The organism is Streptomyces sp. CAU 1734, from assembly GCF_039888735.1.
Taxonomy (GTDB): Bacteria; Actinomycetota; Actinomycetes; order Streptomycetales; family Streptomycetaceae; genus Streptomyces.
On the sequence record NZ_JBDQQP010000012.1, the window covers coordinates 224,077 to 281,747 of the forward strand.

53 protein-coding genes and 1 pseudogene (2 of these 54 only partly in view) are annotated in these 57,671 nt (G+C 69.6%); 27 read left to right on the plus strand and 27 right to left on the minus strand.

Going from position 1 to position 57,671, the window contains the following annotated elements:
* Positions 1–1,098, minus strand: the 5' portion of a protein-coding gene (locus AAFN69_RS23915; protein WP_347730757.1) for an asparagine synthase-related protein. 657 nt of this gene lie to the left of the window's left edge; the window shows 1,098 of its 1,755 coding nt (coding positions 1–1,098); the start codon lies at positions 1,096–1,098; its stop codon lies off the left edge, out of view.
* Between the two features lie 80 nt (positions 1,099–1,178).
* Positions 1,179–1,301 carry a hypothetical protein gene (locus AAFN69_RS23920; RefSeq protein WP_347730758.1) on the minus strand — a complete coding sequence of 41 codons (123 nt, stop codon included), beginning with the start codon at positions 1,299–1,301 and terminating at the stop codon, positions 1,179–1,181.
* A 305-nt stretch (positions 1,302–1,606) separates the two neighbouring features.
* Between AAFN69_RS23920 and AAFN69_RS23925 the strand changes: the two genes are divergently transcribed.
* A complete protein-coding gene (locus AAFN69_RS23925) occupies positions 1,607–2,968 on the plus strand; it encodes a transcriptional regulator (protein WP_347730759.1) in 1,362 nt (453 codons plus the stop codon).
* A 98-nt stretch (positions 2,969–3,066) separates the two neighbouring features.
* Here AAFN69_RS23925 and AAFN69_RS23930 read toward each other — a convergent pair whose 3' ends face one another.
* A complete protein-coding gene (locus AAFN69_RS23930; RefSeq protein ID WP_347730760.1) occupies positions 3,067–3,345 on the minus strand; it encodes a hypothetical protein in 279 nt (92 codons plus the stop codon).
* Positions 3,346–4,320: 975 nt separating this feature from the next.
* Between AAFN69_RS23930 and AAFN69_RS23935 the strand changes: the two genes are divergently transcribed.
* A complete protein-coding gene (locus AAFN69_RS23935; protein WP_347730761.1) occupies positions 4,321–4,524 on the plus strand; it encodes a cold-shock protein in 204 nt (67 codons plus the stop codon).
* 103 nt (positions 4,525–4,627) lie between these two features.
* Here the strand turns inward: AAFN69_RS23935 and AAFN69_RS23940 are convergent, their stop codons facing one another.
* The 4 genes from AAFN69_RS23940 to AAFN69_RS23955 all read right to left on the minus strand — a co-directional run bounded on the left by AAFN69_RS23940 (position 4,628) and on the right by AAFN69_RS23955 (position 8,780).
* The gene (locus AAFN69_RS23940; protein ID WP_347730762.1) at positions 4,628–5,125 is read right to left on the minus strand and encodes a hypothetical protein; all 498 of its coding nucleotides are present in this window, start codon (positions 5,123–5,125) and stop codon (positions 4,628–4,630) included.
* Positions 5,126–5,151: 26 nt separating this feature from the next.
* Positions 5,152–5,757 carry a hypothetical protein gene (locus AAFN69_RS23945; protein ID WP_347730763.1) on the minus strand — a complete coding sequence of 202 codons (606 nt, stop codon included), beginning with the start codon at positions 5,755–5,757 and terminating at the stop codon, positions 5,152–5,154.
* 378 nt (positions 5,758–6,135) lie between these two features.
* A complete protein-coding gene (locus AAFN69_RS23950) occupies positions 6,136–6,357 on the minus strand; it encodes a hypothetical protein (RefSeq protein ID WP_347730764.1) in 222 nt (73 codons plus the stop codon).
* A 1,175-nt stretch (positions 6,358–7,532) separates the two neighbouring features.
* Complete coding sequence (locus AAFN69_RS23955; RefSeq protein ID WP_347730765.1) at positions 7,533–8,780, minus strand: IS110 family transposase; 1,248 nt, start codon at positions 8,778–8,780, stop codon at positions 7,533–7,535.
* Positions 8,781–8,934: 154 nt separating this feature from the next.
* Between AAFN69_RS23955 and AAFN69_RS23960 the strand changes: the two genes are divergently transcribed.
* On the plus strand, positions 8,935–9,549 hold the full coding sequence (locus AAFN69_RS23960; protein ID WP_347730766.1) for a helix-turn-helix domain-containing protein: 615 nt from the start codon (positions 8,935–8,937) through the stop codon (positions 9,547–9,549).
* A gap of 612 nt (positions 9,550–10,161) precedes the next feature.
* Here the strand turns inward: AAFN69_RS23960 and AAFN69_RS23965 are convergent.
* Complete coding sequence (locus AAFN69_RS23965; protein WP_347730767.1) at positions 10,162–11,268, minus strand: hypothetical protein; 1,107 nt, start codon at positions 11,266–11,268, stop codon at positions 10,162–10,164.
* Positions 11,269–11,386: 118 nt separating this feature from the next.
* On the opposite strand from AAFN69_RS23965, the gene AAFN69_RS23970 reads away from it, so the two are divergent.
* Both AAFN69_RS23970 and AAFN69_RS23975 read left to right on the plus strand, forming a co-directional pair.
* Positions 11,387–12,133: a hypothetical protein gene (locus AAFN69_RS23970; protein WP_347730768.1), complete on the plus strand. Its 747-nt coding sequence runs from the start codon at positions 11,387–11,389 to the stop codon at positions 12,131–12,133.
* A 7-nt stretch (positions 12,134–12,140) separates the two neighbouring features.
* Positions 12,141–12,989 (plus strand): hypothetical protein, encoded by an 849-nt coding sequence (locus AAFN69_RS23975; protein ID WP_347730769.1) that lies wholly within the window; start codon positions 12,141–12,143, stop codon positions 12,987–12,989.
* 191 nt (positions 12,990–13,180) lie between these two features.
* On the opposite strand, the gene AAFN69_RS23980 is transcribed toward AAFN69_RS23975, so the two are convergent.
* From AAFN69_RS23980 to AAFN69_RS23995, 4 genes are all read right to left on the minus strand, one after another.
* A complete protein-coding gene (locus tag AAFN69_RS23980; protein WP_347730770.1) occupies positions 13,181–14,755 on the minus strand; it encodes an amidase family protein in 1,575 nt (524 codons plus the stop codon).
* The gene (locus AAFN69_RS23985; protein WP_347730772.1) at positions 14,752–15,972 is read right to left on the minus strand and encodes an MAB_1171c family putative transporter; all 1,221 of its coding nucleotides are present in this window, start codon (positions 15,970–15,972) and stop codon (positions 14,752–14,754) included. Before AAFN69_RS23985 ends, AAFN69_RS23980 begins: the two co-directional genes overlap by 4 nt.
* Before the next feature lie 15 nt (positions 15,973–15,987).
* Complete coding sequence (locus AAFN69_RS23990) at positions 15,988–16,452, minus strand: hypothetical protein (RefSeq protein WP_347730773.1); 465 nt, start codon at positions 16,450–16,452, stop codon at positions 15,988–15,990.
* A gap of 136 nt (positions 16,453–16,588) precedes the next feature.
* Complete coding sequence (locus AAFN69_RS23995; RefSeq protein WP_347730774.1) at positions 16,589–17,017, minus strand: hypothetical protein; 429 nt, start codon at positions 17,015–17,017, stop codon at positions 16,589–16,591.
* A 1,003-nt stretch (positions 17,018–18,020) separates the two neighbouring features.
* Between AAFN69_RS23995 and AAFN69_RS24000 the strand changes: the two genes are divergently transcribed.
* From AAFN69_RS24000 to AAFN69_RS24010, 3 genes are read left to right on the plus strand one after another with little or no spacing between them, the layout of a single operon-like run.
* The gene (locus AAFN69_RS24000; protein WP_347730775.1) at positions 18,021–18,503 is read left to right on the plus strand and encodes a hypothetical protein; all 483 of its coding nucleotides are present in this window, start codon (positions 18,021–18,023) and stop codon (positions 18,501–18,503) included.
* 32 nt (positions 18,504–18,535) lie between these two features.
* Positions 18,536–19,807, plus strand: coding sequence for an MAB_1171c family putative transporter (locus AAFN69_RS24005; protein ID WP_347730776.1), 1,272 nt, complete (start codon positions 18,536–18,538; stop codon positions 19,805–19,807).
* Positions 19,808–19,841: 34 nt separating this feature from the next.
* Positions 19,842–20,294 carry an NUDIX hydrolase gene (locus tag AAFN69_RS24010; RefSeq protein ID WP_347730777.1) on the plus strand — a complete coding sequence of 151 codons (453 nt, stop codon included), beginning with the start codon at positions 19,842–19,844 and terminating at the stop codon, positions 20,292–20,294.
* Between the two features lie 12 nt (positions 20,295–20,306).
* Here AAFN69_RS24010 and AAFN69_RS24015 read toward each other — a convergent pair whose 3' ends face one another.
* Complete coding sequence (locus AAFN69_RS24015) at positions 20,307–21,179, minus strand: transcriptional regulator (protein WP_347730778.1); 873 nt, start codon at positions 21,177–21,179, stop codon at positions 20,307–20,309.
* A 321-nt stretch (positions 21,180–21,500) separates the two neighbouring features.
* On the opposite strand from AAFN69_RS24015, the gene AAFN69_RS24020 reads away from it, so the two are divergent.
* The 10 genes from AAFN69_RS24020 (at position 21,501) to AAFN69_RS24065 (ending at position 30,892) form a co-directional block, all read left to right on the plus strand.
* Positions 21,501–22,667, plus strand: coding sequence for a SpaA isopeptide-forming pilin-related protein (locus AAFN69_RS24020; RefSeq protein ID WP_347730779.1), 1,167 nt, complete (start codon positions 21,501–21,503; stop codon positions 22,665–22,667).
* Positions 22,668–22,778: 111 nt separating this feature from the next.
* Complete coding sequence (locus AAFN69_RS24025) at positions 22,779–23,657, plus strand: sortase (protein WP_347730780.1); 879 nt, start codon at positions 22,779–22,781, stop codon at positions 23,655–23,657.
* Complete coding sequence (locus AAFN69_RS24030; RefSeq protein WP_347730781.1) at positions 23,657–24,019, plus strand: hypothetical protein; 363 nt, start codon at positions 23,657–23,659, stop codon at positions 24,017–24,019. The genes AAFN69_RS24025 and AAFN69_RS24030 overlap by 1 nt, the downstream gene beginning before the upstream one ends.
* 92 nt (positions 24,020–24,111) lie before the next feature.
* Positions 24,112–25,500 (plus strand): transcriptional regulator, encoded by a 1,389-nt coding sequence (locus tag AAFN69_RS24035; protein ID WP_347730782.1) that lies wholly within the window; start codon positions 24,112–24,114, stop codon positions 25,498–25,500.
* Complete coding sequence (locus AAFN69_RS24040; RefSeq protein WP_347730783.1) at positions 25,497–26,360, plus strand: DUF721 domain-containing protein; 864 nt, start codon at positions 25,497–25,499, stop codon at positions 26,358–26,360. The genes AAFN69_RS24035 and AAFN69_RS24040 overlap by 4 nt, the downstream gene beginning before the upstream one ends.
* A gap of 44 nt (positions 26,361–26,404) precedes the next feature.
* On the plus strand, positions 26,405–26,569 hold the full coding sequence (locus tag AAFN69_RS24045; protein ID WP_347730784.1) for a hypothetical protein: 165 nt from the start codon (positions 26,405–26,407) through the stop codon (positions 26,567–26,569).
* Positions 26,566–26,952 carry a WhiB family transcriptional regulator gene (locus AAFN69_RS24050; protein ID WP_347730785.1) on the plus strand — a complete coding sequence of 129 codons (387 nt, stop codon included), beginning with the start codon at positions 26,566–26,568 and terminating at the stop codon, positions 26,950–26,952. The genes AAFN69_RS24045 and AAFN69_RS24050 overlap by 4 nt, the downstream gene beginning before the upstream one ends.
* Before the next feature lie 138 nt (positions 26,953–27,090).
* Positions 27,091–27,711 (plus strand): hypothetical protein, encoded by a 621-nt coding sequence (locus tag AAFN69_RS24055; RefSeq protein ID WP_347730786.1) that lies wholly within the window; start codon positions 27,091–27,093, stop codon positions 27,709–27,711.
* Positions 27,712–28,940: 1,229 nt separating this feature from the next.
* A complete protein-coding gene (locus tag AAFN69_RS24060) occupies positions 28,941–29,645 on the plus strand; it encodes a hypothetical protein (RefSeq protein ID WP_347730787.1) in 705 nt (234 codons plus the stop codon).
* Between the two features lie 707 nt (positions 29,646–30,352).
* Entirely contained in the window at positions 30,353–30,892 is a 540-nt protein-coding gene (locus AAFN69_RS24065; RefSeq protein ID WP_347730865.1) for a nuclease-related domain-containing protein, read from the plus strand.
* Between the two features lie 494 nt (positions 30,893–31,386).
* Here AAFN69_RS24065 and AAFN69_RS24070 read toward each other — a convergent pair whose 3' ends face one another.
* Positions 31,387–31,707, minus strand: coding sequence for a hypothetical protein (locus AAFN69_RS24070; RefSeq protein WP_347730788.1), 321 nt, complete (start codon positions 31,705–31,707; stop codon positions 31,387–31,389).
* Between the two features lie 719 nt (positions 31,708–32,426).
* Between AAFN69_RS24070 and AAFN69_RS24075 the strand changes: the two genes are divergently transcribed.
* Positions 32,427–35,039, plus strand: coding sequence for an MXAN_6230/SCO0854 family RING domain-containing protein (locus AAFN69_RS24075; RefSeq protein WP_347730789.1), 2,613 nt, complete (start codon positions 32,427–32,429; stop codon positions 35,037–35,039).
* Between the two features lie 183 nt (positions 35,040–35,222).
* On the opposite strand, the gene AAFN69_RS24080 is transcribed toward AAFN69_RS24075, so the two are convergent.
* The 5 genes from AAFN69_RS24080 to AAFN69_RS24100 all read right to left on the minus strand — a co-directional run bounded on the left by AAFN69_RS24080 (position 35,223) and on the right by AAFN69_RS24100 (position 41,144).
* Positions 35,223–37,031, minus strand: a complete 1,809-nt coding sequence (locus AAFN69_RS24080; RefSeq protein WP_347730790.1) for an RNB domain-containing ribonuclease — start codon at positions 37,029–37,031, stop codon at positions 35,223–35,225.
* Between the two features lie 167 nt (positions 37,032–37,198).
* Positions 37,199–37,828: a hypothetical protein gene (locus AAFN69_RS24085; RefSeq protein ID WP_347730791.1), complete on the minus strand. Its 630-nt coding sequence runs from the start codon at positions 37,826–37,828 to the stop codon at positions 37,199–37,201.
* A 108-nt stretch (positions 37,829–37,936) separates the two neighbouring features.
* Positions 37,937–39,733 (minus strand): VWA domain-containing protein, encoded by a 1,797-nt coding sequence (locus AAFN69_RS24090; RefSeq protein WP_347730792.1) that lies wholly within the window; start codon positions 39,731–39,733, stop codon positions 37,937–37,939.
* A complete protein-coding gene (locus tag AAFN69_RS24095; RefSeq protein ID WP_347730793.1) occupies positions 39,730–40,698 on the minus strand; it encodes a MoxR family ATPase in 969 nt (322 codons plus the stop codon). Before AAFN69_RS24095 ends, AAFN69_RS24090 begins: the two co-directional genes overlap by 4 nt.
* A 44-nt stretch (positions 40,699–40,742) precedes the next feature.
* A complete protein-coding gene (locus tag AAFN69_RS24100) occupies positions 40,743–41,144 on the minus strand; it encodes a WGR domain-containing protein (protein ID WP_347730794.1) in 402 nt (133 codons plus the stop codon).
* A gap of 246 nt (positions 41,145–41,390) precedes the next feature.
* On the opposite strand from AAFN69_RS24100, the gene AAFN69_RS24105 reads away from it, so the two are divergent.
* Complete coding sequence (locus AAFN69_RS24105) at positions 41,391–41,564, plus strand: hypothetical protein (protein ID WP_347730795.1); 174 nt, start codon at positions 41,391–41,393, stop codon at positions 41,562–41,564.
* 54 nt (positions 41,565–41,618) lie between these two features.
* Here AAFN69_RS24105 and AAFN69_RS24110 read toward each other — a convergent pair whose 3' ends face one another.
* The 4 genes and pseudogenes from AAFN69_RS24110 to AAFN69_RS24125 form a co-directional block, all read right to left on the minus strand.
* Positions 41,619–42,068 (minus strand): hypothetical protein, encoded by a 450-nt coding sequence (locus tag AAFN69_RS24110; protein ID WP_347730796.1) that lies wholly within the window; start codon positions 42,066–42,068, stop codon positions 41,619–41,621.
* Positions 42,069–42,259: 191 nt separating this feature from the next.
* Positions 42,260–42,844: pseudogene (locus tag AAFN69_RS24115) on the minus strand (DNA methylase); the annotation flags it as partial.
* Positions 42,845–43,026: 182 nt separating this feature from the next.
* The gene (locus AAFN69_RS24120; RefSeq protein ID WP_347730797.1) at positions 43,027–43,281 is read right to left on the minus strand and encodes a hypothetical protein; all 255 of its coding nucleotides are present in this window, start codon (positions 43,279–43,281) and stop codon (positions 43,027–43,029) included.
* A gap of 392 nt (positions 43,282–43,673) precedes the next feature.
* The gene (locus AAFN69_RS24125; protein ID WP_347730798.1) at positions 43,674–44,294 is read right to left on the minus strand and encodes a WhiB family transcriptional regulator; all 621 of its coding nucleotides are present in this window, start codon (positions 44,292–44,294) and stop codon (positions 43,674–43,676) included.
* A gap of 757 nt (positions 44,295–45,051) precedes the next feature.
* On the opposite strand from AAFN69_RS24125, the gene AAFN69_RS24130 reads away from it, so the two are divergent.
* Positions 45,052–45,687, plus strand: coding sequence for a hypothetical protein (locus AAFN69_RS24130; RefSeq protein ID WP_347730799.1), 636 nt, complete (start codon positions 45,052–45,054; stop codon positions 45,685–45,687).
* 308 nt (positions 45,688–45,995) lie between these two features.
* Here the strand turns inward: AAFN69_RS24130 and AAFN69_RS24135 are convergent, their stop codons facing one another.
* On the minus strand, positions 45,996–46,673 hold the full coding sequence (locus AAFN69_RS24135) for a hypothetical protein (RefSeq protein WP_347730800.1): 678 nt from the start codon (positions 46,671–46,673) through the stop codon (positions 45,996–45,998).
* Positions 46,674–47,204: 531 nt separating this feature from the next.
* On the opposite strand from AAFN69_RS24135, the gene AAFN69_RS24140 reads away from it, so the two are divergent.
* The 4 genes from AAFN69_RS24140 (at position 47,205) to AAFN69_RS24155 (ending at position 51,180) form a co-directional block, all read left to right on the plus strand.
* Positions 47,205–47,714, plus strand: coding sequence for a hypothetical protein (locus AAFN69_RS24140; RefSeq protein WP_347730801.1), 510 nt, complete (start codon positions 47,205–47,207; stop codon positions 47,712–47,714).
* Positions 47,715–48,538: 824 nt separating this feature from the next.
* On the plus strand, positions 48,539–49,639 hold the full coding sequence (locus AAFN69_RS24145; RefSeq protein WP_347730802.1) for an aminotransferase class I/II-fold pyridoxal phosphate-dependent enzyme: 1,101 nt from the start codon (positions 48,539–48,541) through the stop codon (positions 49,637–49,639).
* A gap of 8 nt (positions 49,640–49,647) precedes the next feature.
* Entirely contained in the window at positions 49,648–49,815 is a 168-nt protein-coding gene (locus tag AAFN69_RS24150) for a hypothetical protein (RefSeq protein WP_347730803.1), read from the plus strand.
* A 483-nt stretch (positions 49,816–50,298) separates the two neighbouring features.
* Complete coding sequence (locus tag AAFN69_RS24155; RefSeq protein WP_347730804.1) at positions 50,299–51,180, plus strand: hypothetical protein; 882 nt, start codon at positions 50,299–50,301, stop codon at positions 51,178–51,180.
* Between the two features lie 522 nt (positions 51,181–51,702).
* Here AAFN69_RS24155 and AAFN69_RS24160 read toward each other — a convergent pair.
* Positions 51,703–51,942: a hypothetical protein gene (locus tag AAFN69_RS24160; protein WP_347730805.1), complete on the minus strand. Its 240-nt coding sequence runs from the start codon at positions 51,940–51,942 to the stop codon at positions 51,703–51,705.
* A 1,771-nt stretch (positions 51,943–53,713) separates the two neighbouring features.
* Between AAFN69_RS24160 and AAFN69_RS24165 the strand changes: the two genes are divergently transcribed.
* The gene (locus tag AAFN69_RS24165; RefSeq protein ID WP_347730806.1) at positions 53,714–54,169 is read left to right on the plus strand and encodes a hypothetical protein; all 456 of its coding nucleotides are present in this window, start codon (positions 53,714–53,716) and stop codon (positions 54,167–54,169) included.
* A 538-nt stretch (positions 54,170–54,707) separates the two neighbouring features.
* Positions 54,708–55,157: a hypothetical protein gene (locus AAFN69_RS24170; RefSeq protein WP_347730807.1), complete on the plus strand. Its 450-nt coding sequence runs from the start codon at positions 54,708–54,710 to the stop codon at positions 55,155–55,157.
* A 760-nt stretch (positions 55,158–55,917) separates the two neighbouring features.
* On the opposite strand, the gene AAFN69_RS24175 is transcribed toward AAFN69_RS24170, so the two are convergent.
* Together AAFN69_RS24175 and AAFN69_RS24180 are read right to left on the minus strand one after the other, a co-directional pair.
* Positions 55,918–57,327: a hypothetical protein gene (locus AAFN69_RS24175; protein ID WP_347730808.1), complete on the minus strand. Its 1,410-nt coding sequence runs from the start codon at positions 57,325–57,327 to the stop codon at positions 55,918–55,920.
* Positions 57,328–57,348: 21 nt separating this feature from the next.
* Positions 57,349–57,671, minus strand: partial view of a hypothetical protein gene (locus AAFN69_RS24180; protein ID WP_347730809.1) — the 3' portion only. 211 nt of this gene lie beyond the right edge of the window; the window shows 323 of its 534 coding nt (coding positions 212–534); its start codon lies beyond the right edge, outside the window — the gene reads right to left on this strand; it ends in the stop codon at positions 57,349–57,351.

Here is a 57,671-nt window from a genome sequence, read left to right on the forward strand (position 1 = left end):
GGCGGCGTGCCCCAGATCCGCCGTCCGCGTCACCGTGCGCCACACGTCGCGGGGGGAGCGGTTGCGGCCGCGGGCCCACGCGGTCACCTCGCGCCGGGCCGCACGCCGGTGCCCCGTCTGCACCAGGGCCGCGAATCCCGCGCTGCACGAGTCGAGGACCACGTCACCCCCATGCCCCGAAAGATGGACCGGCAGCCCCGCCGTCGGCCGCAGATACAGACGCTGCTGGGCCGTCACCAGGCTCATCGCGACCGGCTGCTCCGTGCGCGGCTGGTCCGCAGACCAGGTGAACGGCAGCTCACCGGAACCGCCTTCACCGACATGGAGAGGGACCCCGATGTGGCCGGCGATCCGCCGCGCGTACGCCAGGTCCTCACCGCTGCAGTACGGATCGTGATAGGTGACGGCACGGACTTCACCGTGCCCGGCGGCGAGGAGCGCCACCGTCGAGGAATCGAGGCCGCCGGAGACGTCCGCCCCCGCCCGCCCACCGGCCCCGACCATCCGCCGGCGGACCGCTTCCCGCAGCGCCGAACCGAACTCCGGCGCCCCCTCGACGAGGGAGTGGTGTGTCTGGGGCCCGCGCACGTCTACCAGCTCGAACCCCTCCGGGCTCAGGAGCAGCCCATAGCCTCCGGGCACTTCCCGGATGCCGTCGAACATGGTCCGGCCGGGCCAGTGCTCCGGCCCCGCGGCCATCTGCGCGGCCATCATCCCGAGATCGACACCGGCCCCCACACGGTCGGCGAGTATCCCGGCGCTCGTGGACCACACGACACCCGCCCCGCGAGCCGCGTAGAACACCGCATGAGATCCGGCCAAGTCCCCGCACACGAAGAGGCGCTCGCCACGCCGGGCGATCACCCAGCCGGAGCCGGCCAGTCCGGCCAGCTCCGCCCACCGTTCCGCAGCCGCCGCCCGCAGCAGCGCCTCACCATTCCCGTCGGCACCAGCGGCGTCATCGGCCACCGCCACCCGGACCCGCTCGTCGGAGAACGCCGCGACAGGGCATCGCGGCCCGACGCGGATGCCGGGTATGCCCTCCAGCCGGGCACCCGTACCCCATCCGGCCCCGCCCGTGATCCATCCCGCCTGCATATGCCCCACCCTTTCCACTACGGCGGACAAGAGACCCGGGCGGGCCGGTGAACCGGCCCGCCCGGACACGGCGCGCTGCGTCAGTTGGAGCTCTCGAAGTAGTTCGTGCCACCGGTGTCGGCGTCGTTGAAGTTCTGCTGACCCAGCGTGAACTCCTCGGCGCTGAAGCCGGCCGGGAGGCCGAAGACGGGAACAGCGCGCACAGCCATTTCAGGCTCGCCCGACTGCACAGAAAGACCTGCGGACATGGCACTTCCTCCAAACGGTGATCACATACAGATTCGGTGCACCGCGCCCCGATCGTGCTCCGGCCCCTTGCCGGGGCACGGAACGCGGCGTGACCTCACCGTCCCCGAAACGCCCCACCGCCGGGAAGACACCGGCTGTTGCTCTGCGTTGCCCCGCTGTTGCTTCGTGTTGCCTCCGGCGCGAGGCGGTCTTCTCAACCGGTCGCGCCGCAGGGTAGGAGGGAGGGGTCCGGCGGGGGAACCGGCTCAGGGGAGGCCATGTGCCCGTGCTCACCACCACCGCGCATCATCACCCGCTCGCCCTGCTGATCGCCCGCAGCGGCCTGACCGCCGGCGCCTACCTCCACAAGGTCGCCGAACGCCACCGCGCCCTCGGCTTCGGCACCATGGCCTGCCGCCGGGAGAAAGCCACCCGCTGGACCCGCGACGGCGTCACCCCCGACCGCACCACCCTGCTCGCCATCGCCAGCCTGCACCACATCCGCCCGGCCGACGTCCACCGCTACGGCTGGCCGGATTTCCTCCGCCTCGCCCTCGACGACGACCGGCCATATCTGGAATCACCCTGGACCGCCGCGGGTACGGTCACCTTACTGACGGAAGTGGGAGGTCCTGTGGACCGTCGCGGCTTTCTGATCGCCTCGTCCAGCACCCTGGCCGCGGCCGTCGCCCAATGGACCACCGCCGAACCAGCCCTCGCCACAACCGGCCGCCACAGACGCGTCGGCCACGAAGCCGCCAACCTCTTCGACACCCGCCTCAACGCCCTGCGGCGTCTCGACGACGAAGTCGGCGCCCACCACGTCTACGACGCCGCCCTCGTCGAGATCCGCCTCATCACCGACCTCCTCAACCACGCCTACTACACCGAAAACATCGGCCGCCGGCTCTTCTCCGCCGCCGCCGAAGCCGCCCGCATCGCCGGATGGTGCGCCTACGACACCGGCCACCACCACACTGCCGAACGCCACTTCATCACCTCCCTCAGAGCCACAGCCTCCGCCGGCGACACCACCCGCGGCGCCATTACCCTCGCCTTCTGGAGCAACCTCCGCTACAGCACCGGCGACCCACAAGGCGCCCTCCACCTCATCGACGGCGCCCTCGCCACCCGCCACACCATCCACTCACCCCGCGCCCTCGCCCTCCTCCACGCCCGCGCCGCCCGCGCCCACTCCACCGCCGGAGACCACCGCAACGCCTGGCAGCAGATCGACGCCGCCTTCACCGCCTACGCCCACGCCGACACCCCCGAAGCCGACATCTCCTCCCTCTACTGGATCACCCACGGCGAACTTCACCAGGTCGCCGCCAGCACCGCCCTCACCCTCAAAACCCCCAAGAAGGCCCTCACCCACTTCGATGCGGCCTTCACCCACCACGACCCCTACGACCTGGAGCGCGAACTACGCGGAACCGTCATCTACCAGGGCCGCCGGACCGAAGCCCACATCGCCCTCGGCGACATCGACGCCGCCCTCGACACCGGCCACCAGATCCTCACCACCATCGACGGCATCGACTCCGCACGCAGCACCGCCGCCCTCCACCAGGTACGCGACCACCTCAACCCCCACCAGCACATCCCCGCCGTGGCCGACTTCCTTCAACTCTCCGCCTGACCTGCCGCTCCGCGAGAGCCAGGGGCAAATGCCCGGACGCACGCGAGCCACCGGCCTTGCCGGGCGCGCCGGGGGCGAGGTGCAGCTGCGCGGTGGCGTCAGCCCTCGCCAGCCCGTGTGGCGATCATGCGGTTGAGCCTGCGGATCTGACGCTGCTCGGCGTCCTCGACCAGCTCGCAGCGCCAGTCGTAGTGGACCCGGTAGAGGGATTCGGTCGCCACGGGAACAGTAGCGCCGTCAAGGGGGACGGTGGCCAGATGAACAGTGCCGCCATACAGGGCTAAGCAGGTCAGGACCGCGCGCAGGTGCTCGCGGCCGTGTTCTTTCAGGCCGACGGTGCCGTCCTGGTGGGCGTGCGCGACCTCGTGCAGACCCACCGTGCGCCGGTCCTCGGGACAACCTGGCGGTATCGGTGGTGCCTGCGGTCCGGAGGCGGAACGGCACGTCGGCCGACGATCCTCCTCGGTGCGGGGCCGGCCGGGGAAGACGATGGCGGCGCGACGGATCCGTAGGGCTGCCACAGGTCCGGGGCCCGCGGTCCCAGCGCGCCTTTTAGGGCCGCGGTCCGGGGCCAGGGAATGTGCACAAGGCACGGACACGGGACCGAAACCGATCCCGGTACCGGTGGCGGATTCCAGGACACCGAACGCACTGGTGCGCTGCCCGTCGTGGTCGGTCAGCGCCGACCACGAGCGTCGTCGCCCCAGGGCTGCACCCGCTGACAGCTCGCGGCCCGGAAGAACATCGCCCTCGGCCAACCCCGCCCTGCAGGCGACCAGGCCGTCAACGAGGATGCCCGGTAAGCCGGCCAGCACCGTGGCAACGCATCACCGTCACCCGCCTGCGAGACCTCGCGGCAGGCCGGACCGCCATCTTCATCACCCACCGCCTCGCCCGCAACGCGCCGCTGACCGCATCTTCTTCTCGACGACTGTCGCGTCATCCAGTCCGGTACCGGGAACCGGTACCTACGCACGCCTCCTCAACGAAGATGGCGGCCTCTACCAGCAGCTTCTACCGACCGCAGGAAGGGCGGGAGCGCTGACACCACTCTCTGGACGGTTCGCTCTCTCGCGCCGACGGCTCACCGCAGGCTCGGCCGCCGTACGAGACGAGGTCCGGGTGAGGCGCGCAGTGCCGCGCCCGGAGGGAGCGTCGCTCCGTGGCATGCCGTAGCCAGCCCGCACCGGATCGGATAACTTTCCGTAGTAGTAGTCGTGGCTCCGAAGCCTCGCGCCCGCGGTTCGCACCGTGGGCGTTGTGCTGTGCAGTGCCTGAGGACCAGGGCGATCACCTCCCCCGAGGGCTGCTGGACAAGAGGGCGGCCCGCGACCCTGGCAAAGGGAAACATCATGGCAACTGGCAGCGTGAAGTGGTTCAACGCGGAGAAGGGCTTCGGCTTCATCCAGCAGGACGGCGGTGGCCCGGACGTCTTCGTCCACTACTCCGCGATCAACACTTCCGGGTTCCGTTCCCTCGAGGAGAACCAGAAGGTCACCTATGACGTGACGCAGGGCCCGAAGGGCCCCCAGGCGGAGAACGTCATCCCCGCCTGACCCGGTGCACCGGTGCCCCGTACCCACGCGACATCGGGTGCGGGGCACCGCCTTGCTTCATGTCGCGCGATCCGGCCGTCCCTGCGGTGCGTTCAGGAGGCGGTCAGGCTCCGGACGCCGAGCCGCCTTCTGCGGAGGTGAGGCGAGTCCAGTGCTCGGCGACGGTGCCACCCGCTGCCCCGGCGGAGGCGGTGAGGTCGCCGGCCGGGCGGGGCTGGACCTCGGCGAGTACGGCATGCCCGTCGCGGGCGATGTCCTCCCACGGCACGGTCGGGAAGATGTAGCGGGCACCGTCCCGCAGGGGGCGGTCGTCGGGGGTGAGGGTGACCGTCACGGTGCCGGCCATTCCCTCGCCCTTGAACACGCGGCCCACCTCCACCTCGTACCGTACGGAGGGAATCCCGGCGATCGTACGGTCGCCGGTCCGCCGCAGGACGGTGCCGTGCCAGACCGCAGTCGCGGCGGCGGCGACCTCCGCGTCATCGGACGGATCGTGCAGCACCATGGCCTCGACGGCGGCCCCGGGCGCGGGTGTGGTGGTCAGCTGATGGTGAGTGGCCCAGGCCAGGGCGGCGAAGACGGCGGTACCCGCGAGAGCCACGGTTACGGTACGAAGACGAAGCATGATCATCCCCAGAGTGCGGTGTAATTGCGGCGGTCCCGGCTGGTCGGCTTGCCATTCGCGGGGCCTTCGGCCAGGCGGCGCGCCATCAGAGTGGGGTATCGGGCCGGGTCCTTGTGGCAGAAGCCGAGGGCGTGTCCGAGCTCATGGCTGGCGATCCGGCGGCGGGCCGAAGTGTTTCCGAGACGTTTGCCCTTACCGACGTATGCGGAGTTCAGCGCCAGGGTGTCCGTGCCGGGCAAGCCGATCCACGCTCCGCCCGTGTTGTTCCACCGGCCGTCCGTACGCCGGACGTCAGTGAACTCCAGGTCCGCGATCCGCGTGCTGTCGTCGGCGGGGAGACGGATCCGCATGCCGCGGCCGGTCCATGCCTTCAGGGCCCAGCGGCGCGCGTCGTCGTACTTCGTCTCGTCCTCCCAGGCGATCTCGCCCGCGTCCACGGAGGACCGGCCCCGGGAGTCCCGTTCCCCGCCGACGCATGCGGCCGGCCCCGCCGCGGCGGCCGGGGGTGGGTGGCCGAGCGCGAGCAGCGTGACCGCCGCCGTCACCAGTGCCTGGCCCGCCCGGGTGAACCCTTGCCGCCGCGCCGCCGGTTTCTTCTCGCCCGCCACCGCACCCCTTCGCGTCCACACCTCCGAAGAGGTCTTCGGCTGGCAACGGTAGGGCTCCACCCTGGCGCCGGGAGGAGCGCCCGACGGACACTGCGAGGGTTGGACTGGCTCTCACCAGGCGTAAGAGCGCAACGGGCGTCACCGCGGCGTCAAGGGGGTCACCCGTACGACGGATACCGTTCCCGGGCGCGGGCTGCCAGCCGAGCCGGGCGGGACCCCGGGCACGGAAGCACACCGCCGGCGCCCCGCCCCCGACTGGCTCCGACTGGCCCCGGCACGCCGTGCGCCCCCGCCCGCCGAAGAGTGAAGCCACGGAGGCGGACCCGGCCGCGAGTCCGGCTCACCGTCGTAGTCCCCCGAGGGAGGAAGGCGACGCAGTCAGTTTGTGGAAGCGGGACCGTTCTCGGCCTCAGCCGCCAGCTGCTTCTGGAGCCGGTCGGCGATGCCCCGCATCAGCCCCTCCGCGAGCCGCCTCACGTCTTCGGGGGTGCCGTCGGTCTCGACGGTGCGTGCCAGCATCCCAAGGGCCAGCGCGGCCTCCAGATCTGGATGCAGCAGCGTGCCCGGCTCAGATGTGATCGCTTGCTCGTGCTCAGTCATATCCTGTCCTCCGCGTCAGTGGACCGGCATTCCGGTCCGTCGCTGAGGGCCGGATCTGAGAAAAGTGACCACGGGAATCAACAAGTGGGCAAAAGTGGGGCGTACGGGGCTGGTGTGACTGGTCAGAACGCGCGTCGCGCGGAGTTCGCTGGCCCGGCTCCACTGCAGAGAGGACGGTTGGCTGAGGCCGGGAACGGTGACGGCAGGGGAGCGGTCCCCGCTCAGTGCCGACAGAAGGGCGGGCGGGGTCCCGCTGCTGCCTCCGCTGTACGTGATGGTCGCCAGCCTGGTGGCATCGTGGCTCCGCACCGGGCGGCTCACGCCGTTGATGGGCCCTGGTGGTGGCCGAAGGCCGCGGCCTGCGAGTCGCGGGCGCCTTGACCGGGGATCGGTGGAGGAGCTGGCGAGCGTTGCCGCGGTGGCGGGGTCGGCCGTGCGCAGCCGGGGAGGGGCGTCGGGGATCCGTACGCTTCCGTGTGATGGACTCCCTGAGTCGCTGACGGCCTCGGCGTCAGCGGTGTTCACCGGAGACGGCTGCCGGTAGCGTGAAGGGAGCGGCTGGTTCCTGCCGTGGTCGGCCCTGATGGTGAGGGCGTCGGTGCCGCACGTGGTCACGGACCGCGTTTCCCTGGCAGGCCGTTGACCGTGAATGGGACCGAGGCACGTTGCAGACTCGGCTCGGCCTGCGGTGACGGATCGACTGGCGTCGGTCTGCCCGGCTCTGGGCACGGGGCCGGGCAGGACCCGGTTCGATACCCCGCTGGCGCGGGGAGGAATTCTGTTCCGGTGGAGCAGTGCGGAGAACAGAATGGGGCACCCCCGCTGTTGCGGGGACGAAACCCGATCATTCGGGTTCACGGGGCGGGTCCTGCCCGGGCGGGAGAGAAGGTGTGAGCCCTGCTCCCTGGTAGAGAACTCTACCAGAAAGGGTAACTACTGGCCCTTGTTGTTGAGTGTCGAGCGCGGCTGGCGGGCTTCCCGCACGATTGCCGTGCCGGTCGCAGGGAGGGACGGACGGCGCGGAGCGCCTATTCCCGCGGCAGGGCTCGTTGGCCCGGGAGATGTGATGGGAGTCCCCACGCCGTCCGTCCTGGTTCCCGCCCTTGGCCGAGGGCGGGGGAACCGACCGGGAACAGGCCCGACCGGCACCTCCGCCCTCGGTCTCGGGCTGGACTTCATGACCGGGCCGGCGAGGGCGCAGGGCTCCCGAGGTCCCAGGCCATGATTTCGTCGTACAGCACCTGGTGCCGCAGGCAGTAGTGAAGGCAGCGGGCGATCCGGGCGCCTACGGCGCGCAGGCTCGTGAAGTGCGCGCTCCCCCGCTCACGGCGCGCCCTGTAGTAGGCGTTGGCGCCGGGGGAGTGGCTGAGGGAGGTGAACGCGGCGTTCGTCAGGGCCTGGCGGAGATTCTTGTTGACCGCTCGCCGCACCGAGGTCCGGGTCACGGTGCCGGACGACCAGGTGGCGGGGGTCATTCCCGCGTACGCGCACAGCCCCCGTGCCGTGAACCGGCCCTCGATGTCACCGATCTCGCCCAGGATCTGGGCGCCGAGCAAATCGCCGATCCCGGGGAAGCTGACGACGTACGGGTAGTGCGGGTGGCCCCGGAACGCCTCGGCGGACTGCTGGGCGAGACGGGTAGCCCGGTCGCAGGCACCGTTGACCTCCTCCAGCAGTGCGAGCATCTCCACGGCCTTCGCGTCCTCGACGGCCGGGTGAGCGCGCAGTACCGGACGGCGGAAGTGAAGGCGAATCCGGTGCGCTTCGTCGTCGACCGCTCTTTCGCGGCCGGCCCGGCGCAGAGCCTCGGCGATCTCTTCGCGGTTGAGCAGGGAGGCCGCAGTCGGTGACGGCGCGATCGCCAGCACGGCGCGGGCCTGGGGGTGGCCGAGTCCCGCCGACGGCCAGGCGGACACCGCGGCCGGGTGATACCCCTTCAGTACGGCCCGCAGCCGGAGGAGCGCCCTGGACCGGGAGTGCGCCGCGACGCTCTGAGCGTGCGCAAGGACTCTGAGCGCGCGGACCTGCGGAGAGCTGCGGACCAGAGGGGCGAACGGGTGCTGGCGGATCATGTCCGCGAGCAGGAATGCGTCTTCCCTGTCGGACTTCTTCTCCTGTCCGCCGGTGCTCGCCGCCTTGCGGGCGCGGGCGGCGATGGTCGGGTCCACGTGGATCACCGTCATCCCGCGCGCGAGGAGCTCGTCGACGAAGAGGATGCTGGGGCTCTCGATCGCGGTCGGGATGCGGCCCCACCGCGTGCGATTGTGCCCGCGCAGGAAGTCGACGTACTCGCCGACCGGATCCTGTGTCTCCTCATAGGCGATCCGCGTGTGGCCGAGCCGTGTCCCGTCCCGCCGGATGACCGCGCAGTCCAGCCACGCATCGGACCAGTCGATCCCCGCGTACATCGTCGCCGTCGTCACAATCCCTGCCCTGCGATTCGATCGGAATCAGTCCAGGTGCTCACCGATGCAGCACCTAACGGACAGTAAATACACTGTTCCGGTCGAGAACCATACCAACGGTGGGGCGAGGGGCTACTTCGTCCCAGCACCCGAGAGAATCCGAGGTCTGACGATGCATTCGCTGACAATGCTGGGATGGGACGTGCGCGAGGCACCCAATGAAACGCCTGCGGACTACCGGGCTGGACCCGAGCCCTGGCCGCACAGTGCCCTCGCAGACGATGCGCCCCTCAGCGCGCGCATCGCGCTGGAGATCTCCCGCAGCCTTCACGCGGCACTGACCGAGGCAGGGCTCACCGACCGGGGGCTCGCCGAGCGGGGCGACCTGAGCCACACGTCCGTCGGGCGGATCCTCCGCGGGGAGGGCATGCCCGACTTCCGGACCCTCCTCCTGATGGAGGCCGCACTGCAGCGAAGCCTGTGGCCCGCCGAGCTGCACAAGGTACTCGGCGAAGCGGTAGAAGAAGGTCTCCCGCCCGGGGCCTATCCGCGAGACCGGGAGCCCGCTGAGCCGGGCCGGCCGGTCACGACGCCCAAAACCCGGGCGGTCCTCCGGCTCTGGGCCACGGGGAAGTCTCACGCCGAGATCGCCGAGGAACTGGAGATCGCCACCCGCACCGTGGGCAAGCGGCTCGCCTCCGTCTACGAGGCGCTCGACATCCCCCCGGGGGAGGCATTCGCGCTCGGAGTGTGGTGGGCTACCTCCCACGAAAACCGCATGGAGTGAAGGACACGCTGTGGCATGCCTCAGCCCACCGCGCAACGGCTGACCACAGCGCTGCTGTTCACGGAGCCTCCCGGACATCCCGACGCGATGAGACTCGCCGCCCGCGCGCCGTCGTGCAACAACGCCGTGCGCACCGCGATGCCGGCGTCGGGGGCATCCGCGGCGGCTGAAGCCGATCCGGTCCGGACGGCTGCGGATCCGCACCCTGGCCTGTCAGCGCGGAGCCCTTCTCCGAACAGCATCATTCCGACGTGTCTCCACCTCGCCCGGAATGGGGTTCACGGTGCCCGCGCGGAGCCGGTGTCCGCGGTCCGGCTCCGCGCCGCCCCGCCACGGCGGAGAAGAACTCTCCGGCCAGCTGTTCCCGCGCTATCTCGACGGTGCCCGGCAGGAAAGGCGTTCCGGGACGGCTGCAGGCGACCGGCTGACCGAGAGGGCGGATCGCGCTGCGGCTGATCCATGAGCGCGCGGGCGGCAACGCGTGGAGCACTTCGGCGCCGCCGCCCGCGGGCCCGGGGCTTCGCCCGCCCGGAGTCCCGGTCTGCCGAGCCCGCGACCGGATCGGAACTTCACCCGCTACGTGCTCCCTGTCGTCGACGGCCCTCCTGCTCCCTATGAGGGGCGGAGCAGGAAGTCGACGTTCGCCAGATGGTGATGGCCGAGGACTTGGCTCAGCTCGTAGCTGCCGCGGCGGGCGGCGTGGGCGATGTCCTCCAGGATCTGCTGGCCGAGGCGCACTTCCCGCTGTCCGAAATCCTCGTTCGCCTCCGCTGTCCTCTCGGCCTCGGCGCCCAGGTGCGCCAGGCGTTCCGCCTCAGCGGTGACAGTGGCCAGGTCCTTCGCGGTGAAGCCGCGATCGTGCTCAGCAGGCGGCTCCACTCGTGCGACGGCGTTCAGGAAGTCCTCTGCGGCGAGCCGGAGGGCGCCGGCCTGTTCAGGTTCAAAAGGGAGGCGGTAGAGCCGCCAGTCGTGCCCCTGACTCAGCACGGCGACATATGCCAGGGGGAGTCCGAGCGTGTCCAGTTGCCACTGGGTGCGCGCCGCGAGCCATGGCGGGACCACGGGGGTGCCGGAGCTCCCCCAGGTGCTGGGGTCCAGGGCGGCGGGCTCGAAGACGCACTCCAGCAGGGCGGCGGCCCGGAGTTCCCTGACGCTCTCGGGAAAGAGCAGACGGGCGGGACTCGCCTGTTGCCAGGGACGGTCGCGGTGCGCCCACAGGCCGGTCTCCAGTACGCGCAACGGGAGGTCTTCAGCGGCTCGGGCCGCGATCACCGGCTGGAGGCGGACGCCCCACTCCGCCGGCGACGGCTGAAACGGGCTCAGTCTCCCGGCGTCCGGGGAACGCGCGCTGACCCGTCTCACAGCGGCCGACCACAGGGATCGCATGGAGCGGGTGTGGGTGAGGCCGGCGATGGCCGGGATGTCGTGCGAGCGCACCGCGGCGTGAACCTGGTCCTTCCCCAGGCCCCGGACGAGTACGCCGGTCGGGGTGGCCTGTCCTTCGCCCACCGCGAGGGCCTTCGTGACCAGCCGGGACACGATTGGCGGCTGCCTGCCCAGGAGCCTGGCGGCCTCCTTTGCGCTGCCCGCCGCCTCCACGAGGTCCGCCACCGCGCGCGCCCTCGTCATCGCCAGGGCGTGGCCGCTGGCTTCGTCGGCTCGCTGGGCCGCCTGAGCCCAGTCCGCCGCGGCCTTCACTCTGTCCCGCTCCGCCGCCATTCCGGCCTCCCGTCAACACTGAACACGCAGAGATTAGCACCACTGCACATGTGATTTGCAGGGGTGCTAACATTGTGGTGTTCCGTCAAAATCCTTCAGATGAAGAGGAGTTGAGGACATGCGCCCCCTGACGGTCGGCATCCGCGCCAACACGCTGCTTGCCGCGGGCGACCGCCGTGTCGCACTGGACGCGATCCAGCGCCTGCACGCGTCCCCGGACCATGCGGTCCACATGCTCACGCCCCGCCGGGACACCGCCGAAGTGCTCAGCCTCCTGGCCAGCCACGGCATCGACGCCCAGTCCGACGCCGCTGACGACCGGCAGTTCTGGAACGAGCCCGCTGCCCCGCTCCTTGTCACAGACTCCGTCGTGCAGGGCGACGTACGCATCGGCCGCGGTGTCGTCCTCTACCAGGGCGACTGGGCCCGGACCCTGGGCCGGCTCGCTGCCCACTGCAATGGCCGCCGCAGGATCCTCTCCCGCTACGACGGCGTCGTCCACGACCGAAAGGGGTGGCAGAACGGCCTCCTTCAGGAGGCGGTCGACGGCGCCCCGGAGGCCCTGCGCGCACTCCTCGACGCGGGCCACTCTGTGCACATCTCCACGCAACGGCCCATCGCCCAGCTCCCCGAGATCGCCCAGTGGCTGCGCGACCGGGGCGTTCCGGCCGAGACGTCTCCCGGGGCCGACGACTGGGACCGGAGCGGCACCGTCCTGGTCACCGGCAGTGTCCTGCCCTCCGACCTGGAGATCGAGAACCGCGGGCTCAACCTCGACGGCGACAACTGGGAGCCGATCTTCCCCGAGGTCGCCGACAGCCGGAGGAAGCTCGCAGAACACCTCTCCCGCCAGAGCCCGAACTGAGGAGCGCATGCCGAGCGAAGCTGACGAGACACCGCCGGACGCTCCGGGAAAGCCGACTGCGAGCGATCACCACAGCGCCGTCACCGCCCGCGTGACTCATCTGATGACGCGCTGGCCAGAGGACGACCCGGGACGGCAGACGGTCGTCGCGCAGCTTCTCGCAGAGCTTCCCGCACACCCCCATGTGCTGGAACTCGTCACCGACGAGTTGCTGTGCGACGCCGTGTGCACCGTTGCCTACCAGCGTCGCGGATTTCTGCCGGAGACCGAAGCCGGGCTGGTTCACGCCGTTACGGAGCGGCTCCTCGATCCCCCCGCCAGCGGATCGGAGCCCGTTCTCCCTCTCTCCGCGCGGCGGTTCCTTGCCCAGGCGCTGGCTCTGCCGATCCTCACCACCGGAGCGAACAGGCTCCCACGTGCGGCCGCGCGCGAAGTGATCGCGTCCCGGCTCCCATACCTGGTAGGGCTGCCCTCCGCCTCTGCCGGGACGTATCTCGACCAGCTCACCCAGGAGACGCGCATCGTGCGCCCGCTTCCCGACGGAGCGGTCACCCTGGCTCACCCGAAGGTGGTGAGCCACCTGGCCGCACACGCGTGCCTGGCCGAAGCTCCGGCAGCCCTGGATGTCCTGCTCGCCTGCTCCCACACGCCCGAAGGGGCGGACGCGGTTGTCTTCGCAGCGGGTCACGCTCGCACGCACGAGTCCGCATTCCTCCTCCTCGGCCTCCTCGACCGCTCCGACATGAGTCCCCACCGCAGGGCCGAGCTCACGCGCCGCGCGCTCGGCCAGGTGGCGACTGTGGCACCCGACGTCCGGCTCGAAGTCCTCGTCAGGATCGCCGAAGCGTCACCCTGACCGGCAGTCCCGGGCAGCCGGCCACCAGAACCCCACCAGGCACTCGGCTGGACGCGCGGATCCGCGGCCGAGTTGTCACGATCATCCCTGCCCCCAGACCGGCCTGGTCGGCAGGCACCGGCCCGCTCATGCGGACGGGTGCCCGGGCCGGGGAAGGCCCGAGCACCTCTCTACGGGATCCGCAGGGATGGCTACGCCGCGAACGCGGGAGGCCGAAGGGGAGCCGGCAGCCGCCGGGACAGCTGCCGGGCGGCTTCGAGGACGGTTCGGTCTCCCAGGTAAGGGCCGACGATCTGAAGTGCCAGCGGCAATCCCGCGTCGGTCTTGCCGGCGGGCATCACCAGGGAGGGCAGGCCGACCGGGCTGGCGAGGTTGAGCCAGCTCGTCTGGTCGTAGTAGGAGCGCCGGTGCCCGTCGACGGTGATGAACCGCTGAGGGGGCGGCGTGCTGGTCTGGTCGGGCACGGCGGCTGTGGGCGCCGCGGGGGTGATCAGGATGTCGTGCTCGGCGAAGTACCTGTCCCAGGCCGCGCGGAGCCCGTGACGTGCCTCGTCGGCAACGCACCAGTCGCGGTGACGCATGGTCCGGGAGTGCAGATACCGGCCTGCGGGGTCACCGGCCGGAATCTTCTCGGCGGCCGCTATGTCGGCCGCGAACCCCTCGTCGGTGGCGGAGGCGGAGGCGGTCGCATACAGAAGACGCTGGAACAGGATGTCGCTCTCGGCGAAGCCGACGGGCCGTGTGGTGTCGTCGACGGTGGCACCGAGGTCCTGGAGGATGCCGGCGACTCGGGCCAGGAGCTGGCGGGTTTCGGCGTCGACCCGGCAGTAGGCGTCATCGGCCCAGACCCCGACACGGTAGTCACCGAGCCGGGACTTGGCCGGGGCCGGAAGGCCGATCGTCCAGCCGGCGCGGTCGGCGGGGGCCGGCGCGGCTATGACGTCCAGCAGGAGGCTGAGGTCGTCGACGGTCCGGGCGACCGGGCCGAGCACGGTCATGTCGCTGGTGGTGGCCCAGCCCGGCGGGCGGGGGATGTGGCCGCGGGCGGGGACTACCGGGCTGGTGCCGCGGGACGTGCGCAGTGCGTAGACACCGCAGTACGCGGCGGGCAGGCGGAGGGAGCCGGCGAGATCGGAGCCGATCTCCAGGCTCGTGAAGCCCGCGGCGACCGCGGCGGCCGCGCCGCCGGAGGAACCGCCCGCGGTCCTCTCGGCGTTGAAGGGGTTCACCGTCTTCCCGAACAGCGAGTTCGCGGTCTGGATGTCCTGACACATGGCCGGCGTGTTGGTGTGGCCGATGATGATCGCGCCGGCGCTGCGAAGGAGCGTGACGACATCCGCGTCGCGGTCCGGCACATGGTCGGTGAGGCTGGGAGACCCGCACGTGGTGCGCATCCCTTTGACCTCAAGGCTGTCCTTCACGGTCATCGGGAGACCGTGGAGCGGTCCGAGCGGTCGGCCGGTGGCAGCGAGGTGCCGGTCCGCCGTATCGGCGGCCGCGCGGGCGCCCTCGGCATCGAGGGTGATGACGGCGTTCAGCACGGGATTCGTTCTCGCGATATGCGTGAGGTGCAGCTCCAGCAGCTTGCGGCTGGTGATCCGGCGCCGGCGGAGGGCGGACAACTGCGTCTCGGCCGGCGCCAGGTGCAGTGTGGCCGTGCCCCGCGGCTTCCGCCCTGGCCGAGGGCGCGCGCTGGCCGTGGTGCTCACGGCGGTGAAGGCGGCGACGGCGGTTCCGGCGGCGAGGACGGCACGGCGGAGGATCACGTGGGGACTCCTGAAGAGGTACGGGTCTGATCGGTGGTCGAAGCTGCCGGCCGCGGCTCGGTGAAGAAGCCTGCGACACGCTCGAGGTGGTCCAGTTCGTCCGCGGTGGTCGGCAGGGGCAGACTCACGTCGGCGTACTCGGTGGGAGCGTCGACGGGGCCCTCGGCGTAGAAGCGGACGAGCGCGGCGCGGATCTGGTCGGCGGTGACGGCCGCGGTGAACACCGCGCCGGCAAGTCCTTCCTCCGCGCGGCGTGCTTCGGACTCGGCGCGCGCGGCAGGGTCCAGATACCGGCGCAGCAGCTTCTGGCCGTGACGGATCTCGACGCGCCGCCGCAGGAGCGGGAAGTGCGCGCTGCGCCCTTGGATGAGGGCGTCGCGCTGCGGATTCGGGTGCAGGAGTGTGATCTTGGGGTGCGCCCGGGACAACGCGGCCCACAGCTTCCGCAGGCGCCAGTAGGACAGGTGGGTGTCCGCCCAGATCCTCGTGCTGGCGACCCGCTGGGCGAGGGTCGGAAGGAAGAAGCCGATCTGGGTGAACGTGGCGCCCAGGTTGCCGCAGAGCCACGCGTAGGGGTCGAGGCTCTCCACACTGAAACCGAAGACGCCCCCGACGACGGATCCGATGCGGATGGCGCTGTATCCCAGCGTGATAGCCGCACCGATCGCCACGAGACGCAGACCGGTGGCGATCGACCGGTCGTCCGCCGAACGCGCGTACTTCCAGCAGGACCTCATCAGGTAGACCTCGGCCACGGTGTACGTCGTGAGGTACAGCGTCATGTACGCCTGGAAGAAGGGGTCGTGCGCGTAGTAGTGGGAGAAGTCCGTGGGCCGCTGGGCGGTGGGCGTCAGCAGGGTGAAGAGCACGGCCATCACGGCGATCACCACGCCGGCCGTGAGGAGGAGGAAGCGGGCGCGGCGCCGGGCTTCCCCGACTGGCCGGGACCAGTAGGCGAGGACGGTGGCCTGGAGCGCGAAGACCATGATGACGCAGCTCTGGGACAGGGGAACGGCGATGTTCGGGACGCCGAAGAAGCCGTCGATCCGCACCCAGACCCAGGTCATCGCGATGGCGTAGCTGAGAGCGGAGAAGCCGTAGGTGAAGGCGAGGGCGACCAGCGCGGGGTTGCGCGGGCGTTTGCCCAGGTCGCGGAGGAGAAAAAGGAACCCTGTGCCGGCGATCGCCAGGCACAGGGGATGAAGTATGTCTTTCACGGTGCCCAGTTCTGGTCAGCGCAGCAGGGTGCGGGAGATGGGGTCGTCAGCGGCGGGGCCCAGGGCGGCGGCACACGAGCGCCGTACGTGCTCGTGCAGGAGTGAACCGATCAGCTCGGCCTCGAACTCGTCGGGCTCTGTGTACTCGGTCCGGCCCAGGACCAGGCGGATGGTGGCCGGGTCGATGTCGGTGAACACCCCGTCGAGTCCGGAGAGGTCCAGGGACGCCTGCTTCGTACGGTGCCTGAGCATGTGGGCGAGCTCGTGGCCGGCGATCATCTCGGTGTACGCGGGGCTGACGCCCTCGTCATAGAAGAGGTAGTCCGTGGTGTCGGTGAGGACCCACATGCCGCAAGGGGCCGAGGGGTCCAGCGACTCAGGGTCCGACAAGTCCGGAGTGAAGGGGACGAGCTGGATTTCCCGTCCGGTCACCTGCTGAACAAACGGGAGCAGCCCCAGGACATTGTCGACAGGCGGCAAGTCCAGCTCTTCCACAAATTTCCGACAGTTCCGCTCGACTTCCCCGATATGGTCACTGTTCCGGCGCGCACGACGGCTGAGCCACATGCGTGTTCCTCTCAAGAGCCACTGGGGTAAGCCGAGCGTATCCCGCGAGTCAGGGCAGCTCCTGTTCCGGGGCGGAGGGCAGCCCTTCCCGCTCCCGCACGGCGTCGATCTTCTTCATCACTTCGTTGATGCTCTGGGGCGACAGTCCGATGGCCCGCAGTGCGACCTGTTTGACGCCCGCCTGGCTGATTTTGCGGAGAAGCTCGAGCTGGCCGGTGACCCTGCTCGTAACGGCGTCGTCGACGAAGAAGCCCGCCTCAACACCGAAGAAGCGGGCGAACAGGGGCAACAGCTTGACGGTCGGGTTCCGCTGCCCTTTGCGCAACAGGCCGATGTAGGAAGCGGTGATGCCGTCCTCGCCGTAGGAGCTGATCATCCGGGCGACGTGGGCGTTGGAGTACTCATCCGCGCCCGGCGGCCTCACACGGTCGAAGAGGTAGTTCAGCCGGTCGGCGAAGGAAGTCCCGGCTCCGGGCACGGGAACCCCGGAGGGCGGTAGCGGCTCAGCGCCGTCCGCTGTCTGGCCTGCTTGTGGCACTGTGCGCTGCTCTCTCTCGACGTGCATCAACTATAGTTGTGGCCGTTTGGTTGGAACGTTGGGTTTCCCCGCGTGCGGCGGGGATGTGTCTGGAGCACCGGGGGCCGGAAGATGACCACCAGAGGTAGACCTGCGCCGAGCCTGTTACTCGACAGGGCGGGACCGGCCGCTCCGCCGTGTCGTGTTCCGCGGCCGATTTCGATCAAGATCGTAACGCGGCGTGCCCGGCTGGCGGGTGCACGCCCGGGGTGTGACTGGCTGGAACCCTCACCTCGGCGGTTGTTCGCCGACAGGCTGCGCCATATGTCGAATTTGCGACAGACGCGCCTGAGAGTGGCCGAGATAAGAGCCTTGCGGTCATCCGGGGTCGCCGGAGGGAGCCGGAAAGGCAACGCGCTCAGAAAGCCCTTTCGTGGATGCGCTGAGTGCCTCCTGTAGGAAGCGTTGCGCATCCCCGCATGCGGCGTCTGAGCTGCGCCATCAAACATTATGCATCCCTTTTGAAGAATTCGTCGCACTCGCGTCGGCGACCTCGCGGCAGGGATCCGGCGATGCGGGAGGTCCCGTTTTCCGAGTGGGATCGGCGTAATTACGCAACATTTCTCCTTGCGAATCCGTGATTCGCGTGGACATAGTGAGACCTCTCCCGCTGCGTGGCTGATTCGTTACGCGAACCCATCCGGTTTTCGTAACGCAGAGTGACGATCTGAGGCGGTGGCTGCCCGACGGGCGGTACGCGGCCCGTTCGTCGGCCCGGCATGGGGCACGTGCCTGGACTCTGACTGGGGATGCCCGCACGGGAGGACAAACGGGGCAGGGCGGAGGAGGACGGATGAAGCGGTGGCTGGCACGGCAGAGAGCCTCCGGCGGGGGTTTTTGCGCCGACAGCGCCAGAGGGCGCCGTCGCGCACTGAGGCGCGAGGTCAAGGGCATCGTCGACTCGATGCCCGTGCCGTCCCCCTTCGACCTCGACGTGTTCATCGAGAACATCGAAAGCGCCCGGGCGCGCAGCATCCACCTGATCGAGATCCCCGACCAGCTGATCGGCCTGATCGGCGTCTGCGGACTGTGGATCAAGCACCGGACCAAGCCGTTCGACTTCATCTTTCACGCCGGAAGAAGGGACACCTTCCACGGCCGGCAGATCATCCTGCACGAGCTCGTTCACCTCTGGAACGACGACGCCGACGGTGCCACCGACGGGGAACTCGACGAACTGCACGGCGGCCTCCTCGTCGGGATGGTCGAGCGGCTGATCGCTGACGGCAAGGCCGCCGCCCGCCGCGACTACGCCAGCCACAAGGAGATCCGCACAGAGGCCGCAGCCGCCCGGCTCCACCAGCTCGCTGGAGCCACAGAGTTCATCGAGGACACCACCGCCCGCCGGCTCGCCGAGGACTTCACCTACCCGCTCGGCCGCCCTTAGTGCCACCTGGAAACACCATGCCTGTGTCTGACATGTTCGCTTATGCGATCGCCGCACTGCTGTTCGTCCAAGCTCTGATGAGGGCCCCGTCCGCGATGAAGGGGCGGGTGCGCAAGAGATCTCTGTGGGGCGCTTTCGCCGCGCTCGCCGCGTCCTGGCTGACGAGGACCACCCTTGGCCGGACCTTCATCAACGACCTCGGCGTTCCCGACCTCGCCTACCTGATCAAGCACGTCCTGGCCATCACCGGCATCTGCGTCCTGCTGCGGTACATCACCGCCGTGTACTCCACCACCGGTCCCTCCGCGGACGTCCCGCGCAGCGTGCGCGTCTCCAGCCTGGTGCACCGCATCGCCACCCGGGCCTCGGTCGGCACCGTGGTGGTGATGGCCCTCGTGTTCTTCTTCATGCTCGACGAGGTGGTCTCCGACGTCCCGTACTTCATGGGCCGTCACGCCGGCGACCCCGGCCTCGCGGTCTACATGTGCCTCTTCTACGTCTACACGGCGGCCGCCGCCTCGGTGTGCGCGGTGCAGTGGGGAGGAGCCGTCAAGCAGATCCCCCAGCGCGCGGTGAAGACGGGCCTGGTCATGATGGCCACGGCGATGGTGCTGGCTGCGGTGTACGCCGTACTGCGCATCGCGTACGTCATCCTGATCACCGTCCAGCCGGTCTCCGAGGACTTCTCCCTCGCCCAGGAGACAGTGACCGACAGCCTGCTCTACCTGACCTTCCTGCTCTGGGGGTTCGGCGCGATCGCGCCGGCCTACCGTGCGGCGGGCGACCGCTACCGGACGATGACTCATCTCGCCGCGATCCACCCGCTGTGGAGCGACCTCGCGAAGACCGCTCCCGACCGCATCCGTCAGCGCCCGCGGGGTTTCCTCGGCCGCTTCACGGTGATGGCCCACGTCAACAAGGCGCGCGACCTGCTCAGCAGCTACGACGAGACCCCCACCGGCCGGCTGCAGCGCTACATCACCGAGATCCGCGACGTGATCCTTGAGCTGAGCCGCCACGCCCCGAGAGAGCTGGCCGAGCTCGCCCTCGCCCGGGCTTCGGGCGGTGCGGGCGGAGGGCATGAGATCGCCGCTGAGGCACTGTGGATCCGTGCCGCGCGAGCCGCCTACCTCACTCATCCGGAAGGCGAGCCGGCGCCATTCCCCTTCGATGCCGGAACGAACCTCGCCGTCGAGGTCCCTCACTTCCGTGCGGTGGCCGAGGCCTACGGACGGACCAGCCCCGCCGACGCGTGGGAAATTCTGGAGGGCGTTCCCCGCTCCGCCGCGCTTCCGGCCACCTGACCACTGATCAACTCCGAGCTCGGGAGCCGAACTCATGGAACCGACCACAGCCCGCTCCAATGTGTCCGTCGGCGCGGTCATCCGCGACGACCAGGACAGGGTGCTGATCGTCGACCCGGTCTACAAGCCGTACTGGAACCTGCCGGGAGGGCACGCCGAGCAGGGGGAGACGCCGGAAGAAACGTGCCGCCGGGAGGTGCGTGAAGAGATCGGACTGGATCTGGAGCCGGGCCGGCTGCTGGTGCGGGCGCTGCTCTCCCTGCCGGGCCGCGAGCCCCACCACTACGTCATCTACGACTGCGGCGTGCTCTCCTCCGAGCAGCGAGACGCGATACGGCTGCAGAAGAGCGAGCTGAAGGACCACCGCTTCAGCGCGCCCGAGGACATCACCGAGGACGAGATCCCGCCGCCGGCCCGCCCGATGTGGGACGCGGCCCTCCGGGCGTTGGCCGAGGGGCGGACGATCGAAATAACCGCGGGGCCGTGAGCAGTGGATCGGCTACGTGCCGCTGCCGTCCTGGCCGCCGGTGACCTCGCGGATCTTCTGTTCGATGAAGTCCATCCACTCGGGCGGCAGCGGGCCGTCACCGTGCCGCGCAGCCCTCACACCGCTCTGCACGCTGCGGATGCCGGCCACGATCCGCGCGGCCTCCTCCGGGCTGTCGCTGGTGAAGAACACCAGAGGGGCGTCGAGGGCTGCGGCCAGCGCGCCGAGAAGCGTCGCGTTGTCGCTGGTCTCGGCTCCCGTCCGCAGGGCGCGCACCAGGTCCTCGTCGAGGATGGGCCGGCCGCCGGACTTCGCGTTGCCGGCGGCAGCCAGCTCGGCGTCACTCGGCCGCTCCTGCTCGGCGTACGTCTGCTCAAGCAGGTGGGTGATCTTCTCGGCGAGAGTCTGCGGGGTACCCGGTGCCGTGGGTCGGCGCGCGGCCGGCCTGTGGACGTCGGGAACCTCGTTGCCGAACGAGCGTTCCTGGGCGGCCCTGAGTTCCTCCACGCTCACGCCGTACGCCTCGGCGAGCGGGGTCTCGAACTCCTCCTTGAGCCGGCGCATCCCGTTCTCGGCCGCTCGGACCGGCATGGCCGATCTGCTCTTGGTGTACGGCGTCGTGTCCGCCTGTTTGAGGCCGGCGTCGCAGCGCAGGTCCTTCAGATCCGGAAGGCCCCTGCGCGGCGCCAGGACGTCCAGCGGAAGACCGACCCGCTCGGCGAGCGCCGCCAGCTTCTCCGGCGGAGGCGTCACCCCGCCGGTGGAGTAACGGGAGATGACCGACTCGCCGAGGTTCACCGGATGCGCGCCCACCGCGGTCTGTGTCAGCCCGCTTGCCCTGATCGCCTCCCGGAACTTCGGGGCTTGGAAGACACGCTCGGGCATCGGGGGACTCCAGGAGGGGTGCGTGACGGGCGGGGACACTCTAGCCACTTGATCGGATCACTGGAAGAAGATACTTTCATCTCGTGATCCGCAGGGTGGAATCCCGCACGTCATCCTATGCCCTGTTTGTTCACTCTTTAACGACCCGTTCCGTAAGGAACGGGTCCACCGGACCCGGTCACACAGGTTCCTAGGCCACGACCGGGTCCGGTTGGCTCCCCGAAACTACGGAGAATCTGCATGAGTGTTGCATCACCTCGGCTTCGGCGGCAGACCCCCCACCGAATTCGGCGGCATGTCGTCTTTGGTACCGCCGTAGCCATGGGCGCCGGCATCCTCCTCGCCCCCCAGGCCGCAGCCGCGGACAAGTGGGGACCCGGGTACTCAATCCCGGACAGTACCGGTGCCCCGGACAGCTCGCACATCGGCGCCTACAAGGTGCCCGGTGCCGACGGCGTGGCCTACTGCGCGGATCCCGAACTCGCGGGCCCGGATGCCGCCGGCGGGTACGGCGCCGCCCAAGCCGTCACCTCCTGGACATCGAAGGCGACCGGCAGATCCGCCTCCGCCGAGAACCTCGCCCGCGCGGCGTACGTGCTCGGCAAGTACGGGCAGACGACCTCCGACGAACAGGCCGCAGCGGTCGACGCCGTCGTCTACACCTACCTCGAAGCCGGCACGACCTACGCCCTCCCCGACGGAAAGCGCGCCCTGGAGCGCCTCGGTTACTCCAATGTCCCGCCCTCGGCGAAGAAGTGGGCCACCGGCTACCTCAACGAAGCCGCACGGTTCGCAGGCCCCTACAAGATCAACATCAAGCCGGCCGGCGGCCCTCTCCAGCCCGGGGTGAAGACCCCGGTCACCCTCGACGTGACGTCCGCGGCCGGACACAAGGTCCCCGGCGTCGTGCTCGACCTCGACGTCACCGGCGCGACGGCCGACGCGCGAAGCGTCACCACCAACGCCGACGGCGTGGCCACCGCAGCCCTCAACCCGGCCAAGGACGGTACGGTCAGTCTCAAGGCCCTGGCCAAGACGCTGCCCGCCGCTCAGCTGCGCTCGCTCACCCCGAACGACGCCAAGGCCCAGCGACTGCTCGTGGCCGGCGGCGTCTCGAGCGCCCAGGCGGAAGTACAGCTCAAGGCCGAAAGCCCCGAGGGCGGTGTCACCGTCACCAAGACCGCGGCCGACACCCGCAAGCCGCTGGCCAACGTCGAGTTCGCCCTCAAGGACAGCTCCGGCAAGACCCTCGTCACCGGGAAGACGGACGCCAAGGGTATCTGGAAGGCCCTGGATCTGCCCGTCGGCACGTACACCGTGCAGGAAGTCCGGGCCGTCGAGGGCTACCAGCTCGCCGCTGACCAGAAGGCCACCGTGACCGACGGCAAGAACACCGCGGTTGCTGTCGAGGACGTCAGGATCCCGGAGAAGCCGAAGCCGAAGCCGCGCCCGGTCACCATCACGGTCCTGCCGCAAACCGGCGCCTGACCGGCCCCGCGCCACGCGTCCACCGAGTACCCGGCCGCCGGGTGGTGACCGACCCAACCGGTCACCACCCCGCCGCCGGGGCCCGAGCCGATCCCAGCCGCAGGAACGCCCATGCACCGCGAGACCGAAACTTCCGAGCCCCACGACGCCGTTACCTCCCCCTCTGCCACGCCCGCGAGCGCTCGCCAGCGAAACCTCACGATCGCCGCCGCAGCCGCGACGGGCCTCACCTTCGCCGCTCTGCTGTGGATTCAGACCGGGCACGACTCCGGTGACCGGACCCCGCCCGCGGCGGAAGCCGCCCCCCTATCCGCAGCTCCGGCTCCCGCGACCAAGCAGCCCTCACCCCCCGCGCCCCCCTCGTCGCCGGCAGCGGCCCCCGATCCGCTGACGTCCGCCTCCGCGCCCACCGGCGGCGACCCGAAGGTGCCGGACCACACCGGCAAGTCCCGCAGCGCAGCCACCCGCACCCTGACCGACTGGAGCGCCCGAAACCCGGCCGGCCGAGGGGAGCACGCCGTCGGCGGCGCCCACGGCACCGGCCCCGGCGGCCGCATCGGAGAGGTCCTGCGCATCCCCGCCCTCGGAGCAGACTGGGCACAGCCCGTCTACGACGGGGTCAACGACAAGCAACTGCGATCCGGAATCGGTCACTTCCCACGCACCGAGGAACCGGGCCAGATCGGCAACTTCGCGCTCGCCGGGCACCGATCCGGCGTCGCCGACCCCGCCTTCCGCGACATCGACCGCATCCGGCCCGGCGCCGCGGTCCGCGTCACCACCGCAACCCGCATCACCTACACCTACACCGTCACCCGGATACGCACCGTCGCACCGACCGACGTGAACGTCATCGCCCAGGTCCCCGGCCGCCCCGACGCCACACCGACGAAAGCGACGCTCACCCTCGTCACCTGCTGGCCCGCCACCGGCCACTCCAAGCGCGTCATCGTCGAAGCAAATCTCGTCTCCGCCAAGGGCGGTGCCTAGTGACCGAAGACAGCGACCCGCAGGAGGAGACCACCCAGAAGGCCACCGTCCAGCCGGCAGCGCCCTGGCCCGTCTACAACGTCGACCGCGCCCACGCCGAACTCCTCGCGATGGAGATGCTCACCCGCGGCGCCTCGTACCTCAAGGTCCGCCACGCCACCCGCCTGTCTCCCAAGAACGTCCGCCGCCTGCAGAAACTCGTCTCCGAAGAGGCCAAGTCCCCGTCCGCCCCGCGCATCGTCTGCCGCACAGAACCCCGACCCCGCCGGATCACCTGGACACCTCAACCAGCCCCCGCACAGACCGGCAGGCCGCAGGAACCCGCCGAGTCAGTCCAGATGACGCTCTCCTTCGACTGCTGACCTGACACCGGCACCGCCCCGCCGAACCGCCCACACATCAGACCCGAATCGCCGCGGGTCTCCTTTCGCACACCCAAAATCCAGGAACTCCAGTGCCTACGAACACCGCACCACCCCGGCCTGACGTCCCGCCGCCCGCCACCGCGCACGACGTCGCCGGACACCGCGTGCCCGACAGCGGTCAGTGGATGTCCGCGACCGCCGGACGCATAGCCCCCAGCGGAACGGCCTGGCTCGAAGCCGTCTACTGGTTCTACAAGTACGGCCCCGGGCCCGACAGTAGCCACGGGCCGAAGAGGGTCGGCACCACCACCCTGCGCATGGCAAGGGCAATCGCTCACCTCACCGAGTGCCGCCCCAGCGTCGCCAACCTGATCCAGTGGCTGAAGCTCTCCAAGCGGACGGTGCAGTACCACCTCGGCATGCTGAGGGAGACCGGCCTGCTCACCTACCGCTCAAGGGGCACCCGAGTGGGCGGGACCGGCGGACGGGCCAGCGAGTTCGAACGCACCATCCCCCAGATCTACGACGACGCCGCAGGACTGCGCACCGGCCCCTCCGACACCCTCATCCGCTCCGTACGCGGCGTCCGCCCGGAGAAGATCCCGCTGCTCAAGGAACTCCACGCCGCCGCCCGACACCGCCAGCCCAAGAAACGGGCAAAGAGGGCTAACCGGCCTACAGTCCGGGCGGCTTCGAAGACGTCCTCTTGCACCCCAATGGTGGGTAGTACCTCTAGTTTCTCTACTGCGGGTGATATCTCTCCCCCCTCTGAGAGCAAGCTCGGCGACGGGAACCACCAGTCCCCCGCCCCGCAGAAGCCCACCCTCCGCAAGCTCAACGCCATCGGCCGCCGCTACCAGCTCGCTGCCGAACTCATCCAGCAGGTCGGCTGGCTCGGCCGCGCCGCCGTCCCACGCATCGCCTGGATCGTGCGCCACGCCGCCGACGCAGGATGGTCCGTGACCGAGGTGATCGCCCTCGTCGGACTCGTCGCGCCCGCCCGCCGCGTCCACCGCCCCTCCGGCTTCCTCGCCAGCCGTCTCAAGGGCGCCCACCTGCTGTACGACACCCCCGCCAAGCGCGCGTCGCTCGTGAACGGCTGGCGGGACTCGCGTCCCGCGGAGCTCGACCGGCACACCGACTGGTGGCAAGACGACTTCCGCCGGCCCTCCAGCCAGAACGTCGCCCGCGAAGTGCAGGAGGCCTTCACCCAGCTTCAGCAACCGTCCGTTCCGACAGCCGAGGAACGCGAACTTTCCATCGGACACGACGGTCTGGTCGACCTCGACCAGCTCACACGCGACGAGGTCATCGAGCTGCGGGCCGCCGCGCACAAGGACCCCGTACTCGTCCGCACCACCATCCATGCCTGCGGTGAGCTCTACGCCCGCCGCCTGTTCACCTCCGCCCTGGTCGACCAATTCCAGCGCCTCACCAGCCTGGGCCGCACCGTCGTCCACCCATGGAGGCCGGTATGAGCGGCGATGAGCCCGCTGGAGTGGACCTCGCCCGTGTTGCACTGGCAGCCGCACGGAAGGCCGCCAAAGAACGCGGTGCCAGTCCGTCGGTCAAGCGGACGACACCACGCCGCTCCGCCCGTGCGAACGGCCGCGATCCCCTGGGGCTCGCCGGGGCGCTGGCCCAGCTCGTCACCGAGCGCGGCTGGAGCACCCCCGCGGCCGGCGGCTCCGTCATCAGCCGGTGGCAGTCCATCGTTCCCCCCGAGGTCGCCGAACACCTGCGAGCCGTGGCCTTCGACGCCCCAACCGGCAGACTCGACCTCGTCCCCGACACCAACGCCTGGGCAACCCAGGCCCGTCTGATCAGCGCCCAGCTCGTCCGGCAGGCGAACACCGCCATCGGCGCCGAGACGGTGCGCCGGATCCGAGTCCTCGCGGTCGGCTCACACGCCTCCGCGACGCGCACCGAACCCTCCCCGGCAACTCCAGCAGCCGCCCCGCGCAGTGAAGTCCGCACCCCGGCGACCGCCTCGACCGGCTACCACCGTGCCCGGGCCGCCATCGCCTCCACGCCTGCCGCACCACCCCGGGGCCCTGTGCGTACACGGGACGACGGATGCGACGGCTACCACCAAACCCGCGCAGCACTGGCAAACCGCCCGCTCACTCCGCCCTCCGCCGAACCCCCGCGGGGCCCCGTTCGAACACGGGAGGACGGATGCGACGGCTACCACCAGGCGCTCGCCCAAGTCGGCACACCCGGGCCGAACCACACCCCCGGCCAGGAACCCACCTCCATCCCACCACCAGCCTCCACCGGATACCAGCTCACCCGTCGCGCGCTCCTGGAGGACCGCGGCCGCACTCGCCACCCATGACCCACGCCATGAGCCTCCGGCCCATACGACGAAAGCAGGTTCTCGTGAAGACCACCGATACCGGTCACCAGCCCCCGGCACTCGACAGGGACCGGCAGCGGAAGACCGCTTCGAGCATCACCGACCCCGAACTCGACGCGCTCTACGCACAGCGCGACGCACTGCAGCGCCTGCTGGTCATCGTCCTCGTCGCCGGAGCCGCGGAATGAACACGCCCACCACCGAGCTGCCCTGCTCCGCCGCCCCCGAGACCTTCCACGACGACTCCGCAGTCTCCACAGCCCGAAAGCTGTGCGCCCGGTGCCCTCTCGCCGTCCAGTGCCGCACGCAGGCCCGCGTCAACCGGGAGTGGGGAACCTGGGGCGGGGAAACCAGTGCCGAACGGGCCGCAGCAGGGTACCTGCCGGCCGGATGGCAGGGCCGCGGCCACAAGAGGCACCACAAGCCCTGCGGAACGCCCGCCGCCTACCGCCGCCACCTTCGCGCCGGACAGGTGCCCTGCCCTCCCTGCAAGAACGCCGAGTACCGCCGCCGTGCCGAGCACGCCGACAAACGCAGGAAACGAGCCGCGCCCGCCGCCGGGAGCCGATGAACCGGCACCACGCGGGGCTGACCTCCGGCGGCCCCGGCCCGTGCTGCCCCGTACACCCGTACGGCAGACTGACAGCCCCAGAACACCACCGAGCCGACATCCTGGCCGGACAGGACCGACGACAGGACCAACGCCGCCATGAACGATCACCCACGCGTCACCGGTGGGCCGGCCCGCGGACCTCTACCCGCCTTCCTGCGCCGACTCGACCCGCCGCGCACCGCCGACGGACGGCCCGACTACCGGCCTCCCGCCGCAGCCCTTGCCGCAGGCACGGCGCTCAGCCTTCTCGTGCTCGGCCTCTCCATGGCTCACTCTTCCGGGTTCTGGGATCACCACCGGACCGCGGCAACGGCAGCGGTCATGGCCGGCACCGTGCTGCCGGCCCTCGCCGTCTACTCCGCCTCCCACCGCCTGCTCGCCCGCACCGGCCTGTACCTCTGGCAGAGCGTCGTCGCCGGCATCGTCTTCCTGGTGGTCATCGGATCGGCCCAGTCGTGGGCGCAGCACCTCTTCCCGCGCGCCTACGACCGGTACGAGAGGGAGTTCGGCGGTCCCGGCCAGTGCCTGCACCACACGCCTTACCACCTCGACCGGTCTCAGACCACGTTCACGGAAGGCCGCGAACGCATGGTCGTCGAGCCCGTGCCAAAGGGCCCGCCACCGCTTCGGCTGGACAACGCCGTCGACGGCGGGCTCAAGCCACTGACCCCAGCGGACTCCACCACCCGCAAGATCCTCACCGAGTACGGCTGCTGACACCGCCCTTCCGAGTCGCTTCTCGGTCCGGCTCGCGTGCCGTTCCAGCCTCGCCCGAGGCAGCACCAGCGCAGCTGATCACCAGTACGACGCTGTGCCGCAGGATCCCAGCCACCATCCCCGTGGCCGCACCCTCGTACACAGCCGGGCCCCCACACGCTCGGAGCCCCGCACCACATCCCGGAACACCGCGTCGCCACGCCTCGTGCGACCTCAACACTGACCGCCCAGGGCAAGATCGTCCGCCCATCCGGCAACGACACCACCAGGCCCTCCACCTCCGTGCGCACTGCTCCTCCATCGCCTCTGGCCCCACGGTCCGGGGCACTCCCTGCTGGCCGCTCGGCCTTTTCCCGGAACCGCGTTGATCACCCGTAATGAAAATGAATGTGACGATTAAAGTAGGTTGTGCCGAATTTGGTGGTCTGTGGTGCTTGAGTGTCAGCGGGCCCCGAACTTGTCCACAGGGCAGGTCTCCTAGATTGGATCGCGTGCTCACCCCCGTGCTCGCCACAGCGAAGGGGTGAGCCCGCAGTCCTCCGGCCGCCCTCCTTTCCGGCGGCCGGTCCCGGCCGAGAACTGCCCCTCCAGCCCCCGAGGGGGCAACCCGGCCCTGGCTCTCACCCCCCGGGGAGCCGGAGGCCGACTCGGCCGTTGGGGGGTGCCGCCGCGGGGCGGCACCCCCCAACCCTGTCGCGCCGTCGGTGCAGGTGTTCTCGCCTGTCCTCTCGGCGCCCGCACCCGGTGCACCGGTTCCTCTCATGGCACCGCTGGGCACGGCCCTTCATGGGTGGTGCGTACGGTCCGGGCCCGGGGCGAGCCCCATCAGGTGCCCCTGCGGGGCCGGTCCGAGTCCGGCCTGCGGCGGTCTGCCCGCAGGGCCTCTGCTGGCCGGTCGGCCCCGGTGAGGGCGCCGAGAGCTGTTTTCCCGAACTTCATGCGAAGGCAGCGCAGTTCCCGCACCGACCGCAGGGTGACCGACGTCGGCGGGCCGGCCAGGAGGCTCGGCTCGGCCGCGTGCGGTGCCGCGCCTGGGGATCCGTTGACCGGCTGAGACCCGAACGTCACCCGCACGAGAAGAGGTGAGTGGAGAGGGGAGGCCTCGTGGGCATCCGGACCCTTAACCTCAAATTGCGACGTTAATAACTTGACCAAAAGGGTTGCTATGAGTTAAATTAAAGACATCACGCGAGGGGGATTCTCCTTCGCCCTCCGACTCCGGGAGTTCCATGATTCGCCTGCCTCTCGCACAGGATCTCGACAAGGAGATTTACAACCCGCATGAGTTCCACAACCGGGTACGGAAGGCGCTGCTGACCGCCGCCGAACTCAGGGCCAGTCACTTCAGCGGAGTCATCACCACACGCGGGATCAACTCCCTCACTCAGGACCACATGGCCGACGCGGCTCGCCGTATCGGCGAACGCCCGCCGACGGTCAATCCCGAAGGCAGTCCGACCGCCGATCTGATCATCACTCTTCTGAACGCCGTCCGCACGGCTCAGCCCTCGGGCCGGGGGCGCGGCGCTCACCCGCCGCCGTGGCTCACCGGATTCACCGAGGACCTCCACCAGGCGATCCCCATCGCCTTCGACGCGTTCTGGAACACCCTCGACGGACATCCGACCCACGAGCGGGTCGACTCCCTCACCGTTCGCCAACTGGCGGCCACCGCTCGCCGGATCGACTCCACCGCCCGGACGACCCCCAAGGTCGGACCGCGCACCGAGCACCTCGTACGTCACCTCCTGGGGACGATCTGCGACGCACAGGCCGAAGCGAGCGGTGACACGCCGATCGCAGTGACCTCGGCAGGCACCGGCCAGCACGAGACGAGTGACACCAGCAGCCTCACGGAGGTCGTGGCGGCAGCCGTCTCCGCCGCTGCGGAGTCGAGGACCCCGACGATCGTGGTCCTCAACTTCCCTCAGTAGCACCTTCTTGACCGCTGGCGTGCAGGGCCCATGGACCCTGCACGCCAGCAGCAGGGAAGACTCCGTTCGCCGAACGGGTAGCAGAATCAGAGGCCCCGCCTTCGCGGCTCAGTGGCGGCCCGTGCCGCCACTGAGCCGCGAAGGCGATCGGGAACCCGCTCTGCACGCGTGCCGCCGGACCTTGCCGAGGAGACTCAGCGGGCGATCACTCGGAGTTGCTCCAGCCGGCACAGGCCCTTGCGCCGTGCCCCGCCCGAAGAGCTGCAGCCGTCCTGATCCGTAGCTCTCGGAACACCACGGTCCGGAGAGGTCGCGAGCGGCGCTTGCGGCCCGCACTGCACACGCAGTCGGAAGGCGCGCTACCTACGGCGGGGCCAGCGGAATCCCCCCCCGGGTTCCCGGTCACGGTCAAAGGGCGCGGTGGCGAACCCCTGTCCACAACCCGCTGGGGTCAACATCGCGGTCTCCGCACCCGCGCGAACCGAAACGGAGGCGACACACCCGTGAAGCGACCCACACGCCGGCCAGGCGCAGGAGCCAGTGCTCAGGCGATGGCCGACTCCATCCGGGCGGCCGAACGCCGCAAGCAGCACCGAACCGCGGCCTGGGCCGTTCCCCTTGTCGCAGCCCCTGCGGCGACCGGTGGCGGCTACCTCGTCGCCGCCGCGAGTACCTGGCACGCCGGCGCGGCAGCGGCCATGGTCGCCATGGTGCTCGCACTTCACCGCATCTACCGAACCAAGGGCAGCACTTGGGCGACAGGAGCAGCCGGCGAACGGCGTACGCGCCGGATACTGGCTCCGCTCGTGTGGGCTGGATTCGGTAGGTGGGCGGTCCTTCACGACCGCCAGATACCGAGGTCTCGCGCGAATCTGGATCATCTCGTTCTCGGCCCCTGCGGACCGGTGTACGTCGACACGAAGACGTGGAGGTCGCGGACGGCCAGGGTGCACATGCGAGGAGCAGGCCTGTGGTACGGCGGCCACTCTCAGCAGAAGATGCTCGACACCGTCCTGTGGGAAGCCGGACGCGCCGAAGAGGCACTCGGACACCCCGTCCAGGCCATCGTGGCCGTCCACTATGCGGCCGTTCCTCGGGGAGGGCTCACCAGCCAGGGGGTGACCATCATCCCGTCCACTGAACTGCGGCGCTACCTCCGCGCCCTGCCGAAGGTTCCGGGCTGGGACCGTGCCCGCGTCGCGCGCGCGTTCCGGCGGGCCGACGTCCACCTGCCTCCCGCCGCCTGACATGGCGGCGTTCACGAGGTGATCCCCGTCGCCCGCGCTCTCGCGGAGCGGGACCGAGGGGTGCCGGGTCATCAGGTACCTCGGCGATCCGGCCGTCTCGGGACCGTCTCCGGGACGGCTCTCGCCGGAGGGCCGCACCACGACCGGAGCGAGTGAGGGGAGGGCGGTGACGGACACGGCGGGGAACCCGTGATGGTCCTGCGAACCGCGTGGTGCCCCGACTTCGCCTCAAGCTCCTGCGGGGGCCTCCTCCTGAGCCGGAGGCTGATGGGTCGGAGGGCTCCGCACGAAAGCCCAGTTCAGTACGAACGCCCCGAACCGATGCCCGTGGAGGCCAGGGCTGCCGTCATTGGGCCCGCACATCCCCGAGGGCGTCGCGGTACTCCAGCAGTCTCCGCCGGCGAGCGCCCCGCTGGTGCGCCAGGAGGACGTCCTCTTCTGAGGTGTGGGATTGGCGGAGCGGCTCTAGCCTGACAGTCGGGCGGGGGCCGGGTCTAGCCGCCGACCAGGGTCTTGCGCGCCGCGAGTGCCCTGTCCAACAGGCCAGCCTCGCCGACGTCCACCAGCAACTGCGTGCGGTCGTGGGCGGAGGGGGCGATCGTGAGCCGCAGCTCTCCCTTGACGGCACCTTCTGCCAGGTCAGTGATCCGTTCCTCGCTCAGCTCGTGGCGGACGAAGACAGCCACACCGCTCAGGGAGACCTCGAAGGTGAGCAGGTGCCCGAAGAGCACCTTGATGACATTGCCGCTGGACATGGCATCGGCCAGCTCTTCCGTCGTGCGTTCGGTGTCCATCAGGTCATCGGTCCCGGACATGCAGCTCCAGTTCTTTCGGCCTCTGAGGGCAAGAGCGCCATCGGGCGCGTCGGTCGCGGGTGTTGGGGGGTACGCCACTTGCAGGTGCCGGACGACAGCCCAGGTGGCCGAAGGGTGCGGGTCTCGGCGGACCCGCATCATTCAGTGGCGGGATCACATTCCGGGGCACTCCGCACCCACGGAGTCTCTATTGTACTACAAAAGGGGGGTGAAAGTCAATGAATAGAAGATGAGAGGGAGTCCCGGGTGTGCGTCGACGTGCTCGATCGCACTTAAAGTTGACGCACAGCGCCTATTGAAGTACAGTTGCGATTGTTGGGGGTGTCGGACTGGGCGCCCCCCCGCACAACTCCGGCCGCGGGCAGGGCTCGGTACCTCAGGTGTGCACGAACAAATGCCCATGCGACGGGAGTCCAGCGGTTGGTAAGGTCCCGACTGCGGGGCGGCTCCGATACGTGCTTCCTTCTCTCTCTTTGGAAAAGACTCAGCGCGATCACTTCCCGCCCCGCACTCGAGATGCCTCACCCGCAGCGATTTCCCGAGCGCGACCATCGAGCGCCCACACAGCGCTTGCTGGCACGTTGCGGTTGAAACTGGGCGACGCCGAGCGGCTCCCGGGCATCTCCTCCCACTCCGGGACGGATTCGGCCCCTGTCCGCTGCGGCATACGAGGACACAGCACCCCGGCAGAAGGCACGGGGGACAGGGGAGGAACGACAATGACGACCACGGCGATCACCACCACCACTGGACTCCGCCGCGGACTGCCCGCAGTGCTCCTTGCCCGTCGCGGATCCGTCTACCTGCACACCACGACACCCGGCGGGCCCACGTCCGCCGTCGAAGCCCTCGCGGGAATCACCCTGCTCGAGGCCGACCTCGTCGAGCGCGGCTTCCTCTTGTCCGCCGAACTGCGGAAGGCCCTCGCCGACAGCTCCCCCACGGACCTCATCACGACAGGCCGCGCCCTCCTGGGCGACATCGACGCAGCCCTCGGCGCTGACCGCGACCACACGCCCCTGTTCCGCAGCTTCCCGGCCAGCACCCCCGCCGACACCCTCGTCTACTACGTCGACCGCGTGCTGACCCTTCTCCTCCAGGCCCCCGAGCAGCCGTGTGTCCTGTGCGGCGCGAACGACACCGTCCACGCGGTGGCCCCCTGCGCGCACCTGGTCTGCACGGCCTGTTTCGACGGCACCGACTTCTCAGCCTGCCCGATCTGCCAGCGCCGCATCAACACCGACGACCCGTTCCTGCGCCCGCAGCGGCACCGGCCCCCCGCAGGTGCACGGCGCGCACTCCCCGACCGGCTGCGCATCCTCAACCACGGCGGAACCCTCACGGACCGCACAGCCGATGCGGCGGCCGAGCTGGCCGGCCTGATGTCCCGCACCGGAGCGCTCAGCCCGCAGGACACCGAGGACCTCGCCACCCTCCTCGACGAGGCAGGCGATCGCACCGATGCGTCGTGGCTGCCCGAAACGATTCCCGGCCGCGAGACCAAGGCCCGTGCCATGGCCTGGCTCCTCCACGAGCCGGGTCACGACCGGACCGTGCTCCCGGCCGTCATCTCCCGCATCACCACGGCAACCGACGTCCTGCGATTGGCAACGGTCCACTCCGGCGGCGATGCCGGACTCACCGCACCGACCCGCTTCACCGCCATCCCGCGCCCGCTGCGCCGCGCACTGCTCCAGAGCCTCGACAACCTCGACGTGGCCCTGGTTGCCGAGGACATGGCCCGTCACACGCAGGCATGGAAGCGCCTGGCCGAGCGCCTGCACCCCTTCGAGTACGCCACCCGCTACCCGAACGCGGCACTCGCCATCGCCGCCGTGCGCGAGACCACCCTCACCGATGACGCCCTCTCCCGCTCGCTGCGCACCACGGCCCGGACCGTACCGGTCGCCGACACCAACCGGCCGAAGGTCGCCCTCGCCCTCTGGTCCACTCAGGTTGAGTCGGCCCTCGCCGAGGCCGATGTGAACCGCGTGCTGCCCCTGCTGGCGCAGCGCCCCGGCGAGTTCCTGCGCCGGCTCGATCACGTGCTGCGTCTCACGGGAAGCGACCGGTCCCACATCGTTCTCGGCGCCCTGGAACGGGCAGTTCCCCACGTTGCCCCGGCCGTGATCCTCTCCGCGCTCGGGCAGATCCGCACCCGGGCCAGGAAGGGCACCGAGCGGGTCTTCTTCCCCAAGGGCGGCAAGGCGAAGGCCCACATCATCGCGGACGAGCGCGCGCCGCTCCCGGCCAATGTCGTCGACCGCGCTGTGACCATCCTGACCGGCGAGATCCTGCGCCGCGCGGGACGGCTCACCTCGGTGGACACAGCGGTCGTCGACGCGGGACTGGACGGCGTGATCGCACCGTTCGCCGAGCGGACCACTTCACGGGCCCTGCTCACCCTGCCCCGCGGCAGCGAACTGCCCCTCCCCGACGGGCGCACGGTCCGTCTCTTCCTCCACTGGATGGAGAGTTCCACCTCCGGACGCACCGACCTGGACCTGTCGGCGGCGATGTTCAACGACACCTGGCAGCACGTCGGCACCTGCGACTACACCCGGCTCCGCTACGAGGGGTCGGCGGCCGTGCACTCGGGCGACCATCAGAGCGCTCCCGCACCGCAGGGCGCCAGCGAGTTCGTCGACCTCGACCTCGACAAGCTTGCCGCCGCAGGCGTCCGCTACCTCGTCGCCGTGGTCTTCTCCTACAACAACGTCGCCTTCGACGACCTCGCCGACGCCTTCGCCGGCTTCATGACCCGTGACGAGCCCGGCAACACCGGAGCGGTCTTCGACCCGCGCCAGGTCGAGCAGCGCTTCGACCTGACCGGCCAGGCCCGCTCCAGCATCCCCCTCCTGATCGACGTCAAGGGGCGCACCATGCGCTGGCTCGACATCGTCAAGGGCGTCACCGGCACTCACCACGCCGTCCACCGGCACGCGAACGACCTCGCCACCCTCGGTGAGGGACTGACCGGCCTGTTCACCTCCGGCGCCCGCGTCGGCCTGGGCGAACTGGCCACCTGGCAGGCGGCAAGCCGCGCCCGCACGGTCCTCGTCCGCCATCTCGACGGCTCCGCCACCACCTACCGCCGCCACAGCGACGAGACCACCGCGGCCTTCGCCGCGCGCATCGGCACGCCCCGCCACGACGAGCAGTTCGACCTCCGTGCCACCGACGTCCACCTCGCCTACCTCGTGCACGGCGACCTGCCGCTGGCCGATGGCGGGGAGGCGTACGCGCTGTACCCGGCCGGACTGGACGCCCGCCGGGTGCGGGTGCTGACCGCCTCTGATCTGGTTGCCGCGCTCGCGCCCACCAGCCCGTAGCGGAACCATGACGCCCGTGAGCCGGTCGCACCAGTGCGACCGGCTCACGGGCGTCGGCATGCGTGCGGGCTCAGCCGTTACCGCACAGAGCGCAGGGACCCGCGCACGGGACCGGACCGGAGAACACCACACCGTGGCGCAACCCTCATGTCCAGGGCGCCGGCGCGGGTTGAGTCCGAGGACTCAACCACGGCCGCTGCCCTCGCTCGCGCTCACACGGATGAGGATCTGCCGGAGAAGGTCCCCGGCCGCTGCCGCCTTTGCCGCGGTCTTCCCCGACGCCGTGCCCGTACCGGCCAGCGCGTCACCTTCGTGCACGGCGCTCGCGGTGCAGCTGAAGGTCGGCTGGTGGCTGGGGCCGGAGTTCTGGAAGCCGAACCGCAGATCGCTGATGACCAGGCCCTGCGTGTACTCGTTGAGCACCGCGACGGGCTGGCGCCCTTCTGCAGCAGCGGGCTGAACCGCCTTCTTGACCGAGGTCACCGAACCGGCACCCGTGCGCACCTGCTCCTGGGACGGGTCCGGCAGCCCGGCGAGACGGGCGAGGAGGCTGAGTGCGGCCTGATGCCGTGCCGCCTTCTTCGCCGGCGCGGAGCGCTCCTCGCCGATCACCGGCTCCTCGCCGAACGCGAGTTCAGCACGCGAGCGGAACACCGAGTTGTGGGACTGGCCGCTGCTGCGATCGGTGAACACCGGTAGCGGGAGTCCGTTGACCTGAGCATGCACGGACAAGACGCTCACCGCGGTCTCGGGTGCTTCCGCGACAGTGCGCAGACACCCGAGACGGGCCGGCTCCCAGATGTCGCCGCTGGCAACCAGCAGCACCATCTGGAGCTCCAGGGACGTCAGCTGCCGCAACTCGGCACGGCGGACCGTCTCCCCGGCCAGGGAGGCGCTGCCGATGCCCTCCTTGCATCCGCGCTTGAGAATGGCATGAAAGTCGCGAGCGCTCAGGTGGGAGTGATCAGCCTCGGCCGAAGCCGCCGCGCGGGCCCGGGAGTGCGCCCATGCCTTGCGAGAGGTCTGCTCGGCCTCACGGTCCGCACGAGCGCCCTCGTTCAGGGACTCGGCCACAGCCCGGAGTCCGGCGTCCGCGTACGGACCGGGGACCCCGTCGAGATGGCTGAAGATCACACGCTGCACGACCAGGTCGGCGTACCGGCGCAGAGGTGAGGTGGCGTGAACGTAGCCAGGCAGGTTCAGCCCCCAGTGGCCGCGCATATGAGGCGCGTACTCAGCAGCCCGCAGGACAAGGAGAGTCCGCTCCCGCAGAGCCTCCAGATGAGCGTCAGAGCCCTCGGACAGAGCGAGACCGAGGTCGTCGAGGAGGACCTCACGCGGAGGGGCGACCCGGGCAGCGGAGTGGTTCCGGAACAGGACCGGCAGATCACGCTCTGCGGCCCAGCCCGCCACCGCGGTGTTCGCGGCGATCATGCACTCCTGCACGATCTTGTACCCAACGGTCCGTTCCCCAGCCGCCAGCCGGACCAGACGGCCGTCCTCGTCGGTGGCCCATCCCTTCAGGATATCGTACAGGGCCAGGGCGCCCCGGCTCCGCCTCCGCAGGAGCAGAGCCTCACTCAACTCGGCAGCCTCGCGCAGCTGGTGGTGCTGCCGGTGGCCCGGGTCCGCGACCGCCGTCGCCACCTCGCTGTGGTCCAGGGCGACGGCTCCGCTGACCTCGGCACGCGCGATGTCCACGCCCACCACGTCGCCGGCGCGGTCGATGGTGAGCCGTACCCGCAAAACCGGGCACGGCCGGTCCTCTGCGAGCGTGAGCCGCTCCTCGACCGGATGCGGCAGCATCTTGGCCCTGCCGCGAATCCCTCCGTACGCCGATTCCCGGCGCCGCAGGGCCTCCCGGTCCGCGTCGCTTCCGGGAGCGACGCCGGCGGCGACATCCGCGATGTCCACGATGAGTTCCCAGCCACTGCCAAGGCCGCGGACGGTGATGGCGTCGTCCCGGTCGCGGGTCCCCACGTGGTCGATCATGAGAGGGACGGGAGCGGTGAGCGCGGACGACGAAGACGTGGGTGATGCATGGGCGGGCAAGTCGACTTCCTTCCTGGTTGCGGTGTGGAGCAGGGGGCGCCGGGATGGTCTCATCATGTCCGACCGGAATGGGCGCCAGGGAACAGAGTTCTGGGACCGGGCTCCCCTCAGGCTGAACGGAGAGCACCGGCGACCGCCCCGACGCAGGCGAGGGTGTCCTCGCGGTACACGGACACCGGTGTGTGCGGATACGCCGGGGACTCGTACACCGTGGTGGAGACCCCGCCGGTGACGCCCCGGGCCCTCCAGCCCCGGTGCCCGCGGACCGCGTGCTCGATCTGATTGCGGTGTTCGATCAGGACATACGCGCTGCGTTCGGCCGACCGGGCATCGAAGCGCCCCGCGATCAGGCAGTTGTTGCGCCCCAGCGTCCTGGAGAAGCCGGTCTGCGACGGGACCATCGACTCCTCCAGGAGCCGGCGGAGCAGGCGGTCCGCGCGGCACTCGCAGACCTCAACCCGGCAGAGCTGGATGTCGGCCCAGTTGAGCAGAGAGCCGATGGCGGAGGTGATCTCGGCGACCTCCCGCTTCCCGGTCTCCATGAAGGGGTCATCGGGTCCGTCGGGCATGTGCAGAATCGCTTCGGTCGCCAGACTCTCCTGCCGTATCGCGCCGAGAGCCAGACGCAGCGGTGCGAAGCAGCCGAGAGGCGGGCCGGCGCCGAGCTCGCCGATCGGACCGGACGTGCACAGAATCCGCGCGGCGTCCTGGGCCTGCTCGTAAGACGTGAAAATCACGGAGCCTCCTTGACGTGCGGGCACCGCCCGGCGACGCCTTGTGCGATGAACGGGGTGAGGGGTGTTGCCCGCCGGGGGCTTGAGTCCAGAGCAAGCCCCCGGCGGGCGTCAGGCCCGGCGCAGGGCGCCGACGAGCGCGGTACTCAGAGCGGCGGGGATCTCGCCGACCTCGCTGATGTCCATCCGGTGAACACCACCGGGCAGCACGCTGGACCGGGGATCGAGGCAGACCCAGAGCACCAGGACTCCCGCCCGGATCAACCGCCGAACAATCCGTTCGCCACCGGCCCGCTCCTCGGGCTCCCAGTGACCGTCGGACACGATGACAAGGACCCGAGCGCCCTCGCTGCGGGAGAGACCCAGAACGCCGTCCAGCGCGTTGGCGGCTTCGGTGAAGCGGTGGTTGCCGTCGTTCGCGAGGAACTCGGTGACCCGGGACGGAGGCTGCCCCGGGGAGGCGATCGAGGTGACGGCCGTACCGAAGGCCACCGTCGCCGCCCTCCCTGCGACCTCACGGGTGGCGTGCGCGAAGCTCCATGCCGCCGAGGCAATGACCGGGGTGTAGTGGCGCATCGAGCCCGACACATCGACGGCCACGCCGACGGCGACCGGCGGCTCGTCCGAGTGCACACGCCTGACCGAGCGGAAAGGACGTGCGGTCACCGGCATCCCCATGGCGCGCTGCGCCGCACCGAGCATGGCGTCCCGGCCGGACAGGCGTCCCGGCGGGAAGGCGGAGGCGACACGGACCCGGGCGGGCTCGCGGAACCTGGCCTTGGCGAGCGCGGCCCCCAGCCGCCGGGCGGCTGCACGCTCCAGAGGGGTGGGCGCGCGACGTCCGCTGATCGGATTCTGCGGCGACATCCGGACCGAGGACGGTGCGGGCGCGGGTGCGAACACCCTGCGGGCCGCCATCTGCGCGGCCCGGACAGCGGCGGTCTCGGCCCGACGGGCCCGCTGGCGCCGGGCAGCCTCCTGCGCTGCACGGCGCTCCTGCTCAGGATCAGGCAGTGCCCCCGTGGCGATCTGGGCCTGGACGGAGGCCGCGGTACCGACGGCGGCCACCGCAGATCCGAGCGCGTCATCGTCCGCCAGGGCCGTGGCGGGGTCCTGTGTACGCGGCTCGCCCGCCGCGCAGCCGACGCCGGGCAGATCCTCCTCCTCATCCGCTCCGACAACCTCGACCCACCGGCGCGCGACTTCCAGCAGGCCGTCCTGGTCGCCGTCGGCGAGCGTCAGGACCTCCAGCCACAGGGCACGGAGGCGGGCGAGATCGCCGGTGCCGAGAGCAGACTCGGCGGCCTCACGCACCGGCTGGGCCTCAGCCTCGGCGAGAACACCGGCATCGACCCGGCCCAGGATGAGAGCCGCGCCAGCCGCAGCGCGCCACCGGTCGTGCAGCGGGCCGGCGGTGCGCTGGGCGGGCAGCACGATGGTGCTCGCGCACGCGCGCAGGAAGACACGGTCACCCGGGCGTTCCTGGAGATGGCGGGCCTCGATCCGGGGCTCTTCGAGCAGGACGGCAGCGCGGATCACCGCACGGCCCGCGTCCGCTTCACCCCAGCGGGTGCTGCGCGCGTGGCCCGCCTCGTGGGCGGACATGCCCATGATCACCGGGTGCCGCAGCTGACCCGAGATGCTGAGCGGGTCGACGTGATCCGGGTGGGTGCCTTCCTTGAGGGCAACCGCCCCGTTGACGGTGACCTTGATCAGCCGCGGGTCGAACCATGCGGCTTCGGCCGTCGGCGCGCCGTCCCACACCATGGTGAGCAGCACGTCGTCACGGCCGGCGAGGGTGTTGATGATGGAGCCGAGCCGCCGGGCGAGCGCGCTGCGGGCCTCTGCGAGATCCGTTTCAGCGTCTTCCTGCTGGCTGGGCGGTGCGGTCACCGGGGTGCTCGTCACCGGCGACCCGCAGGAATCCTGGAGCCCAGTGACAGAGGAGGGATCTGGCCGAACCGATCCTTCATGGCCTCGGCGAACTCGCTGCGGTCCTGGGCGGGGCACTTGCGCAGCAGACTGGCCACGGCGAGTTCCAGTCCGAAGCGTCGAGTGGTCTCGCTGAATGCCAGCGCGTCGCGCAGCTGTGGGGTCCAGCCTTCGTACGTTTCGTTGAGCCTGCGGCTTTCCAAGTTCTTGGCTACGGTGATCAGGTCCGCCGGCACCCCGAGGTCGGCGGCCAGGTCCCAGTCGGTGGTCACTTCGGCATGGTGGTGGAACCGGCTCAGCAGGGCGTCACTGAGGTGCGCACCGGGAAGGTCCGGGTTGCAGGCACCGATGACGAACCAGTTGGGACCGAGCTTGAGCGGGGGGAGCTTCGGGTTCATGGGGACGCGCAGCTCACTGCGGCCGTCCATGAGTCCGTACAGCACGGTCAGCGCCCGGGGGTCGATCAGGGCGATCTCGTCGACCAGGAGAGGGATGTCGTTCTCGATGCTGCGGATCAGCGGGCCGGAGACCCACTCGAAGACGCCCGTCGCCGGGTCCTGGACGAAGGTGCCGAGGAAGTCCGCTGGATCGGTGTCCGCGGTGCCGACGATCGTCTCCAGACCGGTGTGGAGACCGGGGACGGTGTCCCGGACGAACGCGGCCTCGCTCAGGGCGGTCTTGCCCGTGCCAGGCGGCCCGACGAGCAGGACGTGCTCGCGGTGGCTGCGGGCGTCGCGAAGGAACGCGAGGTCTTCCAGGTTGCCGAGCATCCTGGGGTGATAGAGCTGCCCGTTCGGGCGGATCTGTGGCCCGATGGGCGGGAGCGCCGTGGAGAGCGTCGGGGGAGGTGAAGCGGGAGGCCGCTGCTGGGTGCGCCGACGCTCATCCTCCTTCAGCGCGGTCAGGCCACTCTGCTTCATCCGGTTCGTGAACGTGGACAAGGGACTCCTGGGGTCGGAGGGTGATGGGCCGGAGTGGCGTGCTGCTAGAAATCAGAGCCGGGGATGACGGAGGCGTTGGGGAGGTCACTGCCCTTCTGGCGGGCGGACCTGCCGAAGTGACGCGCAATCTCGTGGGCGTCCTTGCCGCCGTCCCTGGTGCGGGCGATCGAAGCGGGGAGGAGGAAGGTGGTGAACTCCCTGCTCGGCTCGTAGCCCTTCTTCTCCTTTTCACGGGTCCGCTTCACCACCTCGGCCAGGGCCGCTACGGCGGTGATGCCGTCCTTCCGCAGTCCGATCTGGCCGGTGCCGCCGCGGGCGCCGTGGAGGCCGAGCGCGATCGAACTCTCCCCGTCGGCGACGACGATGAGGCGATAGAACTTGTTGCTGTTGCCGTCCTCGTAATGGAGTTCCCAGCCGAAGCCGAGAACGTCGTCACTGGAAGTCAACTGGTGCACCCTCCACATGGGAAAAGTCTTCGCGGGTTCAGAGTGCGGGGTTCTGGAGCTCCAGCCGCAGTGTGGGCTGGAGCATTCCAATAACCTCTATTGTACTCATAGTGCGGGTCTAAGGCAAGTTGAAGCCGGTGGCGGGTTGCTCGATTTCCCTACCATCTCCACTGCGGCAGGAACACGGCCATGCACGCCGAGTCCTACACTCGGTTCCTGCTTCCAAGCACGGGGGAGACCGCCACAGTGAACACCGCACAGTCCGCTACTGAGGCGGACGCCGTCGACGTTCCGATCTACACCAGCCTCGTCGAGGAGCGCGGCGACGTCCTTGCCGAGGTGCGCCGCACAGCCGAGCTGGCGCGCCGCGAGGCCGAGCCGGCCCTTGACTTCAGCCTGATCCCCACCTCGGCGAACTGACTGGAAGCGCGAACACGGCGTCCGGGGTGATCCCCCGGCCGCCAACGGGCGGCGTCATGCTGACGTGCCGTCGACGGTCCGCCTCGCCCGGCCCGGGTGATCGCATTGCGGTGATCGGCTCGACAGGCAGATCCGCTCGATCAGGCGCATCTGCGAGGAAGCCTTCTCGTCCCACTCGCACCGGCGTTCCTCGGAGACCCTGGCCATGTTCCGGCCGACGGGAATGAAAGGTGAGCCGGGATGGCCAGGCCAACGGTTCCCCGTGAACGGGTCGAAGTTCATGTTCCGGTAGTCCAGCCACGCTCGCCGGTGACGCGGGCACATCTCGACAGGTGGGCGGACCGTGTACCGCTGATCGGGCGGGAACAGGGTGTTGGTGTCCAGGTGGCGACTGCGACGCCATGCTGCGGCGTCCCAGCTGTGCCACTGGACCCTGATCTCGTCAGGGACGGGCACGCCCAGATACCGGGCCGGGATGTCTTCCTTGACATGCTGGGCCGTCATTGTGCCTCCTTCGTCGGGCGAACGCGGAAAGGGGGAGCCAGGTGGCCCGTCGGGGGAACGGAGGGCCATGAGTCGGCGGAGGTCGTGACGAGCCGGCCGTTGGCGTTGAGCTTGAGGTAGGGGCGCATGATCTCCGGGACGGGCGTCGTGTCCCGGATACCGCGCGCGACGGCGCCCGATTCGCCTGTGGTCATGAACTCGTTGCCGATGTACTCGGTGTAGGCAGGCGGAATTGCCTCGGTGAGCTCCTCGTGGATGTCGGTCCAGTGAATGCCCATGGCCTGCTGCATCTCGCGGACGCTGCCCTTCCCACCACCCTTGCCGTACGCCGCGATGTATGGCCCGTCGCGCCAGACGCCGTGCCGCATTCCTCGCACGTATCCGCGATGGGGCTGGTGCGGGCGCTGGTTGGCGGGCCAGTAGTCGATCTCGAAGTACCGGTGCCGCAGAACTCCGAGCCCGAACATCTCGCCGCACAGGACCAGGTCCCGTCTCAGCTGGGAGCCTTGGACGTTCTCGACGACGGACGGAACGCCATACCAGGCGAACAGGTCACGAGTGGCCGGGATCAGGTCGATGTACTCGCGGCCCTTGTTCGTGCCCTTGGTCAGGGTGCACGAGTGCTGGCAAGGGGGTGACGCATGGACGAGGTCGAACTCCTGCACATGGGCGTGCGCGAACGCCAACGCATCGGCTTGGTGGAACTCGAAGGGATAGTTCGGCCGCGGGCGGATGTCGATACCCACGACGTCGAAACCGGCCTGAAAATAGCCCATTCCAGCACCGCCGGCGCAGCAGAACAGGTCCAGCACACGCGGCCTCCGACCAGGAAAGGAGGGGCGCCTGGGAAGTCGGCCGCGCCGCCGGGACCGGCACGCGCTTGTGACACAGCACGGCAGATCCATCTGTCCGGGCCCCCACCGAGTGGGAGGGGAGTCCAGCACGGCAAGCGGACCGGTCACCTGGTCGCCGAGGCGCCCGGAAGGCGCCGGATCAGGAACGACGGGGCACCGCAGGCGGCCCCGGCTGCCAGTTCCGAAGAGCTGTGGACGTAGCCGGAACTCAGACTGACCGGCGCGAGGCCGAGGCTGTAGTCGGCCGTCACCTCGCGGACATGGACGGCGGCCAGCACCGCGGGCACGTCGGCGTCATGAACGGCATGGATGATCACCTTCAACTTCGAACTGCTGCTCAGAGTGCCCTCCTTGAGCACGGGGACAGGGCGGGACGAGGCGCACGGAGGGGTCCGCCCATGCTTGACATCAGGGAACCCAGCCGATTCGGCGGAGTCCGTGGGGTGCGCAGCACGGGGTCGGCCCACATCCTGCACCGGCCGGTGCAGGCAGCGCCCCCGGAGTATCCAGCTATCGCTAAAATACTCCAGAAGGCGTTATTCATCAAGTGAGAAGGCTTAGTGTGAGGCTTGGTGAACGGACACACCGAGCCCTCGGAGCGGAGCGGCAGGGCAGGCGGGTGCCGGCTGCCTGGAAGGCGAGGGTGAATGTCTCCGGGGCGATCACGCGGACTGCGGCGGCCGGGGCCTTCCCGTGAACGTCGTGCCGGACTGGCGATCCGCTGAGGCTGACGTCGGCCAGAGAGTCCCGGTCAGCCCATTCCCGTACGAAGGAACCAGGCCACGGCCATGTCCGCCTCTACGCAGGCACCACACGGAACCTCGGCGCGGCCGACGTGCCACCGATACCCACTGCGCGTCCCGCAGCCCGGTTTCGCCATCACGGCGGCGCCGGGTCGAATGTGCGCTGCGGTGGGCCTCGCGCCGCTGTTCACCCTGCTGTACTGCGCCGAGAGGAGCTCGACGGAACGTTCGCGGGCCGGCGGCCCCTGAGGGGCCGCGCTCTTGCTCGTCTCCGCGGCTGTGCATGCGAAGCACCGGCACCCCTTCCGGTAGGTGCGCCGGATCCCGTGCTCCCGACCGTCATCCGGGATCGGCTGCGGCCGCTTCGGCGGCCGACTCCCACGGGAGAGCGCGTACCGTTCCCGCCCGTCTAGGCCACCGCGAATTCCCGAGCGATCTTCGGCGCTCATTCCTTGCTCGGCCAGCAGCTCGGCATCAAGGCACTGCTGTCGTACCGGGCAGGAGGCGCATATCGAGCGTGCGAGCTCCATCTGGGAGATGAGTTCGTTACTGAGCGGACCTTCCGGAAAGAAGAGGTCGGGTTCGACGGCGCGGCAATCACCCCGCTGTTCCCAGTGGGGGGAGGTCATTCAGGTCGCCCCCCGTGGCGGGCGCTGTCAGGGGCCAACCGAGGTCAACTCCTGCTGTCGCGTGGGAATGGGCGACTCGCTGGTCCACCACGTGAACCCCTCGAAGCCGGACTCACTCCGCACCGCTTCGAGGCACTTGCACGGTGAGTCGGTGAACCCGAACCGACCAGCTCGCAGTGAGGCCTTTCGCCCGGCCGGCCGAAAGGAGCGCCCTCGCGGGCCGAAAGCGGGATCTGCGTCACGTCGGTTCCCCGCGAGAGCGCGCTATCAGGGCGTGAAGTCCAACCGTTCGTCAGCGGGTCAGCAGAATGTCGATGCCCATCAGCTCCCGCCGATCGCGGCCGCGGTGGCACGCGGCGATGCTGTCGATACTCAAGCCGCCCACGGCAGGATGCGCGTCGGTGAACGAGCTGTGCCTTCACGGCGATTCACCCTCCGATGATCTGGGCCCGAGTCCGAACAGCCCGACTTGGACATCGAGACACGACTTTCAGCCGCTTGATGATCGAGCCAAGCGCCTGTGGACAAGTCCGGGCGCTGAGACTTGTGGAGTTCCGGCGATCATGGTCTAGCAGGCGCTCCGGCGTCGACCGGCACCGGAGACCTCGCCACAGCCATCACCGTCAGCCGCAACGAGGACGGAGACAGGTCGAGCCTGAACACTCCTGATTGGCGCGGGCTGCCGGAGGTGATGCCCATCACGGCTGCCCAAGTGATAGAAGACCCGCACAGTTCACCGTGGAATTAGGCTGTGTCCATGTCACGGAAAGCAGCACCCCTCGTCGCCATCCTGAGCGTCGCCGCCCTCGCGGCGTGCTCGTCGGACAGCTCGGGGAAGGACGCGGATATCGTCGACCGCCCCATCACCAAGCAGCTTGGTCAAAGCGAGATCGCGCAGGCGCTTCCCGGTGAGGGCGAAGTCCTCACCGGGTGGGAACCATACAAAGGCAAGCGTGTCACCAAGGACGGCACCTACTGCACATCATCTGACTCCGCTGGCGCTCCCGAAGGGTGGGTGCGAGGCGGCTCGGCCTGGTTCAACCAGGGCGGCTCCACCGACAACATGATGGATATCGGCATCTGCTTGTATGACACGGCCGAGAATGCCCGAGCCGCCTACGAGGCGTGGAAGGGTAAGGAGCCGGACAAGGAGAAGGCGCTCGGTAAGGGGGTGGGCGAGGAGTCCGTGCTGGTCGTCAATCCCGGCGTGAGCGACGACATGATCCATGCGCTGAGCCGCTCGGGCAAGGTCAACATCCGGGTGAAGGTCGACGGAACCGGCGGCGAAACCACAGGTGCCGAGGATGTCCTGGCCGCCGCACTCAAACGGCTCCAGCAGGTTCAGGAGGGCGAACGGGCCACGGCCACCGCTGCGGATCAGGCCGACGAGTAGTGAGCCCCGGGGCCGATCGGTTTCGGAGGACCTCAGCAACTCGCCGACCGGACGACGGCGAGTTGCTGAGCGGAAGAGTCCACCGGACTCCGGCGCCCTCGCTGGATCCATTGCGCCGCGGCTGAGCTGCCCGAGCCTGCGCGGGATCGGGGGCATTGAGGGCGTGGTGGCCTCCTTCGGGCACGTTCTCGCAACCGGGCCGGAGGAGGAAGAAGCCAGCATCCCTCCGGCCCAGGCCATGGCAACGCCTCAATGCTTCTACATATGGACCGGCTGGCCTTCCGATTGCCGGGGCCGGGGCGTCGCGGTCATGCCGTAACCGCAGAAAGCAGGGCGAGCGGCGAGCGCTGCCCCTTGCCGACGGCCCGAAGGCTCCCCCAGTCCACCTCGGGGTGACCGGCCGGCAGGGCGTCGATGTCACCAGCGCGGTACAGGGCGACATCAACGGCCCCGGCCCCGGGACGTGCCGAACCTGACCTCGACCGTGTCGGACGGCCGGATCCACCCAGACGCACCATGTGATCGAAGTCGGCGCGCCGCACGGACAGCCGCTGAGCCGCCTGCTCGGGACCGAGCGGCTGGTTGTTCTCCACCAGCTCCGCCAGGTCCCCGCGGGCGCAGACGGCGTCCACCTGGTCCGGATTGACCAGAGACCCGTCGGGGTTGGCGCTGAGCTCGGTGAGAAGCTTCAAGTCGATGAGCCTGCGGATCACGAAGGAAGAGACCACTCGTCTGTCGCCCCGTGAATGCGGAGTCCCCAGGGCTTCGGCGATCCGGTCCGCCGCGGCGGCGCCGGAGATCGGCGCCGGTAGAGACGCGCGGATCGCCTTCGCGTTCATCGCCTCCACTGCGGTCCGTGACCAGCGTTGACCGGAGGCGTCAGGGGCAGGGATGAGCTTGGTGTGCCGCGCCCACCGGAAAGAGGCCACGGGGACGTACAGGCGCTTTGCGGCCTGCCGCTCGTCGTACTCGGTTCGTTGAGCCATGGGATTCCCTTCGTGACGGTCCACCGCAATTTAGTGGACATATCGCCATGAATCACTTGACGTTGGGCTTTTAAGGGCTAAGAGTTGCGCGAGCTTGCCACTCTTGCCCGGCCGCGCGCACCCAATCGGTGCATCAAAGTTGACTCATGGAGTACATTAGAGATAGGGTGTTGCTCGCCCCGGCCCTCCACCAGTTCCACACCGACGAACCGCCAGGGACCTACCCATCGGCCTGCGCCGCCAGCGGAATGGCGCTCCTGTGTGTCTGGCGCCGGCCGACGGCGGCCACCTCGACATCGTCACCGAGAACGGCGTCGCAGTGAGCATCACGAACGCCGCCGAGGAGATCAGCGCCCCGCGACCGGCTGGACCAGGACCTCCCTTCTCCGTTGCATACATGAGTGGCGACGTGTCTGGCCCACGCTGCCACCGAAGCCCGACCACTTCGCCAACCAGGAGACGGATGCGCGAGTGCGGCAACCCCCTGGTGACCGCCCGCGCCCGCCGCCCCTCTCACCTAAGGAGCACCTCGTGCGCATCACGATTTGGCACAACGTCCACCGCGACCACTACAACGGCTACGTGCGCCACCACCCGATGCTGCGGGTGTTCTCCTACCAGGCCCCGCCAGGGGATCCGGAAACCGAACTCTGGCGGGCCGTGAAGATGTTCAACGCCCCGTTCGAGCTTCTGGCTCGCGGTGACCGCGCCATCGCCGCCGACTACTACCGGCTGCACCTGCGCTCGTTCTCACCGGGCGACGGACTCAGCGTTCTGCCGGAAGGCTCCACCGCAGAGCAGTTCTGGACCGCCAACGGCGCACAGTTGCAGCCGCAGCCTGCAGCCTTCATGTACCTCACGGTCGAAGGCATCTTCGGATCCGAGCCGCTCGGCGAACCCGTCACCTACATGATCCCTCTGCTCGGAGGCCAGATCCGGGAAGGGCTGTTCGAAGTCGGAGCCGACGCTGACCTGCAGAAGGCGATCGCCACGCACCACGGCGTGGGACACGCCGATGTCGTCATCATCTCGAAGCGCTAGCAGCTGCCCGCGCATCACGGCCGAGCCTGATGTTCCCGGAAGAGCGTCCCCGCGGAGCGAGGCCGAGGCCCGGCCGATCGGAAGTGCGTCAGCGAGTCGCAGTCCAGGGGGGACAAGCCCGATGTTGCTGCACAGCCGGAGCCGACTGGTGGTATCGCGGGGCATGACCTGATCGGCTGGCGCTGCGCCAGCGGAGTCGTCCTCCGCGGCCATGTCGGCGTACACACTTACGTGGCCAGTGAGGTACAGCGATACGTCCCCACCCGGAAGGTGGTCGTGCGCAGGTAGTGAAGCCGTGGCCACCCGACTTCACAGGGTGCGGGACACGACGGTCCGTCAAGGGCGCCCTACGGGCGTCGCTGCGCGATGGGGCTACGCCTCACCCTGGACCGACCGACCGCCCTGTCCCGAGGCCGGCTGGCTATCGGCCGGTCCCGGCCGTGCGGCGGCCAAGCAGCCGAGGACGTTCGCCCGTACCGAGCCGGCCGGATAAGCCCGTACGCCGACAGGCCAGGCCAGATCGACACCACAGGTCTGCTCGGCACCGTCCGGTGTCCTGCGTTGAGCAACGAGCTCCTGCGCATCCGGCGCCTGACGCCGATCGCCGTCCCAGGACAGCCTCGACCCATCCGGTTCCCCACCACCTCGGCAGCGCACCCGACCTGCCACCCTCAGCCGCCCCGGCGTGGGCCCGTATGCCGACTCCATCCCATTACTCCGTTCTGCGGCAGGGCATACAGGCCCGACACTCGGCACGTCCGGTCGCCGATCTCTGTCCACAGGCCGAAGCGAGCAGGGTGGCAGCGCGTCTTGAGCAGACGCGTGTGGACGCTATCGAGAGGAGCAATGTGACATCGCCATTGGACTTCGCTGCACGAGAAGACCGGCAGGGAGGGGACCTGCGGTCCTATGCAGAGGGAGCAGTACGACTCGACTTGAGCATCTGTTCCAACACCATGGGCCCCCCGCCGAGCGCTGTCGCGGCACTCCGGGAGTTCGCGACGAGACGGCCGAGGGAACTGGTTCCGCCGCCTTACGAGGCGGGACAGCAGTACATCCAGGCATACGCGGCCTACGTCGGAGCCCAGGAGCCTGACTTGCTGTGCGGTCGGGGCGTCACCGAGTTTCTGGTCGTGCTTTCACGAGTCCTGGCCGGACGGGACGTCGCACTGGTGCCGCCGGAGTACACCGAGACGCTCAACCGATTCGCCTACGCGACGCACTACGGACCGGCAGACGCGGCCCATGACACGGCGGCAGCCCGCCTGCGCAGGGTCGAACACGCGATGGCGAACCATCGCTACGTTCTCCTCTCCAACCCGAACAACCCCCTTGGCATTCACCACTCGCGGCAGGAACTACTGGAGGTGTGCCGTGCCCATCCTCAGAGCACGCTGATCGTCGACGAGGAGTACGTTCACCTTGGCCCCCGAGGCGTGAGCCTGGTCGGAGCCGACCTTGACAACGTCCTCGTCCTGCAGTCGAGCGGAAAGACGTTCGGCCTCACGGGGACGCGAGCCGGTGTGCTCTGGACGCACAACCTCCCGCTGCGGCAGACCGTCGCCGAGCACTTGCCCACATGGCCGCTGTCGCTCCTCGACGCCGTAGTGACCACGGCTGCACTGAGCGATACAGGCTGGAGCGGGACGACACTCCCGTATGTGCGCGGATTCGCACGTCGCCTGGAGGAGCTGCTCGTCTCGCGCTTCGACTCCGTTGTTGCGGCTGACATCCACTACCGCTTCATCCATCTCACCGATCCGGAGCCCACGGTCCGCCACCTGGAGAAGCACGGTATCGCCGTGCGGGCCTTCGACGGACGTATCCGCGGTCGCGCTTCAGGCATCCGACTGATGACACCGGTCACCGAGATGGATTTCGACCTGCTCGACCGAGCCCTGAGAGACCTACCGGAGCACCGTTGATTCTCACCGTGGACACCACGACCGATACCTACGAAGCGGCCCTCCACGCGCTGCACGCTGCCTACGACATCCCCTGCGCGCACAGGGCCGCGCGTGGGCCGACGAGGACATCCCCCTACCCGGGAAAGTCCGTGCTGCAGGACCTCGACAAGGAGTTGCCGTCAACTGCGCCCTGAGGCGCACGCCTCTTGAGGGGCCGTGTCCTCCCGGCCGGGGCAGCCGTCGTTCGACGGCCGGCGGCGCCCCGGAACAAGGAGGCGGAGGAGAGGAAGAGTCCGAGTCGCGCCGCACACCGCCAGGCAGGTATAGAGGGTGGAGGTCAACCTGGCGCTCGCGAGGCACCGCGGCCCAGCCGTCGCAGTGAGAGATGCGAGCGAACCCTCTAATGATTGACTCATGCCCCCTAGTGAAGTAAAGTAGAGATCATATCTCGGATGCGAAGACCCCAGGCGACCGAACTCGTTGCCGCGACGCCCGCCGGAACTGCCTCTCTGTCCCTGGTCGGACCGCGCTCTGCCTGACGTTGTCTCACTCCCTCAGATGTTGCTGAAGGGCTACGCCTCGTTGCGGGCCCATCCAAACGACCGGGCGATCCACTCGCAGGATCGCCTGGGAAGGACTTGCCTGTGACGTTCCCCTTTAGGCCGGGAGAGGTCCTGGTGCGCAGCGAGCTGCACCGCCTCCTCGGCGGTCGCCTGCATCCCCGGGTCAGCCCGTCGGCGCGTACCGAGAACGTGTTCCTCTTCGCCGCTCACTCCGATCCGCTCCGACGGCTGGAAGGCTTCACCGGCCATCATTTCCACTTCGTCGGCGAGGGGCGTTCAGGGGGAGATCAGCAGCTCAAGGGCGGCAACGCGACCGTGGTCCGACATGCCAGCGAAGGCAGGACGCTGCGGCTGTTCGCCTCCGCAACCGAGGCGGAGTCGGGGCAGGTGCGTTACCTCGGCGCCTGGGCGTTGGACGCCGACTTGCCCTTTGTGCGTACAGACATCGCAGTTCGGGGCCGTCCGGATCAGCCCAGCAACAGCGTGCTCGTGTTCCGGCTGCTGCCGCTGACCCCGGTCCCTTCCGGCTTGCCCCGTGCATCGCCCGTGCCCCTGCAAACTCTGGTGAGCGAGGTGGATCTGTTCGCTCCGTTCCGTACGGACCCAACCAGCCCAGGCCAGCTGACAGCCATCGAGGCGACCGCGCAGACGTTGCTGCAGGACTACCGCGACCACCTTCGAGTCGCTGGCCACCCGCTGAGTCGCTACGAGATCGCGCCCGCCCGGACGCTGGACCGCTTCTCGGTGGACCTGTTGGACCACGCACGTAACGAACTCATCGTTGCCCGCGGGAGCGTCGCTCGTACGTACGTGCGCGCCGCATTGGGCGAACTGAGCGATCTAACACGTCACTTCAAGTCCGAGCCCGCCTCCGCCGTGTTGTTGCCCAGCCTGCCGCGAGGGGACCTCGTTGACCTGTGCGGGACCTGGGGCGTCTCGATCATCTACCCGGCTGCGGATAGCGGCTTCCAGAGGAGGGAGCCTGCCCGGAGCTGAGCTCCGCCTCCGGTCAGAACCGCCACTGGAGTTCGTCGATCCCGGGTGTTACGGAGGAGTCCTATCCGGAGGTACGCCCGCTACGTTGCCTGTCTCATCGGCGGCCCCGCTCGCTCCCGGGCCCTCAGCCGCCTCAGGTTCAGGGACCATGCGATGGTACTGAGGCTGGAACAGCACGGTGGTGGTGCCCTTCTCGACTCCGCGGGGCCGGGTTACCTGGAGGGTGACCAGTCTCTGTGGCCAGGAATGGGACCGGTGCGGGCGGGGCGATGCAGAAGAACCAGGCGATGGACGTGCTCGAGAACGGCAGGGTCGCGCAGATCGGCAGGTCCGGGCAACGCTGACTGAAGGGCTGGTTGCGGGACCGAGGTGGGCACTGGTGACGGCGGGAACGTGCAGCTCGCGGGCCAGGTAGGCGAGCTTTGCCGCACTGCGGCTTGGTCGGGCCGGCTCTTGGCCGTCGGCCGTCGTTCAGGCCCCGGCGAATCGCTGGCGATGCCTACTCCCATGGCTAGCCGGGCATCACACGCTCCCGATCCACAAGGCGAGTTCCTCGGCGGCCTCGCCGTTGGCCTTTATCAGGGACTCTCTGTCGACAAGCAGGTCTTCAATGGCAACGCGGCACTCCGAGAGCAGCCGGGACTCGGGGTCTGCTTCCGCACCGGAGAGTCGAGCCACGAGCCTGTGCACCAGATCGCGGATCGCATGGGCACGCTCGGAGCTCACGCAGAGCACCTCGGCAGAGTCGGGAGCGTTATCCATCCGCGCTCCTTCCCCGGGCTGCGCGACGCGCCTTCATGCGGGTGAGGATCTGTGCCGGGGTCGCCGGCACCCAGCGGTGCAGACCGGCCGCAGCTACCCACCTCTGGCCATGGTGGCGCTGCGGGGTGCCGCACCAGCGGCAGCTGTATGGCTGTGGCGGTGCGCCATTGGGGTGCCGAATCGGCTCCCGGCGTAGGCCAGTTTCGCGAGCGGTGGTGACGAGGTGTGTCATGAGGCTCTCACTTCTGCCCGCAGCGGGACGAGCTGGCCAGCGGTGGAGTGGCGCTGAGACGGGGCCACAGCATACGCACACCCTCTGAATATACTCCATTAGGCGGTGGGTGTGCAATTAAAGACACCTAATGGTGAATGCTGGTCCGGCTGGGTGGCGACCGTCCACGCCACTTCGACGGACCGTTCCGCTGAGCCTGCGCGGTCCGGGGCGCGGGTGCGGTCCTGCTGCGCCGCGACATCGAGGCGCCCGTCGAGACCCCCTGAGACGGTCACTTCGACCTGATCGAGGCCCGCGTCCTGGATCGGGTTCGCCCTGCGTCCGCTCCTGCCCCTCGAATCGCTCCTGGCCCGGGCGCGGGCGGCCCTTGGCCTCGCTGTGGCGGACGCGACGCTTGGCTGTGAACCGCTGCTGTGGATGAGCATCCACGCGGCCGGGTGCTCGCTGCCCACCACGTAGAGCACCCACCCACCCACCCTCCTTGCCTTCGCCGCCTTGCGGGGTGCCGGTGCCGCGGGTGGTGGAGCGCGCGGTGCGAATGCCGGCCGGCCGCGCTCATGGTGGACGCCTGCCCGCGCGGGCAGGCGTCCACCTGCGGCCTGCGGGCAAGAGCGTTACTCGGGCCCCGTCGGCCAGTGGGATCGACCGGGTCCTGTTCGCGCACGCCGGCCGGGTCGAGCCGCTTGCCTTCTGGTCGCGCGTTGGTGCTCACCGCGCCGTTGCGCGCCGACTTAGTCCTCCTGGTCGCGCCGCGCTGGCAGGGCCGGCCGGTCGACAAACGCACGGGTCGATGCTCGCCGGTGCAGCCCTTCAGGACTTGCTGGAATGTCCGCCGCCCTCGCAGGTGCGCCGGACGCGAGCAGCAACAGTTACGCAATTACCCTGCACCGCCCCGTGACGCCGGCCCGGCCGTAACTCGGTGCGCTCTGCCTTGCCGCCGCCTTCGTCGCTCTCAGAGTGAGCCAGCTCTACCCGCTCCCGTCGCCCCCGCACCGGAAGATGAGGCTCTTCGGCCGGGCCTGATTCGGGTGGCGTAGGGCGACGGTGCGTCGATTTGACCAAAACCTCAATAGCGAGTACATTAGAGAAAAGGGTGGAGGTTCTCGGCATCCCCTTTCGGAGAGAGGAGCACCCTCGTGAACGTATCGTCCGGAGCCGCCCAGGCCCACGCTCGTGCTGGTGAAATCGGCAAGCTGACCCGGCACACTCCTGGCCGGGGCAGCGTGGGGTCCGGCAGCTTCGCTCTCTCTGAGGGTGGGGTCCGCCGAGCCCGGCCGATGCTTGAGAGGTTCGGGACCTGCGCGCGGCACTCGGCCCGCAGCAGCTAGACGAGGCGCGCTCCCGTCCCGCCGCGATGCGGAGGGCCGGGAGCGCAGCCACCGAGCGTTCCTGACGCACGCCCGCTTGAGCAGGAGCCCCAACGCTTCAGGTGCGGGCGCGGAGCTCGCAACTTCCAGCGGGACCGGCCTGCCCGCCACTGTGAACTGCCCGGAACTGCCGCTGAAGTGGCCTGTTCGGTTCCGGCTGAACGGAGAGAGTGTGAAGCACACCTATCTGTACCCGCTGCCCGGAGGGGCGCAGTTCATCTGGCGGGCAGGCCGGGCGTTCGCCACGGATCTGTTCGGCAGCCCGGACGGAGACGACCCCGGCACCTGGAAGCTGCTGGTCTCGCTCGACGACGGGATCGCCGGGGCCCGGGACGAGGTGTTCCGCCTGATCCGGGACGCCGAGCGCGTCTGCATCGGGCAGTGCTACGCCATCCCCGGCTCTATCAACCCAGACATCGCAGATATCGAGGACGGTGTCCACCTGTCCACCCGTGAGGTGACACGGCTTTTGTGGGACGCGCCGGTCATGGACCCCGCGCTGCGTGCCACGGTGGACCGCGCGCTGGGCCCTTCGGGCCCCCATGTGCCCGGGCGGGACCCTGAACCCAGCATTGCGTGCTTCTTGGACACCCATGAGGGGCAGCGCCTCATTCCGGTGTGGATGTGATTGCCCCACCCCGCCCGGGCGCGGCGGGGGCTGCTCCGTTGACCCGGGCCCGGCACCGGTGAGGGGTGCGCGCTCTTGATGGGTGCCGGGACCGTGGGCCAGGCAGGGCCGGCCGTGTTGGCCGCAGGTGGATGCGGGCCCGATGTGTGTCCCTACTCGCGGTACTGCACGGGCGCTCCGCCAGTCGCGCCGCGAGGGAGGGTCAGCGGCGCGGTGCAGGAGGACATCCCCGCTCTGCCGTGCGCTACGGCTCCGTCGCCCGCTGGTCGTACGTGCGGCATCGCCTGGCCCTGGCTGAGGTGTGGCCCGTCCGTGATGGCGCTTAAAGATTGACCCTGAACCCCTCGATGTGGTAAATTAGAGATTACTTAGAGGGTTTTGCGGGACCCGCCAGGGGATCGAAATGGCCGACACGGCTGTACTCCAGGCCCGCCGTTCGATGCGGCGAGGCCTTCGCGTTACGCAAATGGATGGTGTCGGAGAGGTGGTTCCGCATCCTTCCGAATCCCCTTGTCGCCATTGAACCCGAGGAGGCACCATGAACCGCGAGACCCGGTTCTTGATCTCGCGCAGGCCGTTCGCGATCGACCTGTCCACCGTGACCGCCGCCCAGCGTCAGCACGGCGACGGCGACCCCTTCTACAGCCTCAGTGGACAGGCGAACGCTGTGTGGTATCGCCGGCACAACGGCGTGACCCGGGCCTGCATCGGGCCGCTCATGCTGTTTCGTCACCACCTGCCGAAGCCGGTCAACCTCGACGATCCGCACGACATCTTGTCCGCCGACCTGGACGGCCGCTACGGCGGCGACTGCCACGGTCGCTGGGACGGGGAACGGTACTGGGGTGCCCAGGAACCCAAGGTCATGAAGCGGCACCTTTCGGTCCTGCGCCCGATGCTCGCGAACTACCCGAGCCTTCCAGTGGGGTACGACGGATGGTGGACTTTTCAGACCCGCCCGACCGAGGCCGCCCCTGGCACCTGCTGACATCGAACCGTTGTTTTGCACCTTCTCCCTGATCCGCGTTGCCACTGCAGCGTCCGTCTCCTCTGTGGGCACCGCCGGCACCGCCCGCTGCTTGAACGTCCGGCTCCTGTAGGCCCCCACCGTTTGAGGAGAACCACATGCTGAACTCCGCCCTCTTGGCCACTCAGCATGGCTCCGGCACGTTCGGTCAGGCCCCGGGATGACCGACGAGACGCTCGGCACAGTGCAGCCCACAGCCGCGGCCTGGGTCCGCGAACACATCCTGGCCCCGAAGAAAATCCCCCCGGCCTGGCCCGAGTGCCCCTGTCAGGGCGTCTCCAACGCGTGCGAACACGGCCAGCATGGCCAGTGTGGACATGACCAGTGGACCGCCTGGTGGGGTCGGGAACCGGAAACCGTCATACAGATCTTCGGCGGCTCCCCTTGTGCCGGAGCCTTCGGCCTCCGCGGCCAGGCCACCGTCTACCTCGCCGACCGCCGGTGCTGGACCCGCTGCAACTGCCACTGTCATCAGCCCCCGCCCGAACATCACCCCACTCCAACCGCCGCCGAGCAACTCGACCTGTTCCGGGACCCGGAAGGCTTCATCAGTCCAGTACCCGCCGTGGACCAAGTCCGCGCTGCTCCACGCGTGCCGTGCCGCCGACGGCCGAGGTGAAGACGGCCAGCCCCGCGAGTCCGAGAGGGAGAAGCCATCTGGCGCGCGCCGAGTAGCCGGGCGTGAACCGTCGGGTGTCGGCACCGGCCTGGCCCGGGGCGGTCAGGGGCGGCCGTGGTCGGGGAGTTCCGTGGTGGTCCGGGTCAGCTGCGGGTCCACCGCGTACACCGTCTCCCGGTCGGGGCGTTCGGGGAGGTGTTCGTTGATCCAGGTCCCTTTCACCCGGGTCCGGCGCCGGGTGAACGTCACGCCCTCGACGGCGTCCGGGCCGTAGACGGGTCCGGAGGGACGGTTGTTTTCGTCGAGGAGGTGCACCCTGGTGTTCCGTGTCCAATGTGCGCGCCGCCAGTCGCGGTACTGCGCGGGCGCCCTGCCCGCGCTGCCGTCGCGCGGGGGAGGGGCGGCGGCCTGGTGGGGCGGCGCGGTGAAGGACAGCACCCGGACGCCGAGGAGAGCGCCGGCGCGGGCCTGCGGGGTCCGGGCGGCCTGCTCCAGTTGCTGCCGGCGCCGCTGCGCCGCCGGCAGCCGGTCCTTCTTCTTGCTCCTGCCGCTCGGCCGGGCCCGGCCCGGGACCGGCGGGGGCGTGTCCCAGTCCTCCAGCGCGTTCAGGGCGGCGTAGGTGCGCAGCACGCGGGCGGCCGGCCCGGGGTTGGTGTCGAGCCGGTGGACCGGGTGCATCGCCCACGCGTACTGCCCGTTGATGCAGTTGGCGATGATCAGCCAGCCCAGGGCCGGGTTGAACAGCAGCGCGGTGTCGGTGCCGTCGTCCGGGCGGGCCAGGACCACACCGCCCATCACGAGGGGGCCGCCGTCGAAGAGCGTGTCGTGCTCGGCGCCGAAGCGGTCGGCGGCGTGGGCGTGGAGGGCCTCGTCGTCGGCGATGACGGCCGGCAGCGGGACGCCGTCGTGGAAGACCAGCACGGCCTCGGCCGTCAGCCGCAGCGGTGCCCCGGGCTCGGGCGGCAGGCCGGTGGCGGCGTCGAACGCGCCGGAGGCCGGCACGAAGTACGGCGTGGCGGTGTAGGCCGCGAGCATCGCCTGCAGTTCCAGGAACCGCTCCACCTCCCGCTCGCGGCCCGGCGGCAGCGGCTGCCCGTCGGCGGCGGCCGGGTTCGTGCTCCGGAAGCGGATGCTGGCGGCGTCGCCCGGCTCCAGACCGTGCCCGCGGACGACCTGCTCCTCGCGCCGGGCGGTGTCTTCGTAGATCACGTCGCCGGCGAGCTTCTCGCGCAGCGCCCACGGGATGAGCTGGACCAGGTCGGTGGTGCGCCCGCCCTTCGCGCGCAGCAGATGGCGCGGCGTTCCGCCACTCCAGCTCAGGTCCTGACCTGGGGCCAGCCACTTCGTCACCTCGGCGTTGTGCAGCAGCCGCTCCCAGATGCGGGAAAACTCCTCCTGCCCTCGCCGCTCTTCCTCGGGAGTAAGCCGGGCGGCATCGGTCAGGGCGGCACCGTGCATGAGGCGGGAGTAGGCCTCGTTCGCCGTGCTGCCGGGTGTCATGGTGCGGAACATCGCGGGCATCGTCCGGTCCCCTCAGCAGCCGAGCCAGTACCGCTCGACGACCATGTCGCCCCCCTGATCCCGCTGCCACAGCAGGGGGCCGACGCCCGGCCAGGCGGGGATATCGGGCGCGGGCAGTGGCGTCCGGCCCGTCTGCAAGGCGTCGTGGGCAAGGATCCGGGCGAAGCCAGCCCGGTATTCCTCGTTGCCCCGGTGCCCGCGTTCGACGTCGGCGAGGCTCTGCCGCAGCGGATGGGTGCGCACCTCGATCCGACCGCGGTGGGTGGTGCTGGCGCAGTGAGTGAGGATCTCGACCCAGGACCAGGCGTCCAGCCCGCGCGCGAGCGCGACGCGGT

Excerpts from the sequence above, each read along its gene's own strand:
- AAFN69_RS23965 (WP_347730767.1), bottom strand. The coding sequence starts at position 11,268 with ATGGCGGCGGAGCGGGACAGAGTGAAGGCCGCGGCGGACTGGGCTCAG.
- AAFN69_RS24175 (WP_347730808.1), bottom strand. The coding sequence starts at position 57,327 with ATGTTCCGCACCATGACACCCGGCAGCACGGCGAACGAGGCCTACTCC.
- AAFN69_RS23950 (WP_347730764.1), bottom strand. The coding sequence starts at position 6,357 with ATGACTGAGCACGAGCAAGCGATCACATCTGAGCCGGGCACGCTGCTG.
- AAFN69_RS24110 (WP_347730796.1), bottom strand. The coding sequence starts at position 42,068 with ATGACGGCCCAGCATGTCAAGGAAGACATCCCGGCCCGGTATCTGGGC.
- AAFN69_RS24075 (WP_347730789.1), top strand. The coding sequence starts at position 32,427 with ATGACGACCACGGCGATCACCACCACCACTGGACTCCGCCGCGGACTG.
- AAFN69_RS23970 (WP_347730768.1), top strand. The coding sequence starts at position 11,387 with ATGCGCCCCCTGACGGTCGGCATCCGCGCCAACACGCTGCTTGCCGCG.
- AAFN69_RS24135 (WP_347730800.1), bottom strand. The coding sequence starts at position 46,673 with ATGGCTCAACGAACCGAGTACGACGAGCGGCAGGCCGCAAAGCGCCTG.
- AAFN69_RS23960 (WP_347730766.1), top strand. The coding sequence starts at position 8,935 with ATGCATTCGCTGACAATGCTGGGATGGGACGTGCGCGAGGCACCCAAT.
- AAFN69_RS23935 (WP_347730761.1), top strand. The coding sequence starts at position 4,321 with ATGGCAACTGGCAGCGTGAAGTGGTTCAACGCGGAGAAGGGCTTCGGC.
- AAFN69_RS24130 (WP_347730799.1), top strand. The coding sequence starts at position 45,052 with ATGTCACGGAAAGCAGCACCCCTCGTCGCCATCCTGAGCGTCGCCGCC.
- AAFN69_RS24050 (WP_347730785.1), top strand. The coding sequence starts at position 26,566 with ATGAACACGCCCACCACCGAGCTGCCCTGCTCCGCCGCCCCCGAGACC.
- AAFN69_RS24065 (WP_347730865.1), top strand. The coding sequence starts at position 30,353 with ATGGTGCTCGCACTTCACCGCATCTACCGAACCAAGGGCAGCACTTGG.
- AAFN69_RS23975 (WP_347730769.1), top strand. The coding sequence starts at position 12,141 with ATGCCGAGCGAAGCTGACGAGACACCGCCGGACGCTCCGGGAAAGCCG.
- AAFN69_RS24170 (WP_347730807.1), top strand. The coding sequence starts at position 54,708 with ATGAACCGCGAGACCCGGTTCTTGATCTCGCGCAGGCCGTTCGCGATC.
- AAFN69_RS24000 (WP_347730775.1), top strand. The coding sequence starts at position 18,021 with ATGCCCGTGCCGTCCCCCTTCGACCTCGACGTGTTCATCGAGAACATC.
- AAFN69_RS24025 (WP_347730780.1), top strand. The coding sequence starts at position 22,779 with ATGCACCGCGAGACCGAAACTTCCGAGCCCCACGACGCCGTTACCTCC.
- AAFN69_RS24055 (WP_347730786.1), top strand. The coding sequence starts at position 27,091 with ATGAACGATCACCCACGCGTCACCGGTGGGCCGGCCCGCGGACCTCTA.
- AAFN69_RS24015 (WP_347730778.1), bottom strand. The coding sequence starts at position 21,179 with ATGCCCGAGCGTGTCTTCCAAGCCCCGAAGTTCCGGGAGGCGATCAGG.
- AAFN69_RS24005 (WP_347730776.1), top strand. The coding sequence starts at position 18,536 with ATGTTCGCTTATGCGATCGCCGCACTGCTGTTCGTCCAAGCTCTGATG.
- AAFN69_RS24010 (WP_347730777.1), top strand. The coding sequence starts at position 19,842 with ATGGAACCGACCACAGCCCGCTCCAATGTGTCCGTCGGCGCGGTCATC.
- AAFN69_RS24060 (WP_347730787.1), top strand. The coding sequence starts at position 28,941 with ATGATTCGCCTGCCTCTCGCACAGGATCTCGACAAGGAGATTTACAAC.
- AAFN69_RS24125 (WP_347730798.1), bottom strand. The coding sequence starts at position 44,294 with ATGACCTCCCCCCACTGGGAACAGCGGGGTGATTGCCGCGCCGTCGAA.
- AAFN69_RS24080 (WP_347730790.1), bottom strand. The coding sequence starts at position 37,031 with ATGATCGACCACGTGGGGACCCGCGACCGGGACGACGCCATCACCGTC.
- AAFN69_RS24020 (WP_347730779.1), top strand. The coding sequence starts at position 21,501 with ATGGGCGCCGGCATCCTCCTCGCCCCCCAGGCCGCAGCCGCGGACAAG.
- AAFN69_RS24040 (WP_347730783.1), top strand. The coding sequence starts at position 25,497 with ATGAGCGGCGATGAGCCCGCTGGAGTGGACCTCGCCCGTGTTGCACTG.
- AAFN69_RS24070 (WP_347730788.1), bottom strand. The coding sequence starts at position 31,707 with ATGTCCGGGACCGATGACCTGATGGACACCGAACGCACGACGGAAGAG.
- AAFN69_RS24160 (WP_347730805.1), bottom strand. The coding sequence starts at position 51,942 with ATGGATAACGCTCCCGACTCTGCCGAGGTGCTCTGCGTGAGCTCCGAG.